General features: G+C 68.5%; 51 protein-coding genes and 1 pseudogene (2 of these 52 running past the window's edge). 22 read left to right on the top strand and 30 right to left on the bottom strand.

Annotated elements, in window-relative coordinates; genetic code table 11:
• Positions 1–87 carry the beginning of a hypothetical protein gene (locus tag AB4850_RS03220; protein WP_414441167.1) on the bottom strand. 576 nt of this gene lie to the left of the window's left edge, so 87 of the gene's 663 nt are visible here — the first part of the coding sequence; it begins with the start codon at positions 85–87; its stop codon lies off the left edge, out of view.
• Between the two features lie 241 nt (positions 88–328).
• Here AB4850_RS03220 and AB4850_RS03215 point away from each other — a divergent pair, with 241 nt between their 5' ends.
• On the top strand, positions 329–874 hold the full coding sequence (locus AB4850_RS03215; protein WP_414441166.1) for a MarR family winged helix-turn-helix transcriptional regulator: 546 nt from the start codon (positions 329–331) through the stop codon (positions 872–874).
• Between the two features lie 102 nt (positions 875–976).
• On the opposite strand, the pseudogene AB4850_RS03210 reads toward AB4850_RS03215, so the two are convergent.
• Positions 977–1,867, bottom strand: a pseudogene (locus AB4850_RS03210) (NAD(P)-dependent oxidoreductase); the annotation flags it as partial.
• Between the two features lie 238 nt (positions 1,868–2,105).
• Here AB4850_RS03210 and AB4850_RS03205 point away from each other — a divergent pair.
• Positions 2,106–2,837 carry an SDR family NAD(P)-dependent oxidoreductase gene (locus AB4850_RS03205; protein ID WP_414441165.1) on the top strand — a complete coding sequence of 244 codons (732 nt, stop codon included), beginning with the start codon at positions 2,106–2,108 and terminating at the stop codon, positions 2,835–2,837.
• 349 nt (positions 2,838–3,186) lie between these two features.
• On the opposite strand, the gene dctA is transcribed toward AB4850_RS03205, so the two are convergent.
• The 6 genes from dctA to AB4850_RS03175 all read right to left on the bottom strand — a co-directional run bounded on the left by dctA (position 3,187) and on the right by AB4850_RS03175 (position 10,564).
• A complete protein-coding gene (dctA, locus tag AB4850_RS03200; protein WP_414441945.1) occupies positions 3,187–4,467 on the bottom strand; it encodes a C4-dicarboxylate transporter DctA in 1,281 nt (426 codons plus the stop codon).
• 121 nt (positions 4,468–4,588) lie between these two features.
• Positions 4,589–6,886 (bottom strand): molybdopterin cofactor-binding domain-containing protein, encoded by a 2,298-nt coding sequence (locus AB4850_RS03195; RefSeq protein WP_414441164.1) that lies wholly within the window; start codon positions 6,884–6,886, stop codon positions 4,589–4,591.
• A complete protein-coding gene (locus AB4850_RS03190; RefSeq protein WP_414441163.1) occupies positions 6,883–7,350 on the bottom strand; it encodes a (2Fe-2S)-binding protein in 468 nt (155 codons plus the stop codon). Before AB4850_RS03190 ends, AB4850_RS03195 begins: the two co-directional genes overlap by 4 nt.
• Entirely contained in the window at positions 7,347–8,711 is a 1,365-nt protein-coding gene (locus AB4850_RS03185) for a cytochrome c (RefSeq protein WP_414441162.1), read from the bottom strand. Before AB4850_RS03185 ends, AB4850_RS03190 begins: the two co-directional genes overlap by 4 nt.
• 158 nt (positions 8,712–8,869) lie before the next feature.
• On the bottom strand, positions 8,870–9,739 hold the full coding sequence (locus AB4850_RS03180) for a type 1 glutamine amidotransferase domain-containing protein (protein WP_414441161.1): 870 nt from the start codon (positions 9,737–9,739) through the stop codon (positions 8,870–8,872).
• A gap of 27 nt (positions 9,740–9,766) precedes the next feature.
• Positions 9,767–10,564: an SDR family NAD(P)-dependent oxidoreductase gene (locus AB4850_RS03175; protein ID WP_414441160.1), complete on the bottom strand. Its 798-nt coding sequence runs from the start codon at positions 10,562–10,564 to the stop codon at positions 9,767–9,769.
• Positions 10,565–10,834: 270 nt separating this feature from the next.
• On the opposite strand from AB4850_RS03175, the gene AB4850_RS03170 reads away from it, so the two are divergent.
• Positions 10,835–11,878, top strand: coding sequence for an XdhC family protein (locus AB4850_RS03170; RefSeq protein WP_414441159.1), 1,044 nt, complete (start codon positions 10,835–10,837; stop codon positions 11,876–11,878).
• A gap of 198 nt (positions 11,879–12,076) precedes the next feature.
• Here AB4850_RS03170 and AB4850_RS03165 read toward each other — a convergent pair whose 3' ends face one another.
• The 5 genes from AB4850_RS03165 to AB4850_RS03145 form a co-directional block, all read right to left on the bottom strand.
• A complete protein-coding gene (locus AB4850_RS03165; RefSeq protein WP_414441158.1) occupies positions 12,077–13,276 on the bottom strand; it encodes a porin in 1,200 nt (399 codons plus the stop codon).
• 180 nt (positions 13,277–13,456) lie between these two features.
• Positions 13,457–15,259 carry a methyl-accepting chemotaxis protein gene (locus AB4850_RS03160; RefSeq protein ID WP_414441157.1) on the bottom strand — a complete coding sequence of 601 codons (1,803 nt, stop codon included), beginning with the start codon at positions 15,257–15,259 and terminating at the stop codon, positions 13,457–13,459.
• Positions 15,256–16,716 (bottom strand): aspartate/glutamate racemase family protein, encoded by a 1,461-nt coding sequence (locus AB4850_RS03155; RefSeq protein WP_414441156.1) that lies wholly within the window; start codon positions 16,714–16,716, stop codon positions 15,256–15,258. The genes AB4850_RS03160 and AB4850_RS03155 overlap by 4 nt, the downstream gene beginning before the upstream one ends.
• A 5-nt stretch (positions 16,717–16,721) precedes the next feature.
• Positions 16,722–17,993, bottom strand: coding sequence for an MFS transporter (locus tag AB4850_RS03150; protein WP_414441155.1), 1,272 nt, complete (start codon positions 17,991–17,993; stop codon positions 16,722–16,724).
• Between the two features lie 60 nt (positions 17,994–18,053).
• Positions 18,054–19,499: an N-acyl-D-amino-acid deacylase family protein gene (locus AB4850_RS03145; protein ID WP_414441154.1), complete on the bottom strand. Its 1,446-nt coding sequence runs from the start codon at positions 19,497–19,499 to the stop codon at positions 18,054–18,056.
• A 180-nt stretch (positions 19,500–19,679) separates the two neighbouring features.
• On the opposite strand from AB4850_RS03145, the gene AB4850_RS03140 reads away from it, so the two are divergent.
• Complete coding sequence (locus AB4850_RS03140) at positions 19,680–20,567, top strand: LysR substrate-binding domain-containing protein (RefSeq protein ID WP_414441153.1); 888 nt, start codon at positions 19,680–19,682, stop codon at positions 20,565–20,567.
• A gap of 298 nt (positions 20,568–20,865) precedes the next feature.
• Here AB4850_RS03140 and AB4850_RS03135 read toward each other — a convergent pair whose 3' ends face one another.
• Positions 20,866–21,294 (bottom strand): MarR family winged helix-turn-helix transcriptional regulator, encoded by a 429-nt coding sequence (locus AB4850_RS03135; protein ID WP_414441152.1) that lies wholly within the window; start codon positions 21,292–21,294, stop codon positions 20,866–20,868.
• A gap of 315 nt (positions 21,295–21,609) precedes the next feature.
• Between AB4850_RS03135 and AB4850_RS03130 the strand changes: the two genes are divergently transcribed.
• The 4 genes from AB4850_RS03130 to AB4850_RS03115 all read left to right on the top strand — a co-directional run bounded on the left by AB4850_RS03130 (position 21,610) and on the right by AB4850_RS03115 (position 25,252).
• The gene (locus AB4850_RS03130; RefSeq protein WP_414441151.1) at positions 21,610–21,981 is read left to right on the top strand and encodes a tautomerase family protein; all 372 of its coding nucleotides are present in this window, start codon (positions 21,610–21,612) and stop codon (positions 21,979–21,981) included.
• 71 nt (positions 21,982–22,052) lie between these two features.
• Positions 22,053–23,396, top strand: coding sequence for an MFS transporter (locus AB4850_RS03125; RefSeq protein ID WP_414441150.1), 1,344 nt, complete (start codon positions 22,053–22,055; stop codon positions 23,394–23,396).
• Between the two features lie 59 nt (positions 23,397–23,455).
• Complete coding sequence (locus AB4850_RS03120; RefSeq protein WP_414441149.1) at positions 23,456–24,223, top strand: SDR family NAD(P)-dependent oxidoreductase; 768 nt, start codon at positions 23,456–23,458, stop codon at positions 24,221–24,223.
• 81 nt (positions 24,224–24,304) lie between these two features.
• Positions 24,305–25,252, top strand: coding sequence for a GlxA family transcriptional regulator (locus AB4850_RS03115; RefSeq protein ID WP_414441148.1), 948 nt, complete (start codon positions 24,305–24,307; stop codon positions 25,250–25,252).
• 26 nt (positions 25,253–25,278) lie between these two features.
• Here AB4850_RS03115 and AB4850_RS03110 read toward each other — a convergent pair whose 3' ends face one another.
• Complete coding sequence (locus tag AB4850_RS03110) at positions 25,279–25,785, bottom strand: TlpA family protein disulfide reductase (RefSeq protein WP_414441147.1); 507 nt, start codon at positions 25,783–25,785, stop codon at positions 25,279–25,281.
• A 196-nt stretch (positions 25,786–25,981) separates the two neighbouring features.
• Between AB4850_RS03110 and AB4850_RS03105 the strand changes: the two genes are divergently transcribed.
• Together AB4850_RS03105 and AB4850_RS03100 are read left to right on the top strand one after the other, a co-directional pair.
• Entirely contained in the window at positions 25,982–26,608 is a 627-nt protein-coding gene (locus AB4850_RS03105) for a TetR/AcrR family transcriptional regulator (RefSeq protein WP_414441944.1), read from the top strand.
• 113 nt (positions 26,609–26,721) lie between these two features.
• Positions 26,722–28,095, top strand: coding sequence for an NAD-dependent succinate-semialdehyde dehydrogenase (locus AB4850_RS03100; protein WP_414441146.1), 1,374 nt, complete (start codon positions 26,722–26,724; stop codon positions 28,093–28,095).
• Between the two features lie 60 nt (positions 28,096–28,155).
• On the opposite strand, the gene AB4850_RS03095 is transcribed toward AB4850_RS03100, so the two are convergent.
• Positions 28,156–28,551: a tautomerase gene (locus AB4850_RS03095; protein ID WP_414441145.1), complete on the bottom strand. Its 396-nt coding sequence runs from the start codon at positions 28,549–28,551 to the stop codon at positions 28,156–28,158.
• A 232-nt stretch (positions 28,552–28,783) separates the two neighbouring features.
• Here AB4850_RS03095 and AB4850_RS03090 point away from each other — a divergent pair, with 232 nt between their 5' ends.
• A complete protein-coding gene (locus AB4850_RS03090; RefSeq protein ID WP_414441144.1) occupies positions 28,784–29,530 on the top strand; it encodes an SDR family NAD(P)-dependent oxidoreductase in 747 nt (248 codons plus the stop codon).
• Between the two features lie 109 nt (positions 29,531–29,639).
• On the opposite strand, the gene ggt is transcribed toward AB4850_RS03090, so the two are convergent.
• The 6 genes from ggt to AB4850_RS03060 form a co-directional block, all read right to left on the bottom strand.
• Complete coding sequence (gene ggt / locus AB4850_RS03085) at positions 29,640–31,397, bottom strand: gamma-glutamyltransferase (RefSeq protein ID WP_414441143.1); 1,758 nt, start codon at positions 31,395–31,397, stop codon at positions 29,640–29,642.
• Between the two features lie 82 nt (positions 31,398–31,479).
• Complete coding sequence (locus AB4850_RS03080) at positions 31,480–32,094, bottom strand: TetR/AcrR family transcriptional regulator (protein WP_414441142.1); 615 nt, start codon at positions 32,092–32,094, stop codon at positions 31,480–31,482.
• An 87-nt stretch (positions 32,095–32,181) separates the two neighbouring features.
• Entirely contained in the window at positions 32,182–33,756 is a 1,575-nt protein-coding gene (locus tag AB4850_RS03075; RefSeq protein WP_414441141.1) for an efflux transporter outer membrane subunit, read from the bottom strand.
• Between the two features lie 14 nt (positions 33,757–33,770).
• Positions 33,771–35,345, bottom strand: a complete 1,575-nt coding sequence (locus AB4850_RS03070; protein WP_414441140.1) for a DHA2 family efflux MFS transporter permease subunit — start codon at positions 35,343–35,345, stop codon at positions 33,771–33,773.
• Positions 35,342–36,418: an HlyD family secretion protein gene (locus AB4850_RS03065; RefSeq protein ID WP_414441139.1), complete on the bottom strand. Its 1,077-nt coding sequence runs from the start codon at positions 36,416–36,418 to the stop codon at positions 35,342–35,344. Before AB4850_RS03065 ends, AB4850_RS03070 begins: the two co-directional genes overlap by 4 nt.
• Before the next feature lie 356 nt (positions 36,419–36,774).
• Positions 36,775–37,344, bottom strand: a complete 570-nt coding sequence (locus AB4850_RS03060; RefSeq protein ID WP_414441138.1) for a helix-turn-helix domain-containing protein — start codon at positions 37,342–37,344, stop codon at positions 36,775–36,777.
• Between the two features lie 36 nt (positions 37,345–37,380).
• On the opposite strand from AB4850_RS03060, the gene AB4850_RS03055 reads away from it, so the two are divergent.
• Together AB4850_RS03055 and AB4850_RS03050 are read left to right on the top strand one after the other, a co-directional pair.
• The gene (locus AB4850_RS03055) at positions 37,381–37,905 is read left to right on the top strand and encodes an N-acetyltransferase family protein (RefSeq protein ID WP_414441137.1); all 525 of its coding nucleotides are present in this window, start codon (positions 37,381–37,383) and stop codon (positions 37,903–37,905) included.
• Between the two features lie 110 nt (positions 37,906–38,015).
• Positions 38,016–38,750, top strand: coding sequence for a class I SAM-dependent methyltransferase (locus AB4850_RS03050; protein ID WP_414441136.1), 735 nt, complete (start codon positions 38,016–38,018; stop codon positions 38,748–38,750).
• Positions 38,751–38,890: 140 nt separating this feature from the next.
• Here the strand turns inward: AB4850_RS03050 and AB4850_RS03045 are convergent, their stop codons facing one another.
• Together AB4850_RS03045 and AB4850_RS03040 are read right to left on the bottom strand one after the other, a co-directional pair.
• On the bottom strand, positions 38,891–39,190 hold the full coding sequence (locus tag AB4850_RS03045; protein WP_414441135.1) for a type II toxin-antitoxin system RelE family toxin: 300 nt from the start codon (positions 39,188–39,190) through the stop codon (positions 38,891–38,893).
• The gene (locus AB4850_RS03040) at positions 39,168–39,410 is read right to left on the bottom strand and encodes a type II toxin-antitoxin system Phd/YefM family antitoxin (protein ID WP_414441134.1); all 243 of its coding nucleotides are present in this window, start codon (positions 39,408–39,410) and stop codon (positions 39,168–39,170) included. The genes AB4850_RS03045 and AB4850_RS03040 overlap by 23 nt, the downstream gene beginning before the upstream one ends.
• A gap of 190 nt (positions 39,411–39,600) precedes the next feature.
• Here AB4850_RS03040 and AB4850_RS03035 point away from each other — a divergent pair, with 190 nt between their 5' ends.
• The 8 genes from AB4850_RS03035 (at position 39,601) to AB4850_RS03000 (ending at position 47,814) form a co-directional block, all read left to right on the top strand.
• Complete coding sequence (locus AB4850_RS03035; protein WP_414441133.1) at positions 39,601–40,305, top strand: FadR/GntR family transcriptional regulator; 705 nt, start codon at positions 39,601–39,603, stop codon at positions 40,303–40,305.
• A 48-nt stretch (positions 40,306–40,353) separates the two neighbouring features.
• Positions 40,354–41,244, top strand: coding sequence for an L-threonate dehydrogenase (gene ltnD, locus AB4850_RS03030; protein WP_414441132.1), 891 nt, complete (start codon positions 40,354–40,356; stop codon positions 41,242–41,244).
• A 13-nt stretch (positions 41,245–41,257) separates the two neighbouring features.
• The gene (gene otnK / locus AB4850_RS03025; protein ID WP_414441131.1) at positions 41,258–42,556 is read left to right on the top strand and encodes a 3-oxo-tetronate kinase; all 1,299 of its coding nucleotides are present in this window, start codon (positions 41,258–41,260) and stop codon (positions 42,554–42,556) included.
• Positions 42,553–43,191: an aldolase gene (locus tag AB4850_RS03020; RefSeq protein WP_414441130.1), complete on the top strand. Its 639-nt coding sequence runs from the start codon at positions 42,553–42,555 to the stop codon at positions 43,189–43,191. The genes otnK and AB4850_RS03020 overlap by 4 nt, the downstream gene beginning before the upstream one ends.
• 123 nt (positions 43,192–43,314) lie before the next feature.
• Positions 43,315–44,631, top strand: coding sequence for an MFS transporter (locus tag AB4850_RS03015; protein WP_414441129.1), 1,317 nt, complete (start codon positions 43,315–43,317; stop codon positions 44,629–44,631).
• Between the two features lie 75 nt (positions 44,632–44,706).
• Positions 44,707–45,498 carry a 2-oxo-tetronate isomerase gene (gene otnI / locus AB4850_RS03010; RefSeq protein ID WP_414441128.1) on the top strand — a complete coding sequence of 264 codons (792 nt, stop codon included), beginning with the start codon at positions 44,707–44,709 and terminating at the stop codon, positions 45,496–45,498.
• Positions 45,499–45,532: 34 nt separating this feature from the next.
• Positions 45,533–46,504 (top strand): D-erythronate dehydrogenase, encoded by a 972-nt coding sequence (denD, locus tag AB4850_RS03005; RefSeq protein ID WP_414441127.1) that lies wholly within the window; start codon positions 45,533–45,535, stop codon positions 46,502–46,504.
• 119 nt (positions 46,505–46,623) lie between these two features.
• Complete coding sequence (locus AB4850_RS03000; protein ID WP_414441126.1) at positions 46,624–47,814, top strand: NAD(P)/FAD-dependent oxidoreductase; 1,191 nt, start codon at positions 46,624–46,626, stop codon at positions 47,812–47,814.
• A gap of 156 nt (positions 47,815–47,970) precedes the next feature.
• On the opposite strand, the gene AB4850_RS02995 is transcribed toward AB4850_RS03000, so the two are convergent.
• The 4 genes from AB4850_RS02995 to AB4850_RS02980 are packed head-to-tail and all read right to left on the bottom strand — an operon-like array spanning position 47,971 to position 53,199.
• Positions 47,971–49,581: an efflux transporter outer membrane subunit gene (locus AB4850_RS02995; RefSeq protein WP_414441125.1), complete on the bottom strand. Its 1,611-nt coding sequence runs from the start codon at positions 49,579–49,581 to the stop codon at positions 47,971–47,973.
• Positions 49,578–50,810, bottom strand: coding sequence for an efflux RND transporter periplasmic adaptor subunit (locus AB4850_RS02990; RefSeq protein ID WP_414441124.1), 1,233 nt, complete (start codon positions 50,808–50,810; stop codon positions 49,578–49,580). Before AB4850_RS02990 ends, AB4850_RS02995 begins: the two co-directional genes overlap by 4 nt.
• Before the next feature lie 41 nt (positions 50,811–50,851).
• A complete protein-coding gene (locus tag AB4850_RS02985; protein WP_414441123.1) occupies positions 50,852–51,127 on the bottom strand; it encodes a DUF1656 domain-containing protein in 276 nt (91 codons plus the stop codon).
• Positions 51,124–53,199 carry an FUSC family protein gene (locus AB4850_RS02980; RefSeq protein WP_414441122.1) on the bottom strand — a complete coding sequence of 692 codons (2,076 nt, stop codon included), beginning with the start codon at positions 53,197–53,199 and terminating at the stop codon, positions 51,124–51,126. Before AB4850_RS02980 ends, AB4850_RS02985 begins: the two co-directional genes overlap by 4 nt.
• A gap of 336 nt (positions 53,200–53,535) precedes the next feature.
• Between AB4850_RS02980 and AB4850_RS02975 the strand changes: the two genes are divergently transcribed.
• Positions 53,536–54,228: an aspartyl/asparaginyl beta-hydroxylase domain-containing protein gene (locus tag AB4850_RS02975; RefSeq protein ID WP_414441121.1), complete on the top strand. Its 693-nt coding sequence runs from the start codon at positions 53,536–53,538 to the stop codon at positions 54,226–54,228.
• A gap of 16 nt (positions 54,229–54,244) precedes the next feature.
• Here AB4850_RS02975 and AB4850_RS02970 read toward each other — a convergent pair whose 3' ends face one another.
• Together AB4850_RS02970 and choW are read right to left on the bottom strand one after the other, a co-directional pair.
• Positions 54,245–55,249, bottom strand: coding sequence for a GlxA family transcriptional regulator (locus tag AB4850_RS02970; RefSeq protein WP_414441120.1), 1,005 nt, complete (start codon positions 55,247–55,249; stop codon positions 54,245–54,247).
• 141 nt (positions 55,250–55,390) lie between these two features.
• Positions 55,391–55,915, bottom strand: the 3' portion of a protein-coding gene (choW, locus tag AB4850_RS02965; RefSeq protein ID WP_414441119.1) for a choline ABC transporter permease subunit. The gene runs 375 nt beyond the window's last position; the window shows 525 of its 900 coding nt (coding positions 376–900); the start codon falls outside the window, past its right edge — the gene reads right to left on this strand; the stop codon is at positions 55,391–55,393.

Raw genomic sequence — 55,915 nt, 5'->3', positions numbered from 1 at the left:
CGCCGCCTGCTTGTCGCGCTTGCTGCTCGCCGACGTGCTGTCATACGGATCGACCGTGCTGACGCTGGAAGTCGCCTGAATGCTCATGACCTGCTCTCCGTTGGCTTGACCGCTGCATATCGGCATCCGAACGAAAAACTTGAGGTCGGCTCAGGAAAACACGATTTCCCTATCTATCAAGCAGTTACGCCGCCTTACCTGCGTCACGCGGGCGGCACGTCGGCCAGGCCGCTCAGTCCGGGTTCGAGCGGCACGTATTTGAGCGCTCAAGTTAAAGCGTTATAGTGAGCGCTTTCCCGCATCGCGCTGCACTTGCAGATCCTCCGGCATGCCAAGCAACCCCGACGCCACCAACGCCCCCGCCGCCCCACCAAGCGACGCCGAGGCGCGCGAGCATTTCACGTCGCTCGCCTGTACCCACACAGCGCTGCGCCGCGCGGCGCGCCGTCTCGGCAACCTGTACGACGATGCGATGGCCCCGTCGGGCCTCAAGTCCACCCAGGCCGGCCTGCTCGCCGAAGTCGAGCGGATCACGCAGCGCGACGGCAATCAGCCTCCGACGCTGCAGGATCTGGCCGATCAACTCGCGGTGCAGATTTCGGCCGTGACGCACGCGCTGCGCCCGCTGATCCGCGACGGGCTGGTGGCGCTGCGGCCCGACGCCCAGGATCGCCGCGTCAAGCGCGCGGCGTTGACGGCCGATGGGCAGGCACGCCTGCAAGCCGCATTCGAACACTGGCGCGAGGCGAACGAACGTGTCGAAGCGGTGCTCGGCACGGCCGATGCCGTCATGTTGCGGAGGCTCGCCGATCAGGTGTCGTCCGACGCGTTCCTCACCGCGTACGACCAGGACCGGACCGAGCGCCGCGATTAGGACTGCTTCGGGGCTGGGTCGCCTGGGTCGCCTGGGTCGCCTGGGTCGCCTGGGGCTGCTTAGGGCCGCTCAGCATCGCAACCACGCATCGAACGCCGGCCGCTACACGAACAGCTTGGCCACCGCCGTCATGTTCTCCTTGCCGAAACCGCGCTCGACCGCGATGCGAAACACGCCGTGTGCGGCGGCGATGGTCGGCGCCATCGCATCGTTGCCGACCGTCTGCAACGTGTAGCCGAAATCCTTCTCGATCAGCTCGACCGGAAATTGCGGCGCAACCGCGCCGGTCAGCATGAGGCCGGACACGCGCCCCGCCGCCGCGCTCCAGACGGGCGTGGCGGCGATCGCCGCCAGGATTCGCGTGACGTCGGCGCCCGCGTGCCCCAGCAGGCCGATCAATTCCGCCAGCACCGTCACCTGCACGCCGAGCAGCGTGTTGGTGGCCAGCTTCGCCAGCGCGGCGGCGCCGGGCGACCCCACATGCACGATGGACGTGCCCATCGCCGCGAGCACGGGTTCGGCTTGCGCCAGCACCCCGGCATCGCCGCCGATGAAATAGGTCAATTGCCCGGACTCGGCCTGCGGCGTGCTGCCGACGACCGGCGCTTCGAGCAGCCGCAGCGCCCGCTCGGCCAGGCGTGCGTCCAGTTCGCGAATCCACTCGGCCGTCAGCGTGGAGCTTTCGATCGCGATGGCACCGGCCGCCATGCCCCCGGCCGCGCCGGTATCCGGGTCGAGCCAGACCTGCCGCGAGGCCTCGTTGTCGCGCAGCATCGCGATCACGAACGCCGCGTCGGCGGCCGCCGCCTTCGGCGTGTCGGCGAGCCGCGCGCCGGCTTCCACCAGCGGCGCGGCCGCCTGCGGGCTGCGGTTCCACACCGTCACCCGATGCCCGGCCCGGATCAGGTTCGCCGCCATGCGCGAGCCCATCGCGCCCAGGCCCAATACCGCAATCGTCGCCATCTCGTTGCTCTCCCGCTGAATGATTGGTGCACGGCTCCATGCCGGTTTCGCCGCCGATTCTGCGCGCCCGCCGCACGCCCCGCCATGTCATGCACGCCATGATTCCGGCCATGACGGCGGCCCCGGCACGCCTCGCCGGAATCATCGAGAATGGCCGGATGTCTTGCGTCGATGTCATGGCACGTCGCCGCGCGACAGCCCGGAATTTTCACTTCGCGCGCGCCCGCCAAAGTCGGGCGCGCCATCGCCATCTACCCAGGAGAACAACATGCAGCCAACCGCAGTGGTCGTGGGCGTCGGCCCCGAGGAAGGGCTCGGCGCGGCCGTGGCCCGCCGCTTCGCCCGAGAAGGGTTTCATGTGCTGGTCGCGGGGCGCACCCCGGAGAAGATCGAGCGCGTGGCCAGCAGCCTCGGCGCGGGCAACGGCACGGCGATTCAGGTGGACGCCACCCGCGAGGACGACGTCCTGCGCCTGTTCCGCGCCGCCGCCGAACCGGGCGCGGGGCGCGCGCCGGCCAGCGTGGTGGTGTTCAACGCCGGCAACAACCGGCATATCCCGTTGCAGGAGGTGTCGGCCGAGCAGTTCGAGGATTTCTGGCGCGTCGGCTGCTTCGCCGGGTTCCTGGTCGGCCGCGAGGCGGTCAAGCTGCTGTTGCCGCAGGGCGCCGGCACGATCCTGTTTACCGGCGCGTCGGCCAGCCTGCGCGGCCGTCCCGGCTTCGCGCACTTCTCGGCGGCGAAGGCCGGCCTGCGCATGCTGAGTCAGAGCATGGCGCGCGAATTCGGGCCACAGGGCCTGCATGTCGCCCATGTGGTGATCGACGGCGGCATCAACGGCAGCCGGCTGAAAAGCTTGCGGCCCGGCGTCGTCGAGGAACGCGGCGAGGAAGGCCTGCTGAACATCGACGCGATCGCCGACACCTACTGGCATCTGCACCAGCAGCATCCGAGCGCGTGGACGCAGGAAATCGATCTGCGCCCGTTCAAGGAAGCGTTCTGAGCGGTCGGGCGAGCGGGCCGCGCGAGGGGTCGGGCCAGTCGAAGCGCGCGGATTCGGCCCTTGCTGAGTTGAAGCACGCGGCATTGGCCCTTGCCGAGTCGAAGCACGCGGCATCGGCCCTTACTGAGTCGCAACGCGGTGTCGCCCTTCGCCGGATCGAAGCACGCCGCATCGGCCCTTGCCGAATCGAACTACGCGAATTCAGCACCGACCAGCAGGCCAGCGCGATCGGTGCCCCGCTGGCCAGCCTCGCGCTGGCCGAGCGGGCCGAACACTGGCCGCTAATGCGTCGCCCTGCCGTGCCGCCGGCCACACCCTATCCGCCCGGCTCGACTCGCTCGCCGCCACCTCAAACCCGAACCCGCTCCGCCTCACGCTCACCACGCAGCACCGCGGCCATCTTCTCGCGGTCGAGTTCCTTCTCCCAGGCCGACACCACCACCACCGCCACCGCGTTGCCGATCATGTTGACGAGCGAGCGGCACTCGGCCATGAACCGGTCGATGCCGAGGATCAGCACCATCGCCGCCACCGGCACCGTGGGCACCACGGCCAGGCTCGCCGCCAGCGCGACGAAGCCCGCGCCCACCACCGCGCTCGATCCTTTCGACGTCAGCATCGTGACCGCCAGCAGCGTCAGCTCCTGCCCCGCCGTCAGATGAATATTGGTGGCCTGCGCGAGAAACAGCACGGCCAGCGTCATGTAGATGTTCGCGCCGTCGAGGTTGAACGAATAGCCGGTGGGCACCACCAGCCCGACCACCGCCTTCGAGCAGCCGAGCCGCTCCAGCTTCTCCATCAACTGCGGCAGCACCGCCTCCGACGTGCTGGTGCCCAGCACGATCAGCAGCTCTTCCTTCAGATAGGCCAGCAGCCGGAACAGGTTGAACCCCGCCAGCCGCGCCACCGCGCCGAGCACCACCGCGACGAACACGAACGCCGTCACGTAGAACACCGCGATCAGCTTGAACAGCGGAATCAGCGAGGCGATGCCGTAGGTGCCGACGGTAAACGCGATCGCGCCGAACGCGCCGGCCGGCGCAAGCCGCGTGATGATCTTCACCAGCGAGAAGAACACCGCCGAGCAGCGCTCGACCGCCAGGCTCACGCCGCTGGCCCGCTCCCCGGCGGCCGACACCGCCAGCCCGAACATCACCGAGACAAACAGAATCGGCAGCGTGTCGCCCTTGGCGAACGCGTCGAAGAACGAATTGGGCACGATGCCGAGCAGGAAGCCGGCGATGCCGTCGAGATGCTCGGAGCGGCTGACGAAGCCCGCGATGGCGCGCGAATCGAGCGACGCGACCGACACGTTGAAGCCGTCGCCCGGATGCAGCAGATGGCCGAACAGCAGGCCGATCACCAGCGCGAGCGACGACACCACCTCGAAATAGATCAGCGCCTTGCCGCCGACCCGGCCGACCTTCTTGAGATCGCCCATGCTGGTGATGCCGGTGACGACGGTGCAGAAGATCACCGGGCCGATCACCATGCGGATCAGCTTGATGAACACGTCGCCGAGCGGCTTCATCGCGGTGGCGTGCTGCGGATACCAATGGCCCAGCACAATGCCCGCGGCAATCGCGATCAAGACCTGGACGTAAAGAATCTTGTAGAAAGGCTGTCTCATCATGTCGTTCTCGGCCGCCCGGTTCATCGCGAAGCGCGGGCGGCAATCAGGGTTGCGCGGCCGGGCGCAGGACGGCCCGGCCGATCTGCCGGCCGATGACGGCGAGCGTCATCGGCCGGGGTCAGGCGCTCGGCACGTGCAGCGCCTGCCGAATCCGTTCGGCGCGGATCGGCAGATCGCGCATGCGCACGCCCACCGCCGCGAAGATCGCGTTGCCGATGGCCGGCGCGACCACCGTGGTGGGCGGCTCGCCCAGGCCCACCGGCGCCTCCGTGCTCGGCACGAAGGCGATCTCCATGGCCGGCACGTCGGCCATGCGCAGCGGCGTATAGGTATCGAGGTTCAGGTCCTTGACGTAGCCGTTCTCGAACCCGGTGCCTTCGTGCAGCGCCATGCTCAAGCCCCACAACGTCGCGCCCTGGGCCTGCGCCAGCGCGCCGCCCGGATCGACGATCGAACCGGCGTCGATCTCCATCCACAGCTTCTGCACCGTGACGCGGCCGGTCTGGCGATCGACCCTGACCTGCGCGACGCAGGCGCACCAGGTCGGCATCGCGCGCTCCTGCCCGAACGAGCTGGCGAGGCCGAGCCCCGTGTCGGGCGGCATGGCGCGGCCCCAGCCGGCGCGCGCGGTCACGCGCCGGATCACGTTGGCCTGCCGCAGCGCGCCGCCGGTCGCGCTCGGCGCCGAGCCGGCGTTGCGGCCGGCGCCGGTCAGATGCGCGAGCCGCAAGACCACCGGATCGCGGCGCTGCGCGTGCGCCACCTCGTCGAGAAACGATTCGAGCGCCCAGTTGGTCCAGCCCGGCGCGACCGCGCGCAGCCAGCCGGGGCGGAAGCTCTTCTGCGCCAGATCGTTGTTGACGGCGCGCACCCGCAGCGCGCCCACGTCGTACCAGTGATCGGCGCCGGCGATCGAGAACGGGTCGTACGGCACGCCGTTGGTGCCTTTCTGCATATTCCCCGGGAACACCGTCAGGCTCGGCCAGCCCGCCACGGCGACATGCTCCATCGCCACGATCCGGCCGCCGCCGTCCCAGCCGAGCCGCAGCCGTTGCAGCGTGGGCGAACGCAACGAATCGAGCCGCGTGTCGTCCTCGCGCGTCAGCACCATCTTGACCGGCCGCCCGAGCGCCTTCGCGGCCAGCGCCGCCGGCACCGCGTAGTCGCCGTTCAGCCGGCGGCCGAAGCCGCCGCCGATCAGGTAGGTGCGCATCACGATCCGCTCCACCGGCACCTGCAAGGCCTTGGCGAGCACCGGCAGGATGAAGCCCTGCGCCTGGTTGCCGGTGTGGATCTCGAACACGCCGGCCTTCTCGAACGCCACCGCGTTGACCGGTTCGAGCTGGAAATGCAGCACGCCGGTGGTGGTGTAGCGGCTGTCGAGCGTCTGGCCGGCGCGGGCCAGCCCGGCATCCACGTCGCCGCCGCCGGTGTCGAGCAGCGCGCCCTGATGCGGATCGGCCGCGAGCGCGGCGGCATGGCTGAACAGGTCCTGCTCGGAGACGGTCGCGGTCTCGCCGTTCTGCCATGTCACCTTGACCAGATCGGCCGCGCGCAACGCCGCGTAGTAGGTGTCGGCGATCACCATCACCCAGCCCGGCACGGTGTTCGACGGATCGTCGAGCGCCACGCTGCGCAGGTAGCCGCGAATGCCGCGCGCCGCGCTGTCGTCGATGGCGAGCACCTTCGAGCCGTAGCGCGTGGGCGGCAGCTTGGGGCGCGCGTGGACCATGCCGGGAATCACCGCGTCGATGCCGTAGACGGCCGCGCCGGTGGTCTTGGCCGGCACGTCGAGCGCCGGCACCGGCTGGCCGATCAGGCGGCGGCTCGCGGCCGGCTTGATCGGCAGCGCCTTGAGTTCGTCGGCGGAGAACTGCCGGCCGAGCCGGCCACGGCGCACGATCTCGCCATAGCCGATCGCGCGGCTGCCCGCATGCACCGCGCCGCCGCGCGCCGCGCAGGCCGCGGCCGGCACGCCGAGCAGCGCCGCGCCCGCCTCCACCAGCGCGATCCGCCCGGCCGCGCCGGCCCGGCTGAACACCGGAAACGTGGCCCACACCGACGTGCTGCCGCCCGTGACCATGAAGCCCCAGCGCGGGTCGGTATCCACCCCGACGATCCGCACCGCGCCCCAGTCGGCCTCGAGCTCGTCGGCCAGGATGCGCGCGATGGCGGTGCCGATGTGCTGGCCCATCTCGGCCTTCGGCACGTTCACCGTCACGATGCCCTGATGGTCGATGCCGAACCAGACGGTCGGCGCGAAACCGCCGCCCGCCGCGTCCTGCCCGCCGCCGGCCAGCACATCGAGCGCATGGGCCGGCGAGAAGCCGAACAGCGCACCGGTCGCGGCGCTCGCCACCAGGAAGCCGCGCCGCGACAGGTTGACGGCCGCGCCGCCGTGTTGCACCCGGCTCATGGCTTGCCTCCCGCCATCTCGCGCGCGGCCTGCTTGATCGCGTCGCGAATGCGCGAATACGTCATGCAGCGGCACAGGTTGCCAGTCATCACCGCATCGATGTCGGCGTCGCTCGGCGCGGGGAAATCCTTGAGCATCGCGGCGGCCTGCATGATCTGGCCGGACTGGCAGTAGCCGCACTGCGGCACCTGCAGCGCCCGCCAGGCAAGCTGCACCGGATGCGCGCCGTGCGGGTCGAGCCCTTCGATGGTGGTGAGGTCCGCGCCCTCGACCGCGCCGAGCGGCGTCACGCACGAGCGCGTCGGCCGTCCGCCCACGTGCACCGTGCAGGCCCCGCACATGCCGATGCCGCAACCGAACTTGGTGCCCTTCAGGCCGATCTCGTCGCGGATGATCCACAACAGCGGGGTCTGCTCGTCGGCGTCGACCTGCACCGGCCGGCCGTTGATCTGAAACTGCGTCATCGAATTTCTCCGGGTCCGGCCGCGCGAATCGCGGCCACTTGCCTGGCCAGGTCCGGCCACGGCGCGCGGCCGGTGCGCGTGCTGCGCAAATAGCCGGCGATGCTGACGATGTCGTCGTCCGTCATGGCGTGCGCGAAGCCCGGCATGACGATGCCCGGAGCGCCGTCCTGCGCGTTGATGCCGTACAGCATCACGCGGATCAGGTTCGACGGATCGTCGAGCTGCACGGCGCTGTTCAGGCCGAGTTCCGGCCGCTGCGGATTGACGTCCGGCGGCCGGTTGTAGTGGCACGAGGCGCACGCCGCCAGGAAGCGGCGGCCACCGGCGCTGTCGATGCGGGCGTGATCGAGCGCGTCCTGGCCCAGCGCGGCGGCCACGGCGGACGCCGCGCGATCCGCATGCGCATCGCCCGCGCCGAGCGATTCGATGTAGGTCACCAGCGCGGCCTGATCGTCGGCGTCGAGCGTGGCGAGCGCCTGCACGACCGGCGCCATCGGGCCGGCCGCCGAGCCGTGATAGCGGCTCAGGCCGGTCACGAGGTAATCGCGCAGTTCGGCCGAGGTCCACGGCACCGGCGCGGGGTTCGCGGCGGTCAAGGGCGGCGCGAACCAGCCGTCGACGGCCGCGCCCTGGTACAGGCGGTTCGTCAATTCCTCGCCGAGCGGGCCTCGCGGCGTATGGCACGCCGAGCAATGGCTGAGACTCTCGGCCAGATAGGCGCCGCGATTCCAGCGCGGCGAGCGATCCTCGCGCGGCGCGAATCGCGTCGGGTGGAAGAACAGCAGCTTCCAGCCGGCCTGCAACGCGCGAATTCCGAGCGGGAACGGCATCTCGTTCGGATGGTTCTGCGCATGCACCGGGGGGCGCGTCATGATGTACGCGTACAGCGCCTGAATATCGGCATCCGACAGTCGCGTGAAATGGTCGTACGGAAACGCCGGGAACAGATGCGAGCCGTCGCGCGCCACGCCTTCGCGCATGGCGCGAACGAACGCCGCTTCCGACCAGTCGCCGATGCCGGTTTCGCGGTCGGGCGAAATATTGGTGGAGTAGATCGTGCCGAAACCGGTCTTCATCGCGTAGCCGCCCGCGAACGGCTTGCCGCCCGTCACGCTGTGGCAGCTTGCGCAAAAACCCGCGGCGGCGAGCTTCGCGCCCTGCCCGACCAGGACTGGCGAAAAATCCGCTGCGGCGGGCGTCGGCACGGCGTCGATCGCAGGCCGCCAGGCGAACGCGGCGAAGCCCGCCAGGCCCACGGCCAATACCGCCACCAGCCATGCCAGCCAACGCCGGTATCGTCCTGCCGCATTGCGCGACGAAGCCGGCCCGGCTTGCGGCAGCTCTTCCTTGTTTCTAGCCATGGATACGCGTTCCCGCCGGTGCAGACACTCTGAATCGATCCGGCCGCCGCATCGCGCGGCGGCCGGAAACTTGACGGCGCCACGTTAAGCGACGCCGGATCGACGGTCCATGTCGGAAAAACACGGTTTTCCGGACATGGCCCCGTGCGCGGCCACGCTCAGTGCGTGCGCGCGTTCAGCTTCGACACCAGCACGTCGCCGAATTCCGGCGCGGACATCGGCTGCTGGCCCGTGATCAGTTCGCGATCGACGATCACATTGCTGTGCCAGTTGGCGATCGTGTCGACGTGCGCGCCCGCTTCGGCCAGCGCGTTCACCGGATAGAACTGCACGTTGCCGCCCAGGCCGTTCGGGCCTTCGAGCTGCTCTTCCTCGCCGGTCGAGAACACGGTCAGGCGATAGCCCGCATACGGCCAGCCCTTGGCGAGCGAATTGGCCTTGCCATCGTTGGCGACCATCGAGGCGACGAACGCATCCGGGTCCGGCAGCGCGGACAGCAGCGCGATCGGGCCGTGGCAGATGATCCCGGTGGGACGGCCGTTGTCGTGGAAGCCCACCAGGATCTTGCCGAGATTGCGATCCTTCAGCAGATCCACCATCGGTGCGTGACCGCCCGGAATGAACAGGCCGACGTAGCCGCCGGTGCCGCCCGCGACCACCGAGGCCAGCGTCTTCGGGTGCTTCAACTGGGCGATGCCTTGCGCATACTTCAGCGCGTCGGCGCGGGCCGCCTCGTCGCCGCCGAAGAACATCTTGTTGTTCGAATTGGCGTCCATCACCGGCATGTCGCCCTTCGGGTTGGCGATCACCGGCTCGTAGCCCGCTTCCACCAGCTTGCGGTAAGGCACCACGAATTCGTTGAGGTAGTAACCCGTTTCGTACTGCTTGCCGTCGCGCAGGTCGAGCTGGTGCGCGCTCGACATCACCACCAGCACCTTGCCGCGCGATTGCGCCGAGGCACTCATCGGCAGGGCGAAAGCGGTCGCGGTCGCGAGAATCGCCGCGCCGATCTTGAGCATGTTCTTCATCACAGTGTCCGTTGTCAGGTTGGGGGCTCAGGCGTCCAGCGCGTAGCGCGGCGCGGCCTTGGCGTTGGCGAATTGCGGCGCGAGCGCGCGGCGGTCGGCTTCCCAGCGGGTCCAGGCCTCGCCGTCGTGCAGCGTCGGGATCGTCACCAGCTCGCCTGCGTCGAGGCCGGCCAGCGCGGCATCCACCAGCACGGCGGCGGGCATCGTGCTGGCCGCTTCCTTCTGCTTCGCGTAGCCAGCCACGTCCCAGAATTCGGTCGCGGTGGCGGCCGGCAGCACCGATTGCACGCGCACGCCCTTGCCTGCCAGGTCGCGCTGCAGCGCATGGCCGAAGCTCAGCACGTAGGACTTCGAAGCGCTGTACACGCCGTTCAGCATCTCGACGGCGATGCCCACCACCGAACCGATGTTGATGATGGTGCCCGCGCCGCGTGCGACGAAGGCCGGCGCGACCGCGTAGGTCAGCCGCGTCAGCGCGGTGATGTTCAGGTTGATCATCGATTCCATCGTGTCGACGTCGTCGTTCAGGACCGACGCGACCGAGCCGATGCCCGCGTTGTTGACCAGCATCGTGATGCGCGTGTCCTCGCGCAGCAGGCGCTCGATCTTCGCGAGCGCGGCCTTGTCGTTCAGGTCGGCGGCCAGCGTCTCGATCGTGCGGCCCGTTTCCGCGGTGAGGCGGGTGGCCAGCGCGCTCAGGCGCGCCTGGTTGCGCGCCACCAGGATCAGGTCGTAGCCGCGCTTGGCGAGGCGGTCCGCGTAGATGGCGCCGATGCCGGCCGAAGCGCCCGTGATCAGGGCGAAACCTTTGGTGGAAGCAGTCATGGTGAGTCCTTTTTCGTTGGGTGAACCGACAGGGCGTCGAGTCATGGCTGCATTCTGGCCGGGGCGACACGCGCCCTCAATGTCGAATATGCAAGGATTTCGGACATCGCTTCCGGCCCGGTCGGCTTGGCCGGAAACCTTGCGGATTCGTCCTTGGGCGCGGCCGTCGGATTCCCCAGAATCGGCTCCCTGCAACGGATCCGCACGGCGTGAGGCCTTCGATGGCCCCACGCCGCGGCGCAATGAACGCAACGAGATCGAGCCAAGCCGATGAAGATAGGTATTCCCGCCGAAACCCGGCCGAACGAGGCAGACGTGGCGGCGACGCCCGATCTCGAAGTCCTGCAATGCGGCGCGCGCTGGCTCGACGAGGGCCATCGCAGCCTGCTGGTCACGGTCGTGAAAACCTGGGGCTCCTCGCCTCGCCCCGAGGGCGCCATGCTGGTGGTGCGCGCCGACGGGCTGGCAGTGGGCTCGGTATCGGGCGGCTGCATCGAGGACGATCTGATCGAGCGCGTGCGGCGCACAGGCGTCACGCACGCCACGCCCGAGGTGCTGACCTACGGCATCAGCGCCGAGGAAGCACACCGCTTCGGCCTGCCGTGCGGTGGCACGATTCAGCTCGTGCTGGAACCGCTGACGCCCGCCTCCGGCATCCGGGCGCTGCACGACGCCGTGCGCGGCGGCGCGTTGGTCGCCCGCACGCTCGACCTCGCCACCGGCCACGCCCGCCTCGCGCCTGCTGCGGCCGACGCTGTACTGCGCTTCGACGGCCGCCGCCTGACGACGATCCACGGCCCGCGCTACCGGATGCTCGTGATCGGCGCGGGGCAGCTCTCGCGCTATCTCGCGCGCATCGCCGTGGGGCTCGACTATCAGGTGACCGTGTGCGACCCGCGCGACGAATACGGCGACACCTGGGATATCCCCGGCGTCACGCTGGTGCGGACCATGCCGGACGATACCGTCGCCGACATGCGGCTCGATGCGCGCTGCGCCGTGATCGCGCTGACGCACGATCCCAAGCTCGACGATCTCGCCTTGATGGAAGCGCTGAGGACCCCTGCGTTTTATGTGGGCGCGCTCGGCTCGCGCCGCAACAACCGGGCGCGCCGCGAACGCCTGCGGGAATTCGACCTGAGCGCGGCGCAGGTGTCGCGCCTGCACGGCCCCGCCGGCATCTATATCGGCAGCCGCACGCCGCCCGAAATCGCGATATCGATCCTCGCCGAGCTGACCGCCGCCCGCAACGGCGTCGCGCTGCCGGCGTTCGTTCAGATCGAGGCGGCCAAGGCGGCGCGGGAAGCCGACTGAGCGCCGCGAGCCGCGCGAGGCGGTTGTCGGGCGACGCATCGGCGCTTGCGGTGCGCACCAATTGGCGCGGCAGCGCGGGCAGCAGGAAGCGCTCGCGCCTCACGTCGGCCGGCGCGCGAAAAAAGCGCACACGCCCAACCGGCCATGTGCGCCCAACTCGGAACCGCTACCCGAAAATCTCGCTGTGGAACGACAGGCTCAGAAGCGCTGCGTCATGCCGACGATGAAGGCCGTCTGGCGGTTGCTGCTGCTGATGGCCGAGCCGCTCAGGTCGGCCACCGCGGCGTGGCCCGTCGAATCGGTGCCGGAGGCCGTTTCCAGATAGCCGAGCGCATAGATCGAGGTGCGCTTCGACAGGAAATAGGTGGCGCCGAGGTTGAACTGGTTGTAGTTCGCGCCGCCGTAGCCGTCCGCGCCGCCGTTGCGCGTGTGGATATAGGCCGCGCCGAGCTGCAGCGCCGGGCTCAGCAGATATTTGAGGTTCACTTCCTCGCTGTTGAACACGGCCGAGCCGCCCGCGTACTTCGGCGCGGCGGTCGCGCCGCCGGCCGCGGTGGCGCCGAGGCCGATGAACTGGGTGTTCGAATACACGAGGCCGACGGTGGCCGCGCCGATCGCCCACGAGCCGCCCACCACGATGATCTGCTGCGCGGCCGCCGACGCGTAGCCGCCATAGATCACGTTGTTGATATTGTTGTTGGTGCCGGTGGCCGAGGTGGAGGAATTGCCCTGGTTGCCGAAGGTCGCGTAATAGGGGTTCTTCGTGTAGTTGTAGCCGGCGCCGAGCTTGAACGGGCCGTTCGCATAGGCGAAGCCGGCGTCGATCACCTCGTTGCGGGTGACCTGGCCGGGCTGGCCGCCGAGGCTGTACATCACGCCCGCCTGCAGGCCGCGATACACGGGGCTCTCGTATTTCACGGCGTTGGCGATGCGGTTGCTGGTGTCGATGTTGTCGACGTCGCCCGCGCGCGTGCCGTAGCCGAGGCCGGAGCCGGCCCAGTCGGCGCCCGAGGCGAACGAGCCGGTGAAATCGTTGCTGACCGAATACTGGCGGCCGAGCGTGAGCGTGCCCCAGGTGCTGCTGGTCAGGCCCACGAAGGCCTTGCGGCCGAATTCCAGGCCGCCCTGGCTCAGCGAGCCGGTGGCGGTGGTGAAGCCGTTCTCGAGCGTGAAGATGGCCTGCAGGCCGCCGCCGAGATCCTCGCTGCCCTTCATGCCCCAGCGCGAGGAATTGGCCTGGCTCATGGCGTATTCGTGGCCGCCCTTCACGTTGCTGTTGTACAGCACGCCGGCATCCACGATGCCGTAGAGCGTGACGCTGCTTTGCGCGCTGGCGGTGCCGGCACAGGCGAAGGCGCCGAGGGTCAGCACGATCGCCGGGATCTGTTCGAGTTTCATGATGGTCCGTTCGCTGAAAATGTGGTGTCGATGTAATGTCGAAATGGCAGCCCGCGTGTGGCCGCGTTCGTATTTATTGATGAATCGATTTGCACTTCCCCCTGCCTCACTCCATAGATGCGGACTCCTTAATAAAAGATCGTTGAACCGGAACGTTTCGATGCCCTGCCCGCGGCGATCTCAGTGCGCCGCCTCCAGCTTGAACGAGGCCACCAGCTGATTGAGCCGCGACGCCTCGTTGCGCAGCGTCGACGAGGCGGCCGCCGCTTCCTGCACCAGCGCGGCGTTCTGATGGGTAGAATGCTCCATCTCGGACACCGCCTGATTGATCTGGCCGATGCCCTCGCTCTGCTCGCGCATCGAGTGATTGATCTCGCCGACGATGCCGGCCACGCGCTGGATGCCGGTGGCGATCTGCTCCATGTTGCGGTCGGCATCGAGCACGCGCGTGCTGCCCGAGCGGATGCTGGCCTCGGAGGCGGTGACCAGCTCCTTGATCTGCCGCGCGGCCTGCGCGCAGCGCTGCGAGAGGCTGCGCACCTCGCCCGCCACCACCGCGAAGCTGCGGCCGTTCTCGCCGGCGCGGGCGGCCTCCACCGATGCATTGAGCGCGAGGATGTTGGTCTGGAACGCGATGCCGTCGATCACGCCGATGATCTGCACGATATTGGCCGAGGCGTTGTGGATGTCCTGCATGGTGGCCACCACGTCGGCCATCACCTCGCGCCCCTGCGCGGCCGATTCGCTGGCGCCCTTCGCGACCTGCGCCACCTGGTTGGACGCCTGCGCCGAGCTTTCCACGGCGCGTGTGATCTCGTCGAGCGAGGTGGAGGTCTGATGCAGATTGGCGGCCGACAGCTCGGTGCGGCCCGAGAGATCGAGATTGCCCGATTCGATCTGGCGGGTGGCCACCGACAGCGATTCGCTGCCGGCGCGGATTTCCTTGAGCACCGAGGCGATCTTCTCCACGAAGGTGTTGAACGACGCGGCGATCTGCGCCACCTCGTCGTCGCCGATCACGGGCAGGCGGCGCGTCAGGTCGGCGTTGCCGGAGCTGATCTCGTCCATCGCGTCGCGCGCCTGCGACAGGCGGCGAAACGAGCGGCCCGTCATGAACGCGCTGAACAGCGTGGCGATCACCGCCAGCACGATCACGGCCACGATCGAGGCCTGCACCACGCTGCGCATGCCGGCGGTCGCCTCCTCGCGGTCGAGCGCGATCACCAGCAGCCAATCGGTGCCGGCGATGCGCTTCACGCGCACCAGCGCCGGCCGGCCCTGCCGGTCCGCCTGCATGACCTCGCCGCTACCGGCCAGCTCCTCCAGCGCGCCGGCGCTCAGCGCCGGCAGCAGCGCCGCGGCGGGCTTGAGCAGCAGCGCATCGTCCGGATGCGCGATCACCGTGCCGTCGCGGCTCGTCACGAAGCCGACGCTCGACGGCGTGGGATGGATCGCGGCCACCACCTTGCGCACCGTGTCGAGCGACACGCCGCCGGCCACCACGCCTTCGGGCTTGCCGTCGCGCACGATCGGCGCGGTAAACGACACCAGCAGCACGCCCGACACCGAGCGATACGGCGCGGTGATCAGCGGCACGAGCCGGCGCATGCTTTCCTGGTACCAGGGGCGCCCGGTCACGTCGTAATTGGCAGGCAGGTCGGGCGTGGACGAGGCGAAGGCCTTGTTGCGCCAGCCCGCGGTGGTCAAGGAAAAGCCGGCCGCCTTCTGCAGATGCCGGACGAGGCCGCCGGGGTCGCCGGTCGCGACGTCCTCGGCCGTGGCCGTGATCGCCAGGGTGCGCGCAGTGCTCCATTCGGCAATGGCCGTCGCGTTGGCCGTGGCGAGCGCATCGAGATCCTGACGAATGGTGCGCAGATTGTCGGCGCGCACCAGCGCGTAGATCACGCCGGTGGTCAGGGCCAGCGAGAAGATCACCGTGCCGGCGGCGATCAGCAGGATTCGCGTACGCATCGACGAAATCATGGCGTCAACTCGCGGAAGGTCGGTTGGGAAAGCGGTCGGGCGAGCTGCACGCAGCGCCGCGCCAGCACGTTGGTGGGGTCGATGATGGTCACGCTGCGGCCATCCACCGGGTAGGCGTCGGTTTCCTCGATCAGCAGCGGCAACTCGGTGCAGCCGAGGATCACCACCTCGGCGCCGCGCCCCGCGAGATGGGCGATCGCCGCCTCGATGCGGTCGCGGCAATCGCCGGTGGTAAAGCCGGCCTTCACGCCGCTCGGCCCGTAGATCGCGGCCATCACCTCGCCCTGCACCGCCGGGGTGGGCGTGAGCATGTCGAGATAATCGGCCGCCGCGTTGTGATAGACGCGGCTCGCCAGCGTGCCCGAAGTGGCGAGCAGGCCCACCCGGCAGCCCGGGCCAAAGCGCGCGACGATATGGGCCACGGTTTCGCGCAGCATGTCGACGATCGGGATGCCGAGATACGGCTGGATACGGCCGATGAACGCGTGCGCCGTGTTGCACGGCAGCGCGATCGCGCTGACGCCGCCGGCCTGCAGGCGCGCGCAGGCGGCGAACAGCGCGAGCGTCGGGTCCTGGGCGTGATCGACCAGATGCGCGGTGCGATCGGGAATCTGCGGGTTGTGCTCCACCAGCATCTTGATGTGGTCCTGATCGCCATGCGCCTCGGTGTTGCGCAGCACCTTGCCCATGAAATCGACGGTAGCCGCGGGCCCGATACCGCCCACGATGCCGAGCTTGAACGGGGTCGGCGCATGGCCGCTCAGCGCGCGGTGGCTCCAGTCGGCCCAGATCGCCGGCAGATCGAGGCTGACCGCGTCCACCGGCGCGGCGGCCAGGAAGGCCGCGCTCATCGACGGCGGCACCAGCGAGAGCAGCACCACGCGCCGTTGCGGCAGGCGCGAGGCGGGGATCGACGGGATCGACGGCGCCTCAGGCCCTGCCGCCAGGCGCGCCTCCTGCAGCGCGGCCCACCACTCGGCGTTCTCTGCCGACGAGGTCATCGGCAGATGGCGCAGCGCCACGCCGGCCGGCAGATGGCGCTCGAACACGCCCGATGCCCGCACGCGCGGGCGCGCCGCCACCACCAGCAGGTCGCCGGTGCGCATGCGGGCCGCCAGATGATCGCGCAGCACCGACATCATGGTGGCCACCGGCATGCCGAGTTCCGCGCGCAGCGCGTCGAGCGACGGCTCCGTGTCGGCGTCGGCCAGCAGGATCGCGCCGGCGCCGCGCTCGGCCAGCGCCTGGCAGGCGAGCAGCATGCGGCACTCGCGTACGGCGCGCTCGTCGCGCGGTGCATCGTCGGTGGCCAGCGCGAACGCATGGCGCTCGACGATCACCTGCACCTCGCCCTGCCCCTCGCGCGCGGCACGCAGCTCGCGCGGCAAGGCATGGAGATCGGCATCGAACAGGCTGCCGGGGGAACTCACGATCCCAAGCGTGGACAGTCGCGACATCGCCCTTACCCCCGTTGCGGCTCGACGCGCCAGCTCAGCGCCACCAGCACCGCGCCCACCGCCGCGACCAGCAGCGCGCAATAGGCGAGCAGGTAATGGCCCGGCGTGAGGTCCACCAGCATGCCGATCATCGCTGGCGCGATGGCCGCCGCCACCTGGCCGCCGAAGTTGATGATGCCGGCCGCCGAGCCCACCAGTTCGTCCTTCATGTGCTTGAGCGGGATCGCGAACACGGTGCCGTACACCATCGTGTAGCCGACCAGGCAGAGCGTCCAGAGCAGCAGCAGCACGGGCAGCGAATCGGCCAGCGCCATCGCCGCGAGGAAGATCGTGACGATCGAGCCGCCCACCACCATGAACAGGCGCTCGCGGCCGCGGCCGATGCGATCGAGCATCCAGCCCACGGCGCTCAGGCAGGCGAAGGCAACCACGTAGGACAACGAAGTGGCGAGGCCCGCGTGCAGGATGTCGATGTGGCGGGTCTTGATCAGGAAGGCCGGCATCCACGAAATCAGCGCCACGTACACGATATTGCTGAAGAAGAAGATCAGCATGGTCTTGCGCAGCATCGGCGAGGCGAACAACGCGCGGAAGGTGGGCTGGCCGGGCAGCCGCTTGCGGCGCGGCGCGGGCTTGATGGCGAGCCACAACACCAGGGCCACCACCACGCCGATCGCGCCGAACACGTGATACGCGAAACGCCAGCCGTGGCTGTCGATCAGCGCCGCGATCGCGCTCGAACCGAGCGCGCTGCCGATGAAGGACGCGCCGATCACGATCGACTTGGCGCGGGCGCGCTCCTGGTGCGGAAACGCCTCGGCGATCGTCACGGTGCTGGCCGGCACGAAGCCGCCCTCGCCGATGCCGAACAGCACGCGGATCGCGAACAGCATCGCGAAGGTGGTGGCGATGCCGGTCAGGCCGGTAAATACCGACCAGCAGCCCACCGCGAACACCAGCACCAGGCGCGAGCCGAAGCGGTCGCCGAGCCAGCCGGCCGCCAGTTGCATCAGCGCGTAGCTGACATAGAAGGCGCTCAGCAGCAGGCCCGCCGAGCGCGCATCGAGATGGAAATCGCGGGTGATCGGCACGATCGAGATGCTCATCGCGATCCGGTCGGCATTGGCGAGTATCCACGACAGCAGCAGCATGCCCAGCAGGAACATCTTGCGGGAGAACGAGTAGCTCGAGACATGTCGCGTCGATGCCTGCGCGGCGGGTGGATCGCGGTCGGCGCGCGACGCCTGGGTCGCGTCGGATTCGGTCGTGTGGGCCATGGAAGGTCTCCGGCGAAAGGTTGGAATGGGTTCGTCTGGTGTGGCGTGCGGTGGCGGCGCTCAGTGGCCGGCGCGGCGGATCAGATGCCCCGCGTGCAGGTCGATCGATTCGCCCTCGCGACAGGCGAGCCGGCCGTTCACGAACACCGCGTCGATGCCGGTGCTCACGCGCGTGGGCTGCTCGAAGGTGGCGCGATCGGTCACGCGGTGTTCGTCGAAGATCACCAGGTCGGCGCTATGGCCTGCGGCGATCGTGCCGCGGCCTTCGAGGCCGAAGCGGCGCGCGCTGAGGCCGGTCATCTTGTGGATCGCGGTTTCGAGCGAAAACAGGCGGCGCTCGCGCGTGTAGTGGCCGAGCACGCGCGGGAAGGTGCCCCATAGGCGCGGATGCGGCTGCGCGTCGTGCGCGAGGCCGTCCGAGCCGATCATGCTCATCGGATGGGCGAGAATGCGCGAGACGTCGTCCTCGCTCATCGCGAAGTAGACGGCGCCGGCCGGCGCAAGCGAGGCGGCCAGCGTCTCGGCATCGACGCCGCGCTCCCGGGCCAGCGCGAACAGCGACTGCCCGGCCACGGAAGGGTCCGTTTTCGACCAGGTCACGAGCACCTCGTCGGATTGCTTGACGCGCGCCGGCAGCAGCATGGTGGACGAGGCGTTGTACGGATAGCAGTCGAAGCACACCGACTGATGCGCGGCGGCCGCGTCGAGCATCGCGAGCGTTTCGACGGAATGGCCGTGATTGTTGCGGCCGACGATCTTGTGGTGAGACACGATGGTGTCGATCGCAAGTTCGCGGCCGATCAGCAGCGCCTCGCGCAGCGCGTCGTCGATCGCATCGCTCTCGTCGCGCAGGTGCATGGTCAGCACCCCGTTCGCCGCGCTCAGCGGGCGGCCGATCTCGATCACTTCATGCGCGCTGGCGGCGCGTGCCGGCGGATAGTAGAGGCCGGTGGACATGCCGATCGCGCCCGCCTCCAGCGCCTCGTCCAGGTCGCGCGACATGCCGGCGATCTCGTCGCGGCTCGCGGTGCGATCGAGCGCGCTCATGTGCCGGGCGCGCAGCGTGGTGTGGCCCACCAGGCAGGCGGCGTTCAGCGCCGGCTCGGCCGCTTCCAGCTCGTCGAGATAATCGGCGAAGCGCGAATAGCGCCAGCCGTCGTCGCCGAGCAGACTCAGCGGCGCCGGCGGATCGCGCATCACGAGCGGCGCGAGGCTGATGCCGCAATTGCCCGTGATCACCGTGGTCACGCCTTGCGAGAGCTTCGGATGCGGGCCGTCGGCCGGCTCCAGCAGCAGCCGGTCATCGTGGGTATGCACGTCGATGAAGCCGGGCGCCACGATCCGGTCGCCCGCATCGAAGCGTTGCCGCGCCGGCCGATCGCGCAGATCGCCGAGCATCTCGATGCGCCCGGCCGTGACGCCCACATCGCAGCGCTTGCGCGGCGCGCCCGTGCCGTCGATCACCGTGCCGTTCTCAATCACCAGATCAAACATGTTCGCTGCCATACGTGGATTTCGATGGCCCGATGATGAATTCGACAAAAACGGCGAACAAACCATTAATTTTGCGGTTAGCGTGAGAAAAACTCATGCAGTGGGGCAAATACTCGCTGCACCTCCTTTTTTATCGTGCAATCCTATGATTTTTATTAATGCCGATTGGCAGGTCAGCGAGGCGCCGGTTCCATGTTCCATGCCCCTTCCATGCAGTCGTTGCTCTGCTTCGAGGCGAGCGCGCGGCTGCGCTCCTTCACCGCGGCGGCGCGCGAATTGCACCTTACGCAAGGCGCCGTGAGCCGCCAGATCCAGATGCTCGAGGAGCGGCTCGGGGTGGCGCTGTTCATCCGGCGGCGCGATGCCATGACGCTGACCGACGCCGGGAACGAATACATCGCCGAGATCGAGCCGCTGCTCATGCGCCTCGAACGCGCCACCGTCAACGTGATGGCGCTCAAGGGGCGCGGCGGCGCGCTATCGCTGTCGGTGGGCTCGTCGATCGGCAACTATTGGCTGATTCCGCGGCTGCCGGCCTTCACGCGCGAGCACAGCGAGATCACGCTGAACATTCGCACGCGAGTGGGCGCGGTGGATTTCGGCCTGGCGAGCGTGGACGCGTCGCTCGAATTCGGTGAGGGCAACCGCCCCGGGCTGCAAAGCGACTTCGTGGTGCCGCTGGAGTTGCTGCCGTATGCGGCGCCGTCATGGATCGCCGAGCATGGCGACACGCTCGGGGCGCACACGCCGCGCAGCGCGCTGGTGCAGCATCTGACGCTCGACGGCGCGTGGGACGCGTGGTTCCGGCACGACCGGATCGACGCGCAGGCGGGCAACGAGGGCCCGCGCTACGAGATCATGTCGATGGCGCTGAATGCGGCGGTGGGCGGGCTCGGGGTGACCTTGCTGCCACCGTTCATGGTGGCGGACCAGGTGGCGGCCGGCCGGCTGGTGGCGCTCTCCACCCATATCTGGCGCCATACGAAGGCGTATTACCTCGTGTATCCGGAGGCGTCGGCGGGGATGAAATCGCTGCAGATCTTTCGGGAGTGGTTGCTGGGGCAGACGGAGATAGGGTGAATGCCTTGTCCCGTTCTCTTCGGTTCAGCCGCTCAGGGCATGGCTTTGGAGCCTGACAGCGCGAGTCTGATGCGCGGGAGCGTCTGCTCGAACAGACCGAATATCTTGGCCCGCGCACCGTTGGATAACCGCGGGAATGCGGCCGTCACGTCTCCGATATCCAGCAGGCTGGTGGATGCGCAAACGGCCGACCTGATCGCGCAGTCGCGCCATGCCGATGCACAGGGCCGCATGACCAAGGCGTATCCGTGCGCCGATTTCGTATCTGGGTTTCTTCGTTGAGGACGCGCCGGGTTGATTACGCCGACCCAACGCCCTGCAGCGTTTGCAGCACCTCCAGCAGCGCGGTTTTCGCCGGCCCCTTGAAGTACTTGCGGATCTCCCGCTCCACCCGCGCCTGCGCCTCGCGCCAATACGGCTGCGCTTCGGCCAGCACCCGAATGCCTTCGTCGCTCAAGCGCGCCACCTTGTAGCGCGCATCGTCATCAGGGGACGTCACCACCCAGCCCGCCTCGATCAGCGACTTGATGTTGCGCGAGATGGTGGTCTTGTCGAGCGCCACCTCGGCGGCGATCTCGTTGTAGGTGGCGGCTTCGAGCCGGTCGAGCGCGCGCAGCAGCGAAAGCTGCGTGATTTTCAGGCCGAGCGGGCGCAGCGTGTCGTCGTAGATTTGCGTCAGCGCATTCGCCGAACGCCTGAACTGGGTGCAATAGCATTCCGTGAACATGTCCCCTCGCCTTCCCTGTGCGGATTCGTGCAGCTCCGCCATGGTAGCGGGAAAACCCCTTGAAACACGCATCCGAAGCGTACAACCAAGGGTTCTCACCGACACCGGATTCGCGAATCGATCTCTATACTGATGCACGTACATCTATTGATCAGCCGATTTTCGCTTCGATAGATGGCCGCTCATCCAATCGGGCCGGAATGCGGTTCGTGGCGAAACTCGCCCTCGCAATCGCCCCATTTTGCATACGTATGCAAAATAGCCTGAAACCGGTTGGACACATCACCGCCTCTCTCACCACGGAGCTTGAAAACCATGCCGATCATCGTTTGCACCACACGCGCAGGGCTGGACGTCGACATCAAACGGCAAATCGCCAGGGAAATCACCCAGGCCGTGCACAACACGATCCTGTCGCCGATCAACATCATCAGCGTCGTCTTCAACGACCTGGCCGCCGAGAGCAGCTACGTGGGCGGCGAGCCCGGCAGCGATACGCTGATCATGTGCAACATCCGCGCCGGGCGCTCGGAGGAAGCGAAGGTGTCGCTGGTCAAGCAGGTCAGCGCGATCTTCAGCCGGTGCGCCGGCATTCCCGAAACCCGCATCGAAACCGGCCTGCTCGAATACGTCGCCAAATACATCATTCGCGGCGGCCAGCAACTGCCCGATCCGCCCTACGCGTAAGGCGGCATGGCTCGCGGGAGCACGACACACAACAAGCATCGATTGCACAGGCATGCAGGCAGGAGACGAACGTGAATACATCCACCCCGGCTGAAGGCCACGGCACGAAGACGAAAATGTCGACGATCGCCGCGGCCAGTTTCATTGGCAGTACGATCGAATGGTATGACTTCTTCCTTTACGGCATCGCGTCGGCCATCGTGTTCGGCCCGCTGTATTTCCCGGGCAACAATCCGCTGACGGGCACGCTGCTCGCGTTCGGCACGTTTGCGGTCGGCTTCATCGCGCGCCCGTTCGGCGGCATCGTCGCCGGCCATCTCGGCGACCGGATCGGGCGCAAGTTCGTGCTGGTCGCCACGTTGCTGGCGATGGGCATCTCGACGGCCGTGATCGGGCTGGTGCCATCGTTCGGGCAGATCGGCATGCTCGCGCCGGTCCTGCTGATCGCGTTGCGCGTCGTGCAGGGGCTGGCGGTCGGCGGCGAATGGGGCGGCGCGGCGCTGATCGCGGTCGAACACGCGCCGCAAGGCAAGCGCGGGCTGTACGGCAGCTTTCCGCAAATGGGGCTGCCCGCCGGGCTGTGCCTCGCGACGGGCGCCATGGAACTGGTCAGCCGCTTGCCGGAAACCGATTTCCTCGCCTGGGGCTGGCGCATTCCGTTCGTGTGCAGCGCGCTGCTCGTGGTCATCGGCCTGCTGATCCGCCTGCGCATCGAGGAACCGCCCGTGTTCCGCGAGATCCTCGATTCGCGCAAGCAGGCCCGCCTGCCGATCCTGGAAGCGATTCGCCGCTTTCCCCGGGCAATCGTGCTGTCGGCGGGCCTGCGCTTCGCGGACAACATCCTCTATTACGTCTTCACGACCTTCGGCCTGTCCTACATGACGCGGCATCTGGGCCTGCCGCGCCGCATGGTGCTGGTCGCCATCCTGCTGGCGGCCGCGCTCGAACTGCTCACCAATCCGCTGTTCGGCGCGCTGTCCGACCGGCTCGGCAGAAAACCGGTGGTGGTGTTCGGCGCGCTGCTGGCCGTGCTCGCACCCTACCCGTTCTTCCTGCTGGTCGGCACCGGCAACCCGCTGCTGGTGCTGCTGGCCGAGGTCATCGTGATCAGCATCGCGCACGCGGCCGTGTTCGCGCCGATGGCGGCCTGGTTCGCGGAGATGTTCAGCCCCGACGTGCGCTACAGCGGCGTGACGATCGGCTTCCAGCTCGGCGCGCTGCTCGCCGGTGCGCCGACGCCGGTGATCGCCACCACGCTGCTCGCGAAATACGGCGATTTCGGCCCGATCGCGCTGTTCGCGATGGGCGCGGCGTTCATCACGCTGGTGTGCGCATGGCTGGCGCGCGATGCGCGCTCGCTGGGCACGGAGCCGACGCCAACGCCAACTCCGTTAGGCAACCTGAACAAGCTGTAACGGTTCGGTCTGACGACTGAACCGGCAACCCCTCCCCATCGATCCATCACGAGAGCCTCATGCTTGAAGACTTGTTTTCCCTGAACGGAAAAACCGCCGTCGTCACCGGCGCGGGCCGCGGCCTCGGCGCCGATATCGCCAGGCTGCTGGCGCGCGCCGGTGCGCATGTTCACCTGTTGAGCCGCGGCGCCGCCGCGCTCGACGCCACCTGCGGCGAGATTCGCGCGGCCGGCGGCCGTTGCGAGCCGGTCGTCTGCGACATCCTCGACGATGACCAACTGCAGCGCGCGTTCGCCGCGCTGCCGGCGCTCGACATCCTCGTCAACAACGCCGGCACGAATTCGCCCGCGCCCCTGCGCGACGTGACGACCGACCAACTCGACACCATGCTCGCGCTGAACGTGCGCGCCACCTACCTGGCGACGCAGGCGGCCGTGCAACGCATGGGCGGCCTGCACGGCGACGCGCCGCGCGGCGGCGTCATCGTCAACATCTCGTCGCAGATGGGCCACGTCGGCGCGCCGGGACGCACCGTCTACTGCATGACCAAGCACGCGATCGAGGGGCTGACCAAGGCCGCCGCCGTGGAGCTGGCGCCGCTCGGCATCCGCGTGAACTCGGTCGCGCCCACCTTCGTGGATACGCCGATGACGAAGCCGTTCTTCGCCGATCCAGCATTTCGCCAATGGGTGTTCGATCGCATTCCGGCCGGCCGCCTGCTCGACAGCGCCGAGGTGGCCGCCGCCGTGCTCTACCTTGCCAGCCCGGCCGCCGCGATGATCACGGGCACCAGCCTGCGGCTCGACGGCGGGTGGACCGCGCAGTAAGACCCTGCGCGCGACAGGGCCGGAAATCGCGGCTGTTTTGTGCTAGATTCAATCATTCAGGACATCTTGTTATTTTCGGCCATGCATACCGTCGGACTCGTCGTCTACCCCAACTTTCAGTCGCTCGCGCTCGCCGTGGCCAGCGTGTTCGAATACGCGAACCTGCTTCACAGCGAGGAAGCCTACCGGTTCCGCATCGTGTCCGAACCAGGCGGCCCGATCGTCTCGTCGCAGGGCTTCGCGGTGCACAGCGAAGTGCTGGCCGACGACGGTTACGACACGCTGATCGTGGCCGGCGACAACGAGTGCCGGCTGCCGTCCGAAAGCCTGCGCGACTACATCCGTCACGCGCCGCAGCATTCGCGCCGGATCGCCTCGATCTGCACCGGCGCGTTCGTGCTGGCGTCCGCCGGCTTGCTCGAAGGCAAGCGCGCGACCACGCACTGGTTCCATGCGCGCGACTTCAAGAAGCAGTACCCGGACGTGCAGCTCGACGAGGATCGCATCTTCGTCGTCGACGGCCAGATCTGGACGTCGGCCGGCATGAGCGCCGGCGTCGATCTCGCGCTCGCCATCGTCGAGAGCGACCTGGGCCTGGAAACCGCGCGCATGGTGGCGCGCAAGCTGGTGCTGTATCAGCGCCGTGGCGGCGGCCAATCGCAGTTCTCGGCGCTGCTCGAACTCGATGCGCGCTCCGACCGCGTGCAGATGGCGCTGGCGTTCGCGCGCGAAAACCTGAACGGCGACCTGTCCGTCGAACGCCTGGCCGAAGCCGCCAACCTGAGCCCGCGCCAGTTCAGCCGCGTGTTTCGCGAGGAAACCGGGCAATCGCCGGCCAAGGCGGTCGAACGCCTGCGCGTGGAAGCCGCGCGCCTGATGATGGAAACCACGCGTCACCCGATCGAGATCATCGCGCGCGAAACCGGCTTCGGCGATCGCGAACGGATGCGCCAGGCGTTTCTGCGCGCGTTCGGGCAGGCCCCGCAAACCATCCAGCGCGCATCGGGCGGCGCGTTGCAGCCGGTCTGATCGATACGGATTGCTGACGGTTCGCGTCAGGCCGGCTCTTTCAGCGCCCGCCCGACCACCTCGTCCAGTTCGGCGAAATCGGGCCGCCCCACATAGCGTTTCAAAATCCTGCCGCGCCGGTCCACCACCAGCGTGGTGGGCGTCAGTTGCACGTCGCCGAACGCCTTGGCGAGGCTGCCGTCGTCGAGCGCCAGCATGAACGGCAGATGGCGGCCCTGCGCATAATTGACCGCGTACTGCCGCGGCGTGTAGCGCATCGCCACCGACACGAACGCCAGCCCGGCCGGATGGAAGCGCTCGTAGGTGGCCTTCATGCTCGGCATCTCCTCGATGCAGGTCGAGCAATCGGTATCCCAGAAGTTGACGAGAAACACCTTGCCGCCCAGATCGGCGGAGGTGGACACGCGCTGCCCGGACAGCAGCGTGAACGTCGTATCCGGCACGTGCGGCCGCGCCAGCGCGTAATGCCCCACCGCCGCGACCAGCGCCAGCCCGAATAACGCCGCCGCCGCCCGCCCTTTCCTGATTCGCATCGCCTGCTCCCTGTTCGTCGCGCGACTCATTATCAGCGCGGCACGCCGCGCGCCCAATGACGGATTCGCCATGTTTTCCGTCATCCGGCGCATGGCCGGAATCATTGCAGATACGGCATTGTCGTCGCCGCGCCGCAAGCCGAAGATGGCTCCATCGAACGAACCAGGCGACTGGTCTATTCAGGAACCCTCAGCAATGACGAATCAGGCTACTCCGTCGGGCGCGACCCGGCAAACCCTTCTCGACGCCGCGCAAGCGATCATGGCGGGCAAGGGCTTTTCCGCCGTCGGCCTCAACGAGATCCTGAATGCGGCCGGCGTGCCGAAGGGCTCGTTCTATCACTACTTCGCCTCGAAAGAGGCCTTCGGTCAGGCCTTGCTGGCGCGGTACTTCGACACCTCGCTGGCCACGCTCGACGCCATGCTGGCGCCGGATGCGGCAAGCGTCGGCGAACGGCTCATGCGCTATTGGCAGCATTGGGCCGACAGCCAGATGGCCGCCGGCCCGCATGCGAAGTGCCTGGTGGTCAAGCTCGGCGCGGAAGTGGCGGACCTCTCGGCCGCGATGCGGCGCACGCTCCACGACGGCACCGCGCGCCTCATCGCGCGCCTGGCCGCCGCCATCGAGGCCGGCGTGGCCGACGGCTCGCTCGCCACCGTGCACGACCCGGCGGAAGCGGCCCGCACGCTCTATCAGACCTGGCTCGGCGCCAGCGTGATGGCGAAGATTTCAGGCGGCCGCGCGCCGTTCGACGACGCGGCGGCCGTCACGCGGCAAATGCTTCGGCCGGTCGCAAAACATGAGCATCGTCAGCACGCCTAGCGCGCTCGCCTGACGTATCGAGCGCAAAACATTCCGTGCTCGTCAAACCCTCTAATAGTTAGTTGTGCAATTCAATCGCGCGTTGCAGCGCATTCACCCAAGCGGAGCATGTCATGGCTTACCAAACCATCAACCCCACCACCAACGAACTGATCAAGACCTGGCCCAATCACACCGATGCCGATGTGGAAGCGGCGCTGGCCACCGCGCACCGGCTCTACAAGTCGGCATGGTCGAAAGGCCCGATCCAGCCGCGCGTCGCGGTGCTCCACAAGCTGGCCGACCTGATCGACTCGCGCGTCGAGGAACTGGCCCGGATCATCACCGCCGAAATGGGCAAGCTGATTGGCGAAAGCCGCGGCGAGGTTCAGATCGTGGCGCAGATCGCCCGCTATTACGCCAATAACGCCGAGCGCTTCCTCGCGCCGGTCGCCATCCAGACCGATCAGGGCGACGCCTGGATCGAACATCATCCGGTGGGCGTGCTGCTGGCCGTCGAGCCGTGGAATTTCCCGTTCTATCAATTGATGCGCGTGCTCGCGCCGAATTTCGCCGCCGGCAACCCGATCGTCGCCAAGCACGCCAGCATCGTGCCGCACTGCGCCAGCGTGTTCGAGGCGTTGGTGCATGAAGCCGGCGCGCCGGCCGGGGCCTGGACCAACCTGTTCATCACGGCCGATCAGGTCGGCAAGCTGATTGCCGACCCGCGCGTGCAAGGCGCCGCGATGACCGGCTCGGAAGGCGCGGGCAGCTCGATCGCCGCCACCGCCGGCAAGCATCTGAAGAAGACCACGCTGGAGATGGGCGGCAACGACGTGTTCGTGGTGCTGGAAGACAGCGATCTCGACAAGGCCGTCGAGATCGGCACGTTCTCGCGCCTGCATGTGGCCGGGCAGGAGTGCATCGGCGCGAAGCGCTTCCTGGTGCGCGAGGAAGTGGCGCAGGCGTTCCTCAGCAAGCTGACCGCCGCGTTCCAGGCCGTGAAGATCGGCGACCCGTTCGACGAGGCCACCACGCTCGGGCCGCTGTCGTCGGCCGGCGCGCGCGATGGGCTGGTCAGGCAGGTCGAGGCGGCCGTGGCGAACGGCGCCACGCTCCACTACGGTGGCCATGTGCTCGACCAGCCCGGCAACTTCTTCGAGCCGACCATCCTGACCGACGTGAGCCGGAGCAACCCCGCGTACTTCGAGGAATTCTTCGGCCCGGTCGCGCAGATCTACGTGGTCAAGAGCGACGACGAAATCGTGGAGCTGGCCAACGATTCGAACTATGGCCTGTCGGGCGTGGTGTTCTCGCGCGACATCGAACGCGCCAAGTCGCTGGCGGCGCGGATCGAAACCGGCGCGGTGTGGATCAACACGTTCTCCAGCACGGCGCCCGAACTGCCGTTCGGCGGCGTGAAGCGCTCCGGTTACGGTCGTGAGCTGTCCGAACTCGGCATCAAGGAGTTCGTGAACCAGAAGCTGGTGCTGGTCGCGCACGCCTGAAACCGGTAGCGCGCGCCCGGCGCGGCGGCCACGCCGCTGCGCCGGGCGCGCTGCCTCGGCTTACTGCTCGCCGGGCGCCCAATCGGGGCTGTAGCCGCCGAGCGCCGGGTGATACATCTCGTCGCCGGTGTGCTGGGTGAATTCGACGTTGAGGCGGTTTTCCGGCACGCCGAGGATCTCCACGCAGTGCGCGCACAGCGCCTTCGCGACCTCCATGCGCTGCTCGGGCGGCCGGCCCTTGCGGATGTCGAGCATCATCACCGAGACGGGCACCGGCGCCTCGCCAGCCTCGGCGATGCGCCAGACGCCGCCCGCGCCCAGTTCGCGAATCGCGACGCTGATGCGCCGGATATCGACCGACATCATGCGGGCATAGGTTTCGCTCATCGCCGCCGCGAGGCGCTGCTTGACGTCCGCGGGGTAGTGGTCGTTCACATCCAATTGCAGGTAAGGCATAGCGTTCAACACTCCAGAAAAATGGGGCGGCGGGCCGCGCCTGCGGCCGGGTGCCAGGGCTCGATTCTGGCACCCGCTACCCGCCCCGCCCAATGACGAATCCACCCTGAATTCCGGCCATGCCCGGCCCTCGGACACCGAATGACCGCACTTCGACGAAATATTTGAGCCTTCAACATATCTACCCATATACTTGAGCACTCAATCAAAACCTCTCGAAGGAGATTCATCGATGACTCTCGACGGCAAAATCGCGCTCGTGACGGGCGGCAGTTCGGGTATTGGCCTGGCGACGGCCCGGGCGCTGATCGCGGAAGGCGCGCATGTGTATCTGACGGGCCGCCGGCTCGACGAGTTGAAGGCGGCCGCGGCGGCGCTTGGCGACGCGGCCACGCCGGTGCAGGGCGACGTGGCGAACCCGGCCGATGTCGATGCGCTCTACGAGCAGATCCGGGCGCGGCACGGGCGCCTCGACATCGTGTTCGCGAACGCCGGCTTCGCGGCGTTCGCGCCGCTCGGCAGCCTGACCGACGAACATATCGACGCGCTGCTGAACACCAACGTCAAGGGCGTGATCTGGACCGTGCAGAAAGCGTTGCCGTTGATGCAGCCGGGCGGCTCGATCGTCCTCACCTCGTCGATCGTCGGCAGCAAGGGCTTCGGCAACTGGAGCATCTACAGCGCGACCAAGGCGGCGGTGCGCTCGTTCGCGCGCACCTGGGCCTCGGAGCTGAAGGGACGCGACATCCGCATCAACGTCGTCAGCCCCGGCGTGATCGAAACGCCCGGCCACGACAAGACGGGCCTCAGCGAGGAGCAGCGCAGCGGGTTCTTCGACTACGCCGCCCAACTCGCGCCGCTCGGCAGAACCGGCCGTGACGACGAAGTGGCGAACGTGGTGGCGTTCCTGGCGTCGGATCGCAGCAGCTTCGTGACGGGCAGCGAAATCTTCGTGGACGGCGGCGTCGCGCAAATCTGAACGATCCGAACGCGCCGGACCTCACAACGCAAACGGGCCGGGGCGCCATGCAAGCGGCCCCGGCCCGTTCAATCAGCGGATCAACACAACGGCGCGCCAGCGCCGTCGCTCAATACCCCACCGCCGCCCCCGCCGGCCGGCGCGGATCGTTCGCGCCGTACACGAACCCGGTGCGCACGCGCCCCGACACCGACGCATCGTTGCCCGAGCTGGCCCGGTCCGCCGCCTCGGTGCCGGGCAGCCCCACCAGCACCAGTTCGGCCGCGCCCCAAGGGGTTTGCTCGACCAGCTTGTAGCCCATCTTGCGCAGGATCGCGAGCGTGTCGGGCGACAGCCCCTGCGTTTCGTAGTCGATCTCGTCGGGCAGCCATTGATGATGGATGCGCGGCGCATCGACGGCCGCCTGCGGCGCCATCCCGTAATCGATCACGTTCAGCGCGGTTTCCAGCGTGATCGTGATGATCCGCGAGCCCCCCGGCGAACCCACCACCATGAACACCTTGCCGTCCTTGGTCACCACCGTCGGCGCCATCGACGACAGCGGCCGCTTGCCCGGCGCGATCGCGTTGCGCGTGCCCTGCACCAGCCCGAACAGGTTCTGCACGCCGACCTTGACGGTGAAATCGTCCATCTCGTCGTTGAGGAAGAAGCCGGTGCCCGGCGCGATCACCACCGCGCCGAACAGGCCGTTGATGGTGTACGTAGTGGACACCGCGTTGCCGTCGGCGTCGACGATCGAGTAATGGGTCGTCTCGGGCTTCTCGTGCACGCTGAAGCCGGGGATCACGTCCTTCGACGTGGCGGCGCGGTCGTCCGGGATCACCTTGCGCAGCTCGGCCGCGTAATCCTTGCCGGTCAGGCGCGCGATGGGGTTGTCGATGAAATACGGATCGCCGAGCAGCGTGTTGCGGTCGAGATAGGCATGGCGCATCGCCTCGGTCATGACGTGCACGGCGGCGGCCGAATGGAAGCCGAGCGCGCGCATGTCGTAGCCTTCGAGGATGTTCAGCGTCTCGCACAGCGTGACGCCGCCCGAACTGGGCGGCGGCGCCGAGATGAACGTGTAGCCGCGATAGCTGCACTTGAGCGGCTCGGTGTCCTCGGCGCGGTACGCGGCGAAATCGCCGGCGGCGATCACGCCGTTGCCGCGCTTGGCGGCGGCCTCGACGGCCTGCGGAATCGCGCCGCGATAGAACGCGTCGTCGCCGTGCCGCGCGATCTGCGTCAGCGTGCGCGCCAGGTCCTTCTGCACCAGCCGGTCGCCGGGCTGCCACGGCGAGCCGTCGGGGCGCAGGAAGATGCGCGCGGCGTCCGGGTCGGCGCGGAAACGCTCGGTCTTGGTATCGAGGATGTCGGTGTCGCCGCGCGTCAGCACGAAGCCGTCGCGCGCGAGCCGGATGGCGGGCGCCATGACCTGCGCGAGCGTGAGCTTGCCGTATTCGCGCTCGGCCAGGTTCAGCCCGGCCACCGTGCCCGGCACGCCGACCGCGCGATAGCCGTACAGGCTTTCGCCGGGCTTCACGTTGCCGTCGGCGTCGAGATACATGTTGGCGGACGCGGCGGCCGGCGCCTTCTCACGGAAATTGATGAAGCGGTCGCGGCCGTCGGCCAGGTGCAGCGTCATGAAGCCGCCGCCGCCGATGTTGCCGCAGCACGGGTTGGTGACGGCCTGCGCGTAGCCCACCGCCACGGCCGCATCGACGGCGTTGCCGCCCTGCTTGAGAATCTGCACGCCGATCTCGGAGGCCAGATGCTGCGAGGACACCACCATCGCGTGTTGCGCCTCGACGGCCGGCAGCGAGGCCGCCTGCGCCGTGGCATACACCGACACCGTCAACGCGGTGGCCAGCAGAAGAAGTCGCCGCATGTCGCGATCGCTCCAGGGGATGGGATCGAATGCGGCCGGCGCACACCCCGAAATGCGCCGGCGTGTGGCCAATGAAGGCGGCTTACGCCGTCGGGGGAGAAACCGAATCGGGCGCCGCGTCGAGATGGAAACGCTGCAGCAGCACGCGCTTCGAGGTGTCGAGAATCACGCTGCGTTCGGCGCCGTCCAGCAGCCGCGCACTCATCAGCGCGCCGAACAGTTCGGCGCGCATCGAGCGCGCCATCGCGTCGGCGTCGTCCCAGCCCAACTGCGCGAGCAGCGCGGCGATGCGCTGATGCTGGCGCTCCATGCCGCGCGCGAAGGCGGCGCGGGCCTCGTCGTCGAGGCGCGGGATGTCCGAGCCGAGCGCCGCGATCGGGCAGCCGGTGTCGCGCGCGCGGCAATGCGCTTCGGACAGATAGTGGTCGATATAGCTGACCAGCCCGTCGCGCGGCGTCTTGCCGTTCATGCGCTTGTCGAGCCGCTCGGCCGTCTGGTCGAACATGAAATCGATGCTGGCCGCGATCAGCGCGTTCTTCGACGGAAAGTGCGCATAGAACCCGCCGTGCGTGAGACCGGCCTCGCCCATCACGGCCGCCACGCTGACGTTGTCCGGACCCTGCTCGCGGATCGCGCAGGCCGCGGCTTCCAGCACGCGGTTGCGGCTTTCCTGCTTGTGCTCGGGGCTGTATCGCATCCGTCTCACCTCGCAAAATTAAGGCGACAACATACCATGGCCGCCGCCCCCTCCGCTCGCGCGAAACGGGGCGGCATGCGCGCCGTTTCAGGGCGTCGCGGCCAGGGCCGGCGCGGCCGAAGCCACGCTTGCCGCCGGGGTTGAAGCCGGGGCCGGCGACGCGGCCTGCGCGTCGTCCGGGGCATCGGGCGACCAGCCGCCGCCGAGCGCGCGGTAGGCCGCCACCGTCGCACGGGCGCGGTCGCCGCTGGCCAGCACCCAGGCGCGGCGCGCCTCCAGCAACGCGCGTCGGCGGTGCAGCAGCTCGCCCTGCGCGGCCGTGCCCTGCGTGTAGCTGCGCTGCGCCGATTGCTCGGCGCGGCCAGTGGCGCCCGTCACGGCGCGCCATTGCTCGACGTTCTCGTCGGATTCGGCCAGCGCCACGAGCACGTTCTCGACGTCCTCGCTGGCGCGCAGGATCGACTGCCGGTACTGCGCGAACGCCTCGGCGCGCGCGCCCTTGGCCTGCCGCACCTCGTCATCCACGCGGCCGAAGTCGAACAGCCGCCAATGCAGGCCGGCCAGCACCGACGGCTCGAACGCGCGCGCCGTGAACAGGCTGCCGTTGTTGAGCCGGTCGAAACCGAGCAGGCCGGACAGCGACACGTCCGGGTAATACTGCGACAGCGCCGCGCCGATCCCGGCCGTGGCCGAGGCGAGCCGCCGCTCGGCGGCGATCACGTCGGGGCGGCGGCGCAGCAGGTCGGCCGGGCGCAGCTTGCCGGGCAGGCCGGGCGCGACGCCCATCGCGGGCGGCGCATCGCCGAGCGCGGCGGCGTCGGTGCCGGGCGCGTCGCCCATCAGCACGTCGAGCCGGTTGCGCTGCTGCGCGGCCTGCGTCAGCAGCCCCGGCAGCAGCGCGCGATCCTGGGCCAATTGCGCCTCGGCGTCGTCGCGGTCGCGGTCGAGCGCCACGCCTTGTTCGACACGATCCTCGGTCACGCGCACCAGCGCACCATCGGTGTCGATCTGTTCGCGCAGCAGCACGATCGCGGCCTGCGCGCTGCGCAGGCGGAAGTACGCGTCGGCCGCCTCGGCGGCGATCGACACGCGCGTGCCGAGCCGCGCCGCCTCGGCCGCCTGTGCCTCGTCGCGCAGCGCTTCGGCGCGGCGATGCAGGCCGCCGGCCAGGTCGAGTTCCCAGCTCGCGCCGGCGTCGATCTGTTCGAGCGTGAGGTTGCGCGAATAGCCGGGCGACTGGCTGACGATGGTGCCGAGCGGGCTGACCAGCGATTGACGCTCGTGGACGATGCTGCCGTCGAGGCTGCCCTGCGGCAGCCAGGCGGTGGCCGCCTCGCCGGCCGCCGCGCGCGCCTGCACGACGCGCGCCTGGGCGGCGGCCAGATCGAGGTTCTGTGCGAGCACGCGATCGATGATGCGCGTGAGCGCCGGATCGTCGAAGCCGGTCCACCAGCGCGCGAGGTCGGCCGTGCTGTCGCCGGACACCGCCGCGAGCGCGTCGCCCGCGTGGTAGCGCTCGGCCATCGCGACCTCGGGCCGGTGGTAGTCGGGGCCGACCATGCAGCCCGCCAGCAACAGGGTGGCCAGCAGGGCCGGGGCCAGCGCGTGCGGCAGCGGCAGGCGCGGCAGCGCGCGGCGGCCGGTACGGATGAGATGCGTCATTGTCGATTCCCTGTTCAGTGTCCTGCGTCGCTGCTCGGCTGCTTCGGCGGCGCCACCTTGCGCAGCAGCGGCACCATCGCCACGGCGATCACGAACGCCACGCCGACCACGAGGAACGCGTCGGCGTAGGCCATCGTCGAGGCCTCGCGATAGGCCAGGCCGCGCAATTGCAGCAGCGTCGCGCCGGCCGCGTGGGCGGTGTCGCCGAACGCCTGCCCGAAGCGCGCCTGGGTGCCGTCGATCAGCGTCTGCATGGCGGCGTTGCCGCTGGTCAGCGTGCTGGCGATCCGTTCGAAGTGAAAGTTGGTGCGGTTGTTGAGAATGGCGCCGCAGATCGCGATGCCCACCGCGCCGCCGAGGTTGCGCATCATGTTGAACAGCCCGCTCGCATACTTCACGCGCGCCATCGGCAGGCTGCCCAGCCCGAGCGTGACGGCCGGCGCCACCGCGGGCACCTGCGCGATGCCGCGGATGATCTGCGGCCAGAACAGTTGATCGCCGCCCCAGTCGCTCGTCACCTGCGCGAAGCTCAGCATCGACAGGCCGAACATCGCGAGCGCGCCCATCAGGATGTGGCGCGTGTCGAAGCGGCGCGCGAGCACCATGTACACCGGCACGCCCAGCAGGCCGCCGAGGCCGGTGGCGCACACCACGGTGCCGGTCTGCAGCGCCGAGTAGCCGCGCACGTAGCCGAGGAACAGCGGCATCAGATAGATCGTGCTGAAGATGCCGATGCCGGTGATGAACGACAGGATGCAGCCCACCGTGAAGTTGCGGTTCGTGAACGCGCGCAGGTCCACCACCGGCTTGTCGTAGCTGAGGCTGCGCCACACGAACAGCAGCCCGGCGATGCCCGAGATCCAGGCCGCGTGGCGAATGTCGGCATCGTCGAACCAGTTCCAGCGCGAGCCTTCCTCCAGCACGTATTCGAGCAGGCCGAGAAATACCGCCATCAGCGCGATGCCGAGGTAGTCGGCATCCTTGAGCAGCGAATGATCGGGCTCGTCGATATCCACCATCGTCGCCACCCCGAGCGCGACCAGCAGGCCCGGCACCACGTTGATGTAGAAGATCCAGCGCCACGACATCACGTCGGTGATCCAGCCGCCGATCACCGGCCCGAGCGCGGGCGCGACCGAGGCGATGGTGCCGATCACGGCCGCCGACATCGCGCGCCGCGGGCCGCTGAAATAGTGGAACGACGAGGTGAACACGGTGGGGATCATCGACGCGCCGAGCATGCCCTGCAGCGCGCGGAACAGGATCATGCTGCCGATGCTCCAGGCCATCCCGCACAACATGCTGGCCACCGTGAAGCCGATCGCCGACGCCACGAACAGCCAGCGCGTCGAGAACACGCGCGTGAGCCAGCCCGACAGCGGAATCGTGATGATCTCGGCAATCAGGTAGGCCGTCTGCAGCCAGCCGATCTGATCCTGGCCGGCCGACAGGCCGCCGCCGATGTCCTGCAGCGAGGCGGCCACCACCTGAATGTCGAGCAGCGCGACGAACATGCCGACGCACATGATCGCGAACGGCAAGACGGACGGATCGGACGGCGCGGCCGCGTCCCGGGCGGCGGCGGTCATTGATGCTCCGAGCGGGTATCGACGCTCGCCTGCACCGACAGGCCGGCGCGCAGCGCGCCGACTCCGCTCACGTCCGGATCGAGCGTGATGCGCACCGGCACGCGCTGCACGATCTTCGTGAAGTTGCCGGTGGCGTTCTGCGCCGGAATCACGCTGAACACCGAGCCGGTGGCGGGCGCGAGGCTTGCCACGTGGCCTTCGATCTTCAGGCCGGTGTTGACGTCGGCCTCGATCTCGACCTTCTGGCCGGGCTGCATGTGGCGGATCTGGTCTTCCTTGAAGTTCGCATCGACCCACAGGCCCTTGGCCGGCACCAGCGACATCAGTTGCGTGCCGGCCGCCACGAACGTGCCCGGATGCGCCGAGCGGTTGCCCACGTAGCCGTCGACCGGCGCGAGCAGCGTGGTGTAGCCCGTATTCAACTTGGCGTTGCGCATCGCGGCTTCGGACTGCTCGATACGCGCCTGCGCTTCCACCTTCTGCGCCTCGATCACGCCGAGCTGGCGGCGCTGCGCGTTGACCGCCGCCGCCGACGCCCGCACCTTGGCGCGAGCCTGGTCGAGCGAGGTTTGCGCGCGCTGCGAATCCTGCTGCGTGCCCGAATGCGATTCGGCGAGGTTCGCGTAGCGCTGCGCGTCGCGGCTCGCGAACTGCTGCGCGGCCTGATCGACGTCGGCCTGCGCCTGCGCCTGGGCGATGTCGGCCTCGATCAGCGCGTGCTGCGCGTCGAGCCGCGTCAGCGCGGCCTTGGCGGCGTCCACCTCGGCCTGTGCCGCATCGAGCCGCGCCGTGAAATCGGCCGGATCGAGTTCGATCAGCGGCTGGCCGGCGTGCACCAGCGCGTTGTCCTCCACCAGCACGCGCGCCACGTAGCCCGACACGCGCGGCGAGATCACCGTGACGTTGCCGCCCACGTAGGCGTCGTCGGTGGATTCGTAAAAGCGCCCGCTGAACCACCAATAGATGCCGTAGCCCGCTGCCCCGATCAGCACAATCGTCAGGATCGCGAAAGGAATGATCCGGCGCTTGCGCGGTGCCGCGGCCTCGCCGGCGGCGGCGTTGTTGTCTTGCATGCTTGACTCCTGTAATCGGGGATGCCGACCGGGGCCGTGCACGCGAGATGCACGGCCCCGGTCGGTAGCGAATGGCTGGCGCCGTCATTGCATGACGATCATCATGCAACATGATATGACGGACATCATTCAATACGCAAGCACGATGGCAAACCGGCCCGAGGGGCGGGTGATCGTTCAATCGTAGGAGGAATTCGGACGGCGCCGAGGGCGGCGTCAGTGGCGTGTGGGCGCGGCGCCGCCGAACGGCGTGTCCGCCGCGAAGGCGCTGCTCAGTTGGCTGGGCCGATCGCCCGGCGCTTCAGGGAACCGGCGGGTCTCGCCACGCATCACTGCACGGCAAGGCCCGCCGGCGTTCAGCCCTTGCGCACCAGCACCACGGCGTATTTGCAGTTCGCGGCGCTGTCGTTGCGGAACACGCAATCGCTGGGCGGCCCGATTTCCAGGCAATCGCCGGCGTGCAGTTCGTGGCGCTCGCCGCCCTCGACGAACACCAGCGTGCCGTCGAGCACCCAGATCAGTTGCTGCATGTGCTGATAGGCCGAGGCCGGCATTGGAATATCCGCGCCGGGCGGCAGGTCGATTTCGACGAGGTTCAGCGGCGACACCGATTTCGGCGACACATGGCGGCGCACATAGCCGCTTTGCGGATCGACCCACACCGGCTGATCGTCCACCCGCAGCAAGCGCCCCTCCTCCAGTTCGGCCAGCGCCAGCAACGCCGACATGCTCAGGTTGAACGCGCCCGCCAGCTTCGCCAGCGAGGTGGCCGTCGGGCTGCTCTCGCCGCGCTCGATCTTGTGGATCATCGCGCGCGACACGCCCGACGCCTCCGCCAGATTGGTCAGCGACCAGCCGCGGCTCTCGCGCTCGGTGCGGATTCGGGCGCCGATTCGTTGATCGATGTCGTCTACTATGGTGTACACTCGTTTTAATTTAGTGGACAGCCTAAGGAGGCTGGCATGGAAATTCGCGACGCGGATTGGCAGGACATCGAAGGTATCACGGCGATCTACAACGACGCGGTGCTGAACACCACGGCGATCTGGAACGAGACCGCCGTGGATGCCGCCAACCGCACCGCCTGGCTCGGCGACCGCCGCCACGCGGGCTACCCGGTGCTGGTGGCCGTGGACGATGCGCAGCAGGTGCTCGGCTACGCCTCGTTCGGCGACTGGCGCGCGTTCGACGGCTACCGTCACACGGTCGAGCATTCGATCTACGTGCGCGGCGACCAGCGCGGCAACGGCCTCGGCAAGACGCTGATGATCGCGCTGATCGATCGCGCGCGCGCGATCGGCAAGCACGCGATGGTGGCCGGCATCGAGGCCGGCAACACCGGCTCGATCCGCCTGCACGAAAAACTCGGCTTCGAGAACGCCGGCACGCTGCGGCAAGTGGGCATGAAGTTCGGCAAGTGGCTCGATCTGACGTTCATGCAGTTGACGCTGGATGGGCGGGCGACGCCGGATTCGCCGCGCGATTGAGGCGCACGACGCCTCGCCCACAATCAAAAGCCCCGCGAATGCAGTAATGCCGCATAGGATGCACGAAAGGTCTGATGTAACATCGGCGTCGGTAAGAACTGGAGACGTCGATGAGAAACGTTGCATTCAATTCGTATTATTGGGACGGGTTGTACGATTGGACGGGCGCAGGTGAAGAGTGGTCCGAAACGTGGGGGGGCAGCCGTGCTCAATGGCTCGGTTCACTCTACCCTCGTATCGCAGGGTTTCTACCTGCGGACAAAATCCTTGAAATCGCCCCCGGCTTTGGGCGATGGACCCAATTTTTACTAACAGCCTGCAAAGAATATCAAGGCGTCGATCTCTCTCAGGAATGCGTGGATGCATGCAGGAAGCGCTTTCCGATGGTGACAACAGCGCAGTTCGAAAAGAACGATGGCGTATCGTTGCCGACTGTTGAGTCCGGATCGGTCAACTTCCTTTTTTCATTCGATTCGCTTGTGCACGCGGAAGCCGAGGTGATTGCCCAGTACGTTCCAGAACTCCTTCGGGTTCTCGCACCGGATGGTGTTGCTTTCATCCACCACTCAAACTGGGCGGAAGTGGGCGCAAGGCTTGAAAACTCACACGGACGCGGGATGGATGTAAGCGCCGCGGATGTCGCCGCCATGATCAAAAGCGCGGGTGGCAGTGTGATAATTCAAGAGAAAATCAATTGGGGGCTTGAGGAATGCACGGATTGCCTAACCCTTTTCGGGCAGAAGTCCTGCGATCCAGTGTTCATCAAAAACCAAGAATTCATGCAAGAAGCCAAAAGTATTTGTAGGAACCAGAGCCCATATTCGAATCTCATCAAGCCGCTGTAATCGGGGTGCGTTTCACGTCATCCGGCACGAAATGATGTGGGCCGCAGCCCCCCCGCCTTCGGCAAAATACCGACCTCAAAGCGCCTCAACTGAACGGCATTACCGCGAATGCAGGGCTTTTCGTTGAATCCGTGACCGGCTCACTTCAATCGGGTGAGCGCCGCCACATACGCCGCACTGCGCGCCCGCTTGCCGACCGAAACGACCGTCACGGTCACCACGTTGTCGTCGACCTGATACGCGAGCCGGTAACCCAGCGCCGGCAAGTTGATCTTGTAGCAGTGATCGAGGCCGCTCAAACGCGCCGCCGGCACATGCGGCGCATCCAGCCGCTCGGCCAGCTTCCTTCTGAATTGCGCGCGAACCGCAGTGTCGAGTGTCGTCCACTCGTTCAGCGCACTGGCGAGAAACCGCAGCTCATAAGTCTTCAAGATGGACACTCACCGAAGGTTCGGCTTGACGCGCCCGGACGATCTGCGCCAGTTCGGCATCTTCGAGCCGCTCGCAAATGACCTCCCATTCCGCCGCCGGAATCAGATACGCCACCGGCTTGTTTCGGTTGAGCACGGCAACCGGGCCATCCGCCTGCTCGATGACGGCGGTCGGATTGACCTTGAGCTCGCTGATGCCGATCGAGGTGCGCGCCAGTATGTTTTCCATCGTCGTACCTTTGGCCAAACTTGGGCCGCCGCTGTTAATGACCAAATAATAGGTCTTTTAAAAGCCCCCCCTCAAAGACCTGCTCCGTTCGCGCTAGCTCGCGCCGTGATTCCCCCGGGTATTCCCGAGTGCCACCCTCCAATCAAAAATTTGTATGATGACCACATAACCTGACAAACCCGGTCCGTCCATGTTCGAAAAAATCCCGTCCCGCGCGATGAGCGATACGGTCGCGCAGCAACTGCTCAAGCAGATCGAGATCGGCAGCTTCACCGCCACCGGCAAGCTGCCGACGGAATCGGTGCTGGCGCAGGAGTTCGGCGTGAGCCGCACGGTGATCCGCGAGGCGATCTCGCGCCTGAAGAACGAAGGCGTGGTGGAACCGCGCCAGGGCAGCGGCGTGTTCATCTCGCAGCACGGCGCGATCCGGCCGCTGCGCATCGATTACGCCGAAGCGGTCGAATCGGGCTCGCTCGCGCATCTGCTGGCGGTGCGCCGCGCGATCGAGGCCGAGGTGGCGGCCGATGCCGCCAAGTGCCGCACCGACGCCGACATGGTCCGCATCGACGCCGCGCTCGCGAACATCGACACGGCCGTGGCCGAGGGCCGCGACGGCGTGGCGGAAGACATCGCGTTCCACCGCACCATCGCCACCGTCACCGGCAACCCGTATTTCCTCAAGACCCTGAGCTTCCTGAATCAGTACCTCGAAGCCGGCGTGGTGGTCACGCGCCGCAACGAAGCCACGCGCGAGGATTTCTCGCGCCAGGTGCGCGAGGAACACGCCGCCATCGTCGACGCGATCCGCGCCGGCGACGCGCTGGCCGCCAGCACCGCGGCGCGCACCCATCTGGTCAATGCCGCGCGGCGTCTCGCCCAGGCCGGCATCCGCTGATTTCCGCCCGGCCAGGCCGGGCGCTTCCCGTTCACACGAAGGTTCACCATGTCACGACAAATAGGCGTCATCGGTCTCGGCGCGATGGGATTGGGCGTTGCCCGCTCGCTGCTGCGCGCCGGCTTCACGGTTCATGCGTGCGACGTGCGCGAGCAGGTGCTCGCCGATTTCGCGGCCGAGGGCGGCCGGCGCTGCGCCAGCCCGGCCGAGCTGGGCGCGAAGTGCGAGGTGGTGGTCACGCTGGTGGTCAACGCCGCGCAAACCGAAACGGTGCTGTTCGGCGAACACGGCGCGGTGCCGGCCATGCGCACCGGCTCGACGGTGATCTCGAGCGCCACCGTCTCGCCCGAATTCGCCGTGCAGCTCGGCGCGCGCGTCGAGGCGGCCGGCCTGCTGATGCTCGATGCGCCCGTGTCGGGCGGCGCCGCGCGCGCGGCCTCGGGCGAAATGACGATGATGACGTCCGGCCCCGCCGCCGCCTACGCCGCCTGCGAGGACGTGCTGGCCGCCATCTCGGGCAAGGTCTACCGGCTCGGCCACGAATACGGCGCCGGCTCGAAGGTCAAGATCATCAACCAGTTGCTGGCCGGCGTGCATATCGCCGCGGCCGCCGAGGCGATGGCGCTGGGCCTGCGCGAAGGCGTCGATCCGGATGCCCTGTACGAGGTCATCACGCACAGCGCCGGCAACTCGTGGATGTTCGAGAACCGCGTGCCGCACATCCTGAACGGCGACTACACGCCGCTGTCGGCGGTCGACATCTTCGTGAAAGATCTCGGCCTCGTGCTCGATACCGCGCGCCGCAGCAAGTTCCCGCTGCCGCTGTCGGCCACCGCGCACCAGATGTTCATGAGCGCGTCGAGCGCCGGCCACGGCGGCGAGGACGATTCCGCCGTGATCAAGACCTTCCCCGGCATCACGCTGCCGAACGCCCGTTGACGGAACCTTCACCATGACTGCTTCCCATACCTCCACGCGGCCGCTGCTCGGCTGCATCGCCGACGATTTCACCGGCGCCACCGATCTCGCCAACATGCTCGTCAAGAGCGGCATGCGCACCGTGCAGACGATCGGCGTGCCCGACGCCGGCACGCCACTCGACGCCGACGCGATCATCGTCGCGCTGAAGTCGCGCACGATCGCCGCCGGCGACGCCGTCGCGCAATCGCTCGAGGCGCTCGCCTGGCTGCGCGCGCAAGGCTGCCGCCAGTTCTATTTCAAATACTGCTCGACGTTCGATTCGACCGACGCCGGCAACATCGGCCCGGTGGCCGACGCGCTCGCCAAGGCGCTCGGCGCGCAGGACCAGCTCGCGATCGCCTGCCCGGCGTTCCCGGAAAACGGCCGCACCATCTATCGCGGCCACCTGTTCGTGGGCGACGGCCTGCTCAACGAATCGGGCATGGAGAACCACCCGCTCACGCCGATGAAGGACGCGAACCTGGTGCGCGTGCTGCAGGCGCAAACGCCGTCGAAGGTCGGCATGGTGCGCTACGACACCATCGCGCGCGGCGCGCAAGCCGTGCGCGACGCGTTCGCGGCGCTGCACGCCGACGGCGTGCGCTTCGCGATCACCGATGCGCTGTCCGACGCCGATCTGCACGTGGTGGGCGAAGCCTGCGCCGATCACGCGCTGGTGACGGGCGGCTCGGGCATCGCGCTCGGCCTGCCGGCCAACTTCCGCCGCGCGGGGCTGCTGCCCGAACGCGGCGACGCGGCGGCGCTGCCCGGCATCGGCGGCCTGGCCGCGGTGCTGGCCGGCAGCGCGTCGAAGGCCACCAACGCACAGGTCGCCCACTGGCGCGAGGCGCAGCGCCCGGCGTTCCGCATCGATCCGCTCGCCGTGGCGCGCGGCGAGGCGGTGGCGGTGGCCGCGCTCGAATTCGCGGATCGGCACCTGCCCGAGCCGGTGCTGATCTACGCGACGGCCACCCCCGACGAAGTGAAGGCGGTGCAACGTCAACTCGGCGTGGAAGCGGCCGGCGAGCTGGTCGAGCTGACGCTGGCCGACATCGCGCGCGGCTTGCAGGCGCGCGGCGTGCGCCGCTTCGTGGTGGCGGGCGGCGAAACCTCGGGCTCGGTGGTGCAGGCGCTCGGCGTACGCGCCTTGCAGATCGGCGCGCAGATCGACCCGGGCGTGCCGGCCACGGCCACCCTCGACGGCCGGTTCGCGCTGGCGCTGAAGTCGGGCAATTTCGGCGCCGTCGATTTCTTCGACAAGGCCCTCAAGCAACTGGAGCAGCTCGGATGAGCCACGAAAGCACCCTGCGCGACACCATCTGCGAAGTGGGCGCGAGCCTGTTCGCGCGCGGCCACGCCGTCGGCACGGCCGGCAACATCAGCGCGCGGCTCGACGACGGCTGGCTGATCACGCCCACCGACGCCTGCCTCGGCCGGCTCGATCCGGCCCGCATCGCCAAGGTCGACCTGAGCGGCAACCAGGTGTCGGGCGACAAGGCCTCGAAAACGCTGGCGCTGCATCGCGGCATCTACGAACGCAATCCCGAATCGCGCGGCGTGGTGCATACGCACTCCACGCATCTGGTGGCGCTGACGCTCGCGGGCGTGTGGCAGAACGAGGACGTGCTGCCGCCGATCACGCCGTACTACGTGATGAAGGTCGGCCATATCCCGCTGATCCCCTATCGCCGCCCCGGCGATCCGGCGGTGGCGGCCGAGGTCGCGGCGCTGGCCGACCGCGTGCGCGGCGTGCTGCTCGAACGGCTCGGGCCGGTGGTGTGGGCGCCGTCGGTCGAACAGGCGTCGGCCGTGCTGGAGGAACTGGAGGAAACCGCGCGGCTCTGGCTGATGACGAACCCGAAGCCCGCGCCGCTCGATGCGGCCGCGCTCGACGACCTGCGCAACACCTTCGGCGCGCGCTGGTAAGCCGATTGGTAAGCCCCTAAGCCCCGGCGCAACGGCGGCAGGCGGGCCACGCAAGCCCGCCCGCGCCGCCCAACGACTCGCGATCCGAATCGCGCGCGACAGACACCACACGGAGACGACACCATGACACCGCATCCCGCCGCGCCGGCCGCCGCCCAGGCGAGCCCCACCGAACTCGATAGCACCTACAAGAAGGTCTTCTGGCGCATCATGCCGTTCCTGATGCTGTGCTACGTGGTGGCCTACCTCGACCGCGTCAACGTCGGCTTCGCCAAGCTGCAGATGTCGCAGGATCTCGCGTTCAGCGAGACGGTGTTCGGCCTCGGTGCGGGCATCTTCTTCGTCGGCTACTTTTTGTTCGAACTGCCGAGCAACCTGCTGATGCACAAGATCGGCGCGAAGATCTGGATCGCGCGGATCATGATCACGTGGGGCCTGCTGTCGGCCTTGTTCGCGTTCGTCAAGACACCCGCCCAGTTCTACGCGCTGCGCTTCCTGCTCGGCCTGGCCGAAGCCGGTTTCTACCCGGGCGTGATCCTCTACCTCACGTACTGGTTCCCGTCGCACCGGCGCGCCAAGGTGATCGCGGTGTTCATGTCGGCGATTCCCGTCTCGGGCATCTTCGGCAACCCGCTGTCGGGCTGGATCATGGGGCGCTTTCACAGCGGCTCGGGCTTCCATGGCTGGCAATGGATGTTCATGCTCGAAGCCGTGCCGGCCGTGCTGGTGGGGATCGCGACGCTGTTCTATCTCGACAACGGCATCGACCGCGCCAAGTGGCTCACCGCCCGCGAAAAGACGCTGCTGCATGAGGACATCGCCGCGCAGCCGCATCTGCAATCGAAGGAAAAGCATTCGCTGCGCGCCGTGTTCGCCGACAAGCGCATGTGGTGGATGTCGCTGATCTACTTCAGCTTCGTGACGGGCCAGTACGGCCTGACGTTCTGGATGCCCACGCTGGTGAAATCCACCGGCATTCAGGACAACTTCACGATCGGCCTGCTGTCGGCCATCCCGTTCCTGGTGGCGATCGTCGTGATGAACCTGTTCGGCTACAGCTCCGACCGCCGCCGCGAACGCCGCTGGCACCTGATCGTGCCCGCCACGATGGGCGCGATCGGCTTCGCCGTGGCCGCGCTGTTCCCGCACAATACCGCCGTGTCGATCGTGTTCCTGTCGATCGCGGCCGGCGGCGTGCTGACCTGCGCGCCGCTGTTCTGGTCGCTGCCCACCGCGTTCATGGCGGGCAGCGCCGCCGCCGCCGGGATCGCCATCATCAACTCGGTCGGCAACCTCGCGGGCTTCGCCAGCCCCTACCTGATCGGCTATCTGCGCGACGCCACCCACAGCACCGCGTCCGGCATGTACATGCTGGCCGGCATGCTGGTGATCGGCGCGCTCGCCGTCTGGCTGACGCCCGCGAAACTCGTGAACCGCTGATTCTTCAACGCTCCGCCGGCACGCCTTCGGACCTGCCGCGCGGCGCCGCTCCACTCTCCTGACGGAACCGCCGCCATGCCACGCTTCGCCGCGAATCTTTCGATGATGTACACCGAGCACCCGTTCCTCGAGCGCTTCGCCGCCGCGGCGCGCGACGGGTTCAAGGCCGTCGAGTACCTGTTTCCCTACGAGTTCGACGCCGCCGAACTGAAGACGCGCCTGAGCGACGCCGGCCTCGTGCAGGCGCTGTTCAACGCGCCGCCGGGCGACTGGGCCGCCGGCGAACGCGGTTTCGCCGCGCTGCCGGGCCGCGAGGACGAATTCCGCCACGCCGTGGATACCGCGCTCGACTACGCCCGCACCATCGGCAACGACAAGCTGCACGTGATGGCCGGCCTGGTGCCCGCCGACGCCGACCGCGCGCGCCATCGCGACACCTACGTCCACAACCTGGCCTACGCGGCCGAAGCCGCGCACGCCGCCGGCCTGCTGGTGGTGATCGAGCCGATCAACACGCGCGACATCCCCGGCTATTTCCTGAACCGCCAGGACGACGCGCAGGCGATCTGCCGCGACGTGGGCGCGCCGAACCTGCGCGTGCAGTTCGACTGCTATCACTGTCAGATCGTCGAGGGCGACATCGCGATGAAGCTCAAGCGCGATTTCGCCGGCATCGGCCATATCCAGATCGCTGGCGTGCCCGACCGCCACGAGCCGGACCTCGGCGAGCTGAATTACCCCTACCTGTTCGAGCAGATCGACGCGCTCGGCTACGACGGCTGGATCGGCTGCGAATACCGCCCGAAGGCCGGCACGTCCGACGGCCTCGGCTGGCTGCGTCCGTACCTGCAAGCGCCCGCCGTCTAAGCACACCTCCTCACCCGACACGAAAGACACGCCCATGAAAGTCCTGATCACCGGCGGCGCCGGCTTCCTCGGCAAGCGCCTCGCCACCCAACTGCTGGCCCTCGGCGAACTCGCCGGCCCGAACGGCGCGCGCGAGCGCATCGACGAACTGCTGCTGCTCGACGTGGTGGAAGCGGCCGGCTTCGACGACCCGCGCGTGAAGACGCTGGTCGGCGATATCTCCGATCGCGCCGTGCTCGAACGCGCGATCGATACGCACACCGGCGCGATCTTCCACTTGGCCGCGATCGTCAGCGGCCAGGCCGAAGCCGATTTCGAACTGGGCATGCGCATCAACCTGGATGCCTCGCGCACGCTGCTCGACGTATGCCGCGCGCTCGGCCACACGCCGCGCGTGGTGTTCACGAGTTCGGTGGCTGTTTATGGCGGCGCGCTGCCCGAGGTGGTGCTCGACGAGACCGCCCTGAACCCGCAATCGTCGTACGGCGCGCAGAAGGCGATCGCCGAGCTGCTGCTGTGCGACTACGCGCGGCGCGGCTTCGTCGATGGCCGCGTGCTGCGCCTGCCGACCATCAGCGTGCGCCCGGGCCGCCCGAACGCGGCGGCGTCGTCGTTCGCGAGCGGCATCATCCGCGAGCCGCTGAACGGCGAAGACGCGGTGTGCCCGGTGCCGCTCGACACGCGCCTCTGGCTGCTGTCGCCGCGCCGCGCGGTGGAGGCGCTGGTGGCCGGCTGCGAACTCGACGGCGCGGCGCTCGGCAAGCGTCGCGTGATCAACCTGCCCGGCATTTCGGTCAGCGTGGGCGAGATGATCGATGCGCTGCGCGAGGTGGCCGGCGACGCGCCGGTCGCGAAGATCCGCCACGAGATCGACCCGCGCGTGGTGGCGATCGTCGGCAGCTGGCCGGGCCGCTGGGATACGGCGCGCGCCGAATCGCTCGGGCTGGTGGGCGATACCGCGTTCGCCGACGTGATTCGCGCTTATATCGAGGACGAGCAGGGCTGAGGCGAGGTAAGCCGCCCGAAAGGACGCCCGGGGCGGCGAGCGGTTAGGATAGCGGACCATCGAACGCAGCGGCGGGCACGCCCCGACGCGTTCCGCCGCGCTCTTCCCGGGCTTCCATCATGCAAACTCATCGTCCCCGTATCGCGGTCGTGGGCGGCGGCATCATCGGCCTCGCCATCGCACGATCGCTGGCCCTGCTGGGCGCGGGCGTGACCGTCTTCGAGCAGAAACGCCTCGGCAGCGGCACCAGCAGCACCAGCTTCGCCTGGATCAACTCCAACGGCAAAAGCCCCGTCAGCTATCACGCGCTGAACTGCGCCGGCATCGCGGAACATGCGACGCTGCAGCAGCAGTGCCGCACCGAGGCGCGCTGGTTCGACGCCTGCGGCACGTTCGAATGGGCCGGCGATGCACTCCAGCAGCAACGGCTCGGCGAGCGCGCCGCCAAGCTGCAGGCGCTCGGCTATCCGGCGGTGGAAGTCTCGCCCGCGTTCGTGCGCGCGCGCATCCCCGAATTGCAACTGGCCGACGAGCAGGCGCCCGTCTGGCATTTCCCGTCCGAAGGCCTGATTGCGCCGTCGATCCTGATGGCGCATCTGTGGGCCGAGGCGCGCGCCGCCGGTGCGGTGGCGCACGAGCACACCGAAGTGCGCGCCATCGACGAGCGCGATGACGGCGTGACGCTCGATCTGTCGTCCGGCGAGCGCTGGACGGGCGATGCCTGCGTGCTGGCCACCGGCCGCTGGACAGCCAGGCTGGCCGCCACGCTCGGCATCGGCCTGGCGATGGTGGACGCCGAACGCAAGGACAGGATCGCTTGCGGCTTCCTGGCCTCGACCGATCCGCAACTGGTGCAGTTGCACAGCAACCTGATCGGCCCGGATCTCAACGTGCGCCCCGACGGCGGCGGCCGGCTGCTGCTGCAGGCCCTGGATCTCGACGATCACGCCGACCCGGCCAACCCGCCCGCGATCGACAGCGACATCGCCCGCGAACTGCTGCACCGCCTGCACGGCTGGTTCGGCAACACTGGAGGCGCGCGCATCGAGCGGATCGTGGTGGGGCAACGCTCGCGGCCGGCCGACGGGCTGCCGGCGATCGGCTTCGTCACGCCGAAGCGGCGCGCCTACGTGGCGGCCACCCATAGCGGCATGACGCTCGGCCCGCTGCTCGGCCGGCTGATCGCCGACGAGCTGGTGGCCGGGCGCCGCGATGCGCTGCTGGCCGATTTCGCGCCCGACCGCCTGATCGGCCACGACGCCAGCGAGTTCTCGCCGATCGCGACAATCCGCTTCCCCGCCGAGCAATGAATACGGCGTGACGTGATCCGAGGCGGCATCGGCGATGCATGCCTCGGCCGCCGTTCAATGCGCCGCCGTGCCCCTCATCTGCACATCGAGACGCGCGCATGCGGCGGGACGACACGGCCTGACGCGGCATCGCGGCACACACGCCCCCGCCGCCGTTCAGCGCGCCGCCGTGCCCTTCATCTGCGCATCGAAACGCTCGCGCGCGACGCGGTCCGCCTCGCTCGCGCGCGCGGCCGAATCGCTCCAGCCACCGCCGAGCGCCTGGAACAGCGCCACCTGCGCGCGCGACACGCCGGCCTGCGCCGACACGCGCTGCGCCCGCACGCTGACCAGCGAGCGCTGTGCATCGAGCAGGTTCAGATAGGCCACCGCGCCGTGTTTGTAGAGCCGCTCGGTTTCGGCCAGCAGCGCGACATCGGTTTGCTCGGTATCGGCCAGCGCTGCATCGTATTCGAGCGCGTGAGCGTAGGCGTCGAGCGCCGTATCGGTTTCCTTCACCGCCACCAGCACGGTCGAGTCGTAATGCGACAGCGCCGCGCGGGCGTTCGCCTGCTGGCCACGCGCCTGCGCAAGCGCGACCTCGACGTTCGGGAAATTCCATTCCAGCAACGGCCCGAGCTGCCAGGTGCGCCCGGTCGAGCGGAACGCGCCGGCCACGGTGGCGCCCTTGCCGCCCACGCCGATGCCCAGCGACACCTGCGGATACAGCGCGGCCATCGCCACGCCGATGCCGGCCGTCTGCGCGGCGAGCTGGCGCTCGGCCTCGGCCACGTCGGGGCGGCGGCGCAGCAGGCTCAGGCCGTCGCCCACCGGCAGCGTGTGCGCGATGCGCGGCGGCGCGGTGCAGCGCTCGGCGGCGGGCGGCACGTCGGACGGCCCGCGCCCGAGCAGCACCGCCAGCGAATACAGCGCCGCCTGGCGGTTGGCCTCCAGGTTCGGGATGGTCGCTGCCTGCGCCTGCTGCTGCGCCTTCGCCTGCAACACGTCCACGTCGGCCGCCGCGCCATGCGCATGCAGGCGCTCGACGAGTTGATATTGGCGATCGGCGATGCCGAGCTGATCGCGTGCGTTGGCCAGCGCCGCGTTGCCTTGGCACGCGAGCAGATAGCCGTCGACGGTGTTCACCACGAGCTTGATCTGCGCGGCCGCGAACGCGAAGGTTTGCGCGTCGTAGCTCGCGCTGGCCTCTTCCACCGCGCGGCGAATCCGGCCGAACAGGTCCACCTCGTACGACACGCCGAGATTGATGCCGGCCGCATTGAAGCGATGCAGGCCCGACGCGCCGTAGACGTTGTTGCGCTCGCGCGCGTAGCTCGCCGACAGGCTGGTGGACGGCAGCCACGCCGCGCGGGCCTGATCGAGCGCCGTTTGCGCGGCGGCCAGCGTCGAGGCGGCCTGGCGCAAGTCGAGGTTGGCGCGAAGCGCTTCTTCCACCAGTGCGTTCAGGTCGGGATCGGCGTACAGCTTCCACCAGTCGTCGGGCACGGTGGCGGGCGTGTAGAGCGTGGCCGGGTCGGCTTGCGGCACGCCGGCGGCCGTGCGGCCGAGCGCGGGCGGCGTGGCGGCCTGCGCGCCGCTGGCCGGAGCGACATCGGCGCCCGACGCGGCGGCGGGCACGCCCGGCAACGCGCGTTGCGCGGCGGCCGGCGCGTCGGGCGCGCGGTAATCGGGGCCGAGCGGATGGAACAGCGTGCAGGCGCTCATCGTCAGGCACAACGACGACGCGGCCAGCACGCCGCGCGGCAGGCGCGTCATGACGCGGTTCATGGCTGCCCTCGCGTGGCCGAGGCGGTGGAAGCGGTGGATGGGCCGGATCGGCTCGATGCGCCGGATGCGGTGGATGTGCCTGACATGCCGGAAACACCCGATGCAGCCAATGCCCCCGATGCAGTGGATGTGCCGGGCATGCCGGAAGCGCCGGATGCAGCCGTTGCCCTGGATGCGATGGATGCACCCGGCATGCCCGAAGCACCCGATGCAGCCAATGCCCCCGATGTGTTGACAACCGCCGCAGCCGATGCCCCGGACGCTCCCGCCGGCATCCGCTCGGGCGCGGTGCCGCCCGGTGCGTTCGGCTGCGCGCCCGGCTTCGCTTGCGCGTCGCCCGATTTGAGGATCGCCACCGAAGCCGTGCGTCCGCTGATCAGGCGCGCGTCGATATGCGTCTGCACATCGTCGAACGCGATCCACACCGGCACGCGCTGCGCGAGCCGCACCCACGCGAAGTTCGGATTGATCGACGGCACCAGCGCGCCCGCGCCGGCCGCCGTGTCGGAATCCTGGATCGCGCCGACCACGCTGATCACATGGCCGTCGAGCGGCGCGCCCTCGCCCATCAGCCAGATCCGCGCCCGGTCGCCCACGTGGATGCGCGAGATGCGCGTCTCCTGGAAATAGCCCTCCACGCGCAGCGACGCCACGTTGACCAGCGCCAGCATGCCGGTGCCCGCGCTGACGAAGCGCCCCGGATGCAGCGTCGCGTTGGTCACGATGCCGTCGAACGGCGCGCGCACGGTCGCGCGTTCGAGATCGAGCCGCGCCGAGGCCAGCGCCGCGCGCGCCTCGTCCACAGCGGCCTGCGCGCCGCGCAGCGCCTGATCGGATTGCTCGACGCTCTGCTCGGACACCGCGCCGCGCAACGCGCGGTTGCGCGCGGCCTGCTGGCCGGCGTACACGCGCTGCGCCTCGGCGCTCTCCAGGCTCGCGCGCGCCTTCTGCTCGGCGATCTGAAAGCGCTGCGGATCGACGCGGAACAGCACGTCGCCGCGATGCACGAACACGTTGCCGTGCACGTTCACCTCGGTCAGCAGGCCGCTGACGTCGGTCGTCACGTTGACCACGTCGGCGCGCACATGGGCGTCGCGCGTGCGCGGATCGCGCTCGTAATAGGTCCACATGTAGGCGGCGGCGATGGCCGCGATCGCGACGATGAAGAGCGCCAGCAACGACTGGAAGACGGTACCGATGATCCTCGATTGGCGGGGCGTGAAATGCACGGCGAATCCTCGCTAGGATGCAATGAGATGAAGGAAACGCATCAGGGCCGGAACAGCCGATGCAGCCAGTCGTCGAGCGCCGACGACAACGGCAGCGCGCTCGGCCCGCCGAAGATGCGCAGCACCACGGCCAGCAGGATCAGGAACAGGCACACCTGGATCAGGCCGACGTGCCAGACCCGGCCGCCGAGCGGCCAGATATGCAGGAAACGGTCGAGCACGCGGCGCAGCACGAACAGCAGCACGAACACCACCGCGATCGCCACGGCCGGCATCGGCACGAAAATGCCCAGCAGATCGACTTCGGGCGAAATCATGACGCGGCTCCGGGAGCGGGGTTGGCGTTGCCGCCCGCGTCGGCGCGAGGCGGCACCGGCGGGGCGGCATGCGGATAGAGTGCGAGCCGCACGTCGGCCAGCAGCGCCTGCGCGAACACCGGCAGGCCGGCCGCCGCGTGCAGGAAGGTATCGAGCGCGACGGGCGAGGTTGGCGGCGCGTCGGCGCCGTCGCGCTTGCCCTGCGCGTCCGCCGCCGACAGCAGACGCCCCACCGCCGTGATCAGCCACGCGCTGTCCGGCAGGCGGCGCTGCACGCGGATCAACTCGCTGCCGATGCGCATCTCGCGCATCGCACGGGCCGGCGGCGACTCGTCGATCACGGCCGCGTCGGCCGGCTTGCCGGTGGCGGCCGGCGCCCATTGCGACAGCAGGATGAAGCGGTCGAGCGCACGCTGCTCGTAGGCTTGCGCATCGTCTTCGCGGCCCCGCACAACGTCGCGCAGGTCGGCCCGCGATTCGCGCTGCACGCGCCCGACCGGGCCACCGGCCGGCAGGCGCACCAGCAGCACCAGCCACAACAGCGCCGAGCACAGCCCGATCGCGAGCCCCAGCACGCTGTTCAGCAACTGCGCCAGATCGACCGACGGGCCGTTGTTGCCGAGCCGCAGCAGCGCCATCGGCAGCACCGCGAACAGCACCTTGCCCGGGTCGGGCACCACCAGGCCGAGCACGAACAGCGCCGGGAACAGCACCAGCGCCACCGTCACCATCGAGCTGGTGTGCGGCAGGATCGCCGTCACGTACACGAACACGATGCCCAGCGCGATCGCCACCACGCGCGCGATGCCCAGCAGCGTAGTCACCGGCGCGGGCGAGCGCGCGCTGACCACGAAGAACGTCGTACTCAGCAACATGCCGAGCGCCGCGAAGGCGGACACCCAGTCGAACAGGTTCCAGAACACCGCGAACGTGGCCATGTGCAGCACCGTGCCGAGCACGATGCGCAGCCGGTAGCCGAGATCGACATGCGGCAGCACCAGCGGCGTGGCATTGTGCCGACGCGGCAGCCGCGAGCGCGACGGATGGCGCGCCGACAGATTGGCGCGCGCCGCGCCGATCAGGCACCAGAGCGCGAAGATGCCGCGCAGGCAGCGGCGCTGCATGCGCACCAGCAGCGCATCCCAGTCGTCGGGGGCCACCTCGACGCGGCGGCGCAACCGTGCATGCAGCGCCGCGCGCGCGTCGTCGGGGTTGCCGGCCTCGATCCAGCCGGCCAGCGATTCGCGCAGCGCCACGTCGGCGCGTGGCAGGCCGTGCGTCTCGCGGTGCGCGTCGATGTCGCTCATGCGATACAGGTGCGGCAACAGCCGCAGCCCGCGCAGCCGGATCGCCTCGGCGGCCTCGCGGCGGCGCCCGCCCCGGCTCAGCCGGTCGAACGGCAGATAGGACGACAGCACATCGATCAGCCCGACCGATTTGACGAGCTTGGCCTCGTGATCCTCGCGGCGCTCGGCCGGCGGCACGCGCCCCGGCGGGCCGTGCTCCCACGCCTCGCCTCGCAGCGCGGCCACGCACAGGCTGCGCAGGTGCGCCAGCCAACCGTCCACCACCGCGCCCAGCTCGTCGCGCGAGGTATGCACCAGCAACAGCGTATCGACGAGGAACAGGATGAACGCGCCCACCATCACGTCCTGCACGCGATCCACCACACGCAGCCAGACCATGTCGGGCGTGGTGATGCCGGGCATCGCCACCAGCAGGCAGGTGGTGCCGGCCATCAGGAACCCGTAGAACCTCGGCAGGCGGTCGCCCACCGCGAAGAACGTGGTCACGCTGATCAGCGCCATCATCGCGCCGACGATCACCAGCTGGGACAGCGAGAACACAATCGACGCGAGCAGGCCGACGCCCGCGCCGGCCAGCGTGCCGGCCAGCATGTAGAGCCATTTCTGGCGCATCGCGGCGGTGGAGTCGAGGGCGAGGATGTAGACCACCATCATCGCCCAGTACGGGTAGTCGAAGCCACGCACGAACGCGATGCTGAGCGCGAGCATCGCGGCGAGGTAGAGCTTGAACGAGAGGAGGATGCGACCAGGTCGAATCAGTGGCATCGATGCGCTTGGGGAAACAAGGTGTGGCAACCCGCCGGACACGAATCATCGGCCGGTCGGAACGGCCGATGCCAGCCGGTGACGGCCGAGCGGGCAAAGCGCGCCGATCATAGCATGTCGCCCCTATTTTCTTACCGGCCGAAGGTCGCAGGCGGCCCCCGCCGGGGCCAAATCATCACGCTTCATTACCAGCCGCGCGCTGGTCATACATTGTTACAGTGGCGATATGGAACCGTAAGCCCCATCTGGGATGATCGCCTTCACATGCCCGGTTCGGGACCGGAATCGTTCGTCATCCGTAGCGAACGGCGCCCCGCGGGCCACTCGGCGATCCACATGGCTGCTTTTTACGATCTCGGCGCGCGTACCTTGCGCCACCTTTACGATCGCAAGATCCGCAGCGCGGCGGTGCTCGACACAGCCGCGCTGTTCCCGGACGCGCGGCGTTTCACGGCGGCCTGGCGCACGCTGCGCGACGAGGCGCTCGACGTCGCGCGCGACCTGCCGCGCATTCCGCGCTTCCACGAGATCATGCGCGAGCAGGCCGACATCTCGGCGAACGACGCGCGCGACTGGCGCATGTTCATCCTGCAGGCCTACGGCGTGGGCTTCGAGAAGAACCGCGTGCGTTGCCCGGCACTCGCCGCGATCGTGGACGCCACGCCCGACGTGCTGTCGGCCTCGCTGTCGTTCCTCGCGCCGGGCAAGCACATTCCGCCGCATCGCGGGCCGTTCCGCGGCGTGCTGCGCGGCTATCTGGTTCTGTCGATGCCGAAGCACGACGACGGCAGCCCGGCCGCCGTGCTGAAGATCGACGGCCGCGACCATCGCCTCGACGACGGCCAGTTCCTGCTGTGGGACGACACGTTCGAGCACGAAGTCTGGAACGACAGTGACAGCGTGCGCATCGTGCTGCTGCTCGACATCCGCCGCCGCGACCTGCCGCCGGGCCTGCGCTTGCTGTCGGCCGCGATCGTGCGACTGATCCAGGTCGGCATCCGGCTGCGCGGCGGGTCGATTCCGGTTTGAACGGTGGCGGCGGGCGTTACTGGCGGGTCGGCGTGCGGCGCTCGTAGCTCGGCGCGTGGCCGAACTGCGCGCGATAGGCCTTGCTGAAATGGCAGGGCGAATGAAAGCCGCACACGCTGGTCACGCGCGAGATCGACGCGTCGGTGCTGCGCAGCAGGTCCCGCGCGCGCTTCAGGCGCAGCGTCAGGTAGTAGTGCGTGGGCGACACGTTCAGATAGACCTTGAACATGCGCTGCAGATGGCGCTGCGACAGGCGCACGAGGCGGGCCAGCTCGTCGAGCGACAGCGGCTCCTCGATATTGGCTTCCATGAGCCTCACCACCTCCACCAGCTCGGCGCGCGAGAAACCCACGCGCGCATCGACCGGAATCGGCTGCGGATCCCCCGCGCCGCGAATCCGCTCCACGATGAATTGTTCGGATACCTGAGCGGCCAGCGGCTGGCCGAGCCGCGCGCCCACCAGGTTCAGCATCAGGTCGAGCGGCGCGGTGCCGCCGGTGCAGGTCAGCCGGTCGCGGTCCACCACGAACAGCTCGTCGGCGAAATGCACGCGCGGGAATTCGCGGTGCAGCGCCGAGAGGTTCTCCCAATGCACGGTGCAGCGATAGCCGTCGAGCACGCCGGCCGAGATCAGCGCGTACGCGCCGGTGCAGATGCCGCCGAGCGGCAGCCCGCGTTCGGCCAGCGCATTGAGCGCCTCGCGCGTGCGCGCGTCCACCACCTCGCGGATGCGCACCCCGCCGCATACGATCAGCACGTCGGGCAGCGGGCCGTCGAGATCGAGCGGCAGCGTCGGGCGCACGGCGATGCCGTTGCTGGCCTGCACCGGGCCGCCGTCGAGCGAGTAGATCGACCATCGGTAATGCTCGGCGCGGCCCACGTAGTTCGCCATCCGAAGCACTTCCACCGCGCTCGTGAACGCGATCATCGAGAAGTCGGGCAGCGTGAGAAAACCGAAATGCGCAAGCGCCTGGGGGGACGTCGCACGGGCGACGGGAACGGTCTCGACTGCAAGGCTCACGATCGGTCTCCGGCCTGAGCAGGTTGCACGAAGCCTGCCCGGGCGGCACGACGCCGCCCGGGCAGGCAACAGGAACGAAACGCTTGGAACGGTACAACAGGAAACCCCGGAGCCGGCAGACAAGCCGGCTCCGGGCAACGCTCAGGCCTGCTGGGCGGCCGACGACTTCGTGCCCAACAACTGGCGGAACCCCGAGAACAGCGGTGCGCGTGCCGCGCCGGGCGCACGGCCGAAGCTTTCGGTGATGCGGTCCAGCACGATCGCGAGCAGCACCACCGACAGGCCGCTTTCGAAGCCCAGGCCGATGTCCAGACGCTGAATGCTGGCCAGCACGTCGTTGCCGAGGCCGCCCGCGCCCACCATCGACGCGATGATCACCATCGACAGCGCCATCATGATGGTCTGGTTCACGCCCTGCATGATCGACGGCAGCGCGTTCGGGATCTGCACCTTGTACAGCAGTTGCCACGGCGTGCAGCCGAAGGCCTGCCCCGCTTCCACGATCTCGCGGTTCACGTGGCGGATGCCGAGGCTCGTCAGGCGCACGGCCGGCGGCATCGCGAAGATCACCGTGGACAGAATCCCCGGCACGCGGCCCAGGCCGAACAGCATCGCGGCCGGAATCAGGTAGACGAACGCCGGCATGGTCTGCATCAGATCCAGGAT

Origin of the sequence: Burkholderia sp. 22PA0106 (genome assembly GCF_047497155.1) — a bacterium.
Lineage (GTDB): Bacteria > Pseudomonadota > Gammaproteobacteria > Burkholderiales > Burkholderiaceae > Burkholderia.
Note: the sequence above shows the minus strand (reverse complement) of the source record. Positions and strands in the feature narration are given on the sequence as shown.

What these genes read in the sequence shown, in the direction of transcription:
- AB4850_RS03215 (WP_414441166.1), top strand. Translation starts at nt 329, where the DNA reads ATGCCAAGCAACCCCGACGCCACCAACGCCCCCGCCGCCCCACCAAGC.
- AB4850_RS03205 (WP_414441165.1), top strand. Translation starts at nt 2,106, where the DNA reads ATGCAGCCAACCGCAGTGGTCGTGGGCGTCGGCCCCGAGGAAGGGCTC.
- dctA (WP_414441945.1), bottom strand. Translation starts at nt 4,467, where the DNA reads ATGAGACAGCCTTTCTACAAGATTCTTTACGTCCAGGTCTTGATCGCG.
- AB4850_RS03195 (WP_414441164.1), bottom strand. Translation starts at nt 6,886, where the DNA reads ATGAGCCGGGTGCAACACGGCGGCGCGGCCGTCAACCTGTCGCGGCGC.
- AB4850_RS03190 (WP_414441163.1), bottom strand. Translation starts at nt 7,350, where the DNA reads ATGACGCAGTTTCAGATCAACGGCCGGCCGGTGCAGGTCGACGCCGAC.
- AB4850_RS03185 (WP_414441162.1), bottom strand. Translation starts at nt 8,711, where the DNA reads ATGGCTAGAAACAAGGAAGAGCTGCCGCAAGCCGGGCCGGCTTCGTCG.
- AB4850_RS03180 (WP_414441161.1), bottom strand. Translation starts at nt 9,739, where the DNA reads ATGAAGAACATGCTCAAGATCGGCGCGGCGATTCTCGCGACCGCGACC.
- AB4850_RS03175 (WP_414441160.1), bottom strand. Translation starts at nt 10,564, where the DNA reads ATGACTGCTTCCACCAAAGGTTTCGCCCTGATCACGGGCGCTTCGGCC.
- AB4850_RS03170 (WP_414441159.1), top strand. Translation starts at nt 10,835, where the DNA reads ATGAAGATAGGTATTCCCGCCGAAACCCGGCCGAACGAGGCAGACGTG.
- AB4850_RS03165 (WP_414441158.1), bottom strand. Translation starts at nt 13,276, where the DNA reads ATGAAACTCGAACAGATCCCGGCGATCGTGCTGACCCTCGGCGCCTTC.
- AB4850_RS03160 (WP_414441157.1), bottom strand. Translation starts at nt 15,259, where the DNA reads ATGATTTCGTCGATGCGTACGCGAATCCTGCTGATCGCCGCCGGCACG.
- AB4850_RS03155 (WP_414441156.1), bottom strand. Translation starts at nt 16,716, where the DNA reads ATGTCGCGACTGTCCACGCTTGGGATCGTGAGTTCCCCCGGCAGCCTG.
- AB4850_RS03150 (WP_414441155.1), bottom strand. Translation starts at nt 17,993, where the DNA reads ATGGCCCACACGACCGAATCCGACGCGACCCAGGCGTCGCGCGCCGAC.
- AB4850_RS03145 (WP_414441154.1), bottom strand. Translation starts at nt 19,499, where the DNA reads ATGGCAGCGAACATGTTTGATCTGGTGATTGAGAACGGCACGGTGATC.
- AB4850_RS03140 (WP_414441153.1), top strand. Translation starts at nt 19,680, where the DNA reads ATGTTCCATGCCCCTTCCATGCAGTCGTTGCTCTGCTTCGAGGCGAGC.
- AB4850_RS03135 (WP_414441152.1), bottom strand. Translation starts at nt 21,294, where the DNA reads ATGTTCACGGAATGCTATTGCACCCAGTTCAGGCGTTCGGCGAATGCG.
- AB4850_RS03130 (WP_414441151.1), top strand. Translation starts at nt 21,610, where the DNA reads ATGCCGATCATCGTTTGCACCACACGCGCAGGGCTGGACGTCGACATC.
- AB4850_RS03120 (WP_414441149.1), top strand. Translation starts at nt 23,456, where the DNA reads ATGCTTGAAGACTTGTTTTCCCTGAACGGAAAAACCGCCGTCGTCACC.
- AB4850_RS03115 (WP_414441148.1), top strand. Translation starts at nt 24,305, where the DNA reads ATGCATACCGTCGGACTCGTCGTCTACCCCAACTTTCAGTCGCTCGCG.
- AB4850_RS03110 (WP_414441147.1), bottom strand. Translation starts at nt 25,785, where the DNA reads ATGCGAATCAGGAAAGGGCGGGCGGCGGCGGCGTTATTCGGGCTGGCG.
- AB4850_RS03105 (WP_414441944.1), top strand. Translation starts at nt 25,982, where the DNA reads ATGACGAATCAGGCTACTCCGTCGGGCGCGACCCGGCAAACCCTTCTC.
- AB4850_RS03100 (WP_414441146.1), top strand. Translation starts at nt 26,722, where the DNA reads ATGGCTTACCAAACCATCAACCCCACCACCAACGAACTGATCAAGACC.
- AB4850_RS03095 (WP_414441145.1), bottom strand. Translation starts at nt 28,551, where the DNA reads ATGCCTTACCTGCAATTGGATGTGAACGACCACTACCCCGCGGACGTC.
- AB4850_RS03090 (WP_414441144.1), top strand. Translation starts at nt 28,784, where the DNA reads ATGACTCTCGACGGCAAAATCGCGCTCGTGACGGGCGGCAGTTCGGGT.
- ggt (WP_414441143.1), bottom strand. Translation starts at nt 31,397, where the DNA reads ATGCGGCGACTTCTTCTGCTGGCCACCGCGTTGACGGTGTCGGTGTAT.
- AB4850_RS03080 (WP_414441142.1), bottom strand. Translation starts at nt 32,094, where the DNA reads ATGCGATACAGCCCCGAGCACAAGCAGGAAAGCCGCAACCGCGTGCTG.
- AB4850_RS03075 (WP_414441141.1), bottom strand. Translation starts at nt 33,756, where the DNA reads ATGACGCATCTCATCCGTACCGGCCGCCGCGCGCTGCCGCGCCTGCCG.
- AB4850_RS03070 (WP_414441140.1), bottom strand. Translation starts at nt 35,345, where the DNA reads ATGACCGCCGCCGCCCGGGACGCGGCCGCGCCGTCCGATCCGTCCGTC.
- AB4850_RS03065 (WP_414441139.1), bottom strand. Translation starts at nt 36,418, where the DNA reads ATGCAAGACAACAACGCCGCCGCCGGCGAGGCCGCGGCACCGCGCAAG.
- AB4850_RS03055 (WP_414441137.1), top strand. Translation starts at nt 37,381, where the DNA reads ATGGAAATTCGCGACGCGGATTGGCAGGACATCGAAGGTATCACGGCG.
- AB4850_RS03050 (WP_414441136.1), top strand. Translation starts at nt 38,016, where the DNA reads ATGAGAAACGTTGCATTCAATTCGTATTATTGGGACGGGTTGTACGAT.
- AB4850_RS03040 (WP_414441134.1), bottom strand. Translation starts at nt 39,410, where the DNA reads ATGGAAAACATACTGGCGCGCACCTCGATCGGCATCAGCGAGCTCAAG.
- AB4850_RS03035 (WP_414441133.1), top strand. Translation starts at nt 39,601, where the DNA reads ATGTTCGAAAAAATCCCGTCCCGCGCGATGAGCGATACGGTCGCGCAG.
- ltnD (WP_414441132.1), top strand. Translation starts at nt 40,354, where the DNA reads ATGTCACGACAAATAGGCGTCATCGGTCTCGGCGCGATGGGATTGGGC.
- otnK (WP_414441131.1), top strand. Translation starts at nt 41,258, where the DNA reads ATGACTGCTTCCCATACCTCCACGCGGCCGCTGCTCGGCTGCATCGCC.
- AB4850_RS03020 (WP_414441130.1), top strand. Translation starts at nt 42,553, where the DNA reads ATGAGCCACGAAAGCACCCTGCGCGACACCATCTGCGAAGTGGGCGCG.
- AB4850_RS03015 (WP_414441129.1), top strand. Translation starts at nt 43,315, where the DNA reads ATGACACCGCATCCCGCCGCGCCGGCCGCCGCCCAGGCGAGCCCCACC.
- otnI (WP_414441128.1), top strand. Translation starts at nt 44,707, where the DNA reads ATGCCACGCTTCGCCGCGAATCTTTCGATGATGTACACCGAGCACCCG.
- denD (WP_414441127.1), top strand. Translation starts at nt 45,533, where the DNA reads ATGAAAGTCCTGATCACCGGCGGCGCCGGCTTCCTCGGCAAGCGCCTC.
- AB4850_RS03000 (WP_414441126.1), top strand. Translation starts at nt 46,624, where the DNA reads ATGCAAACTCATCGTCCCCGTATCGCGGTCGTGGGCGGCGGCATCATC.
- AB4850_RS02995 (WP_414441125.1), bottom strand. Translation starts at nt 49,581, where the DNA reads ATGAACCGCGTCATGACGCGCCTGCCGCGCGGCGTGCTGGCCGCGTCG.
- AB4850_RS02985 (WP_414441123.1), bottom strand. Translation starts at nt 51,127, where the DNA reads ATGATTTCGCCCGAAGTCGATCTGCTGGGCATTTTCGTGCCGATGCCG.
- AB4850_RS02980 (WP_414441122.1), bottom strand. Translation starts at nt 53,199, where the DNA reads ATGCCACTGATTCGACCTGGTCGCATCCTCCTCTCGTTCAAGCTCTAC.
- AB4850_RS02975 (WP_414441121.1), top strand. Translation starts at nt 53,536, where the DNA reads ATGGCTGCTTTTTACGATCTCGGCGCGCGTACCTTGCGCCACCTTTAC.